This window comes from Nitrospirota bacterium (genome assembly GCA_013388455.1).
GTDB lineage: Bacteria > Nitrospirota > Thermodesulfovibrionia > Thermodesulfovibrionales > SM23-35 > JACAFF01.
Map to the genome: position 1 here is coordinate 1 of JACAFF010000032.1, position 56,930 is coordinate 56,930.

General features: G+C 35.2%; 58 protein-coding genes, 1 tRNA gene and 1 other RNA gene. 28 read left to right on the forward strand and 32 right to left on the reverse strand.

Annotated features, from left to right (window positions below; genetic code table 11):
* The 3 genes from HXY53_07785 to HXY53_07795 all read left to right on the forward strand — a co-directional run.
* A partial coding sequence (locus tag HXY53_07785; GenBank protein NWF76449.1) for a formate dehydrogenase occupies positions 1–575 on the forward strand: 575 nt, incomplete at its 5' end.
* 15 nt (positions 576–590) lie between these two features.
* A complete protein-coding gene (locus HXY53_07790; GenBank protein ID NWF76450.1) occupies positions 591–1,313 on the forward strand; it encodes a formate dehydrogenase in 723 nt (240 codons plus the stop codon).
* Between the two features lie 79 nt (positions 1,314–1,392).
* Positions 1,393–2,256, forward strand: coding sequence for a formate dehydrogenase accessory protein FdhE (locus HXY53_07795; protein ID NWF76451.1), 864 nt, complete (start codon positions 1,393–1,395; stop codon positions 2,254–2,256).
* 79 nt (positions 2,257–2,335) lie between these two features.
* Here HXY53_07795 and HXY53_07800 read toward each other — a convergent pair whose 3' ends face one another.
* Genes HXY53_07800 through HXY53_07810 form a run of 3 tightly spaced genes read right to left on the reverse strand, consistent with a single transcriptional unit; the run spans position 2,336 to position 4,576 of the window.
* Complete coding sequence (locus tag HXY53_07800) at positions 2,336–2,710, reverse strand: polymer-forming cytoskeletal protein (protein ID NWF76452.1); 375 nt, start codon at positions 2,708–2,710, stop codon at positions 2,336–2,338.
* Entirely contained in the window at positions 2,710–3,498 is a 789-nt protein-coding gene (locus tag HXY53_07805) for a M23 family metallopeptidase (GenBank protein ID NWF76453.1), read from the reverse strand. Before HXY53_07805 ends, HXY53_07800 begins: the two co-directional genes overlap by 1 nt.
* A gap of 43 nt (positions 3,499–3,541) precedes the next feature.
* Positions 3,542–4,576, reverse strand: a complete 1,035-nt coding sequence (locus tag HXY53_07810; protein ID NWF76454.1) for a phosphoribosylformylglycinamidine cyclo-ligase — start codon at positions 4,574–4,576, stop codon at positions 3,542–3,544.
* 96 nt (positions 4,577–4,672) lie between these two features.
* Here HXY53_07810 and surE point away from each other — a divergent pair, with 96 nt between their 5' ends.
* The 5 genes from surE to HXY53_07835 all read left to right on the forward strand — a co-directional run bounded on the left by surE (position 4,673) and on the right by HXY53_07835 (position 9,935).
* Complete coding sequence (gene surE / locus HXY53_07815) at positions 4,673–5,440, forward strand: 5'/3'-nucleotidase SurE (protein NWF76455.1); 768 nt, start codon at positions 4,673–4,675, stop codon at positions 5,438–5,440.
* A 2-nt stretch (positions 5,441–5,442) separates the two neighbouring features.
* Positions 5,443–6,822: an NAD(P)/FAD-dependent oxidoreductase gene (locus HXY53_07820; GenBank protein NWF76456.1), complete on the forward strand. Its 1,380-nt coding sequence runs from the start codon at positions 5,443–5,445 to the stop codon at positions 6,820–6,822.
* A 2-nt stretch (positions 6,823–6,824) separates the two neighbouring features.
* Positions 6,825–7,493 (forward strand): protein-L-isoaspartate(D-aspartate) O-methyltransferase, encoded by a 669-nt coding sequence (locus HXY53_07825; protein NWF76457.1) that lies wholly within the window; start codon positions 6,825–6,827, stop codon positions 7,491–7,493.
* A 118-nt stretch (positions 7,494–7,611) separates the two neighbouring features.
* Positions 7,612–8,985: an argininosuccinate lyase gene (gene argH / locus HXY53_07830; protein NWF76458.1), complete on the forward strand. Its 1,374-nt coding sequence runs from the start codon at positions 7,612–7,614 to the stop codon at positions 8,983–8,985.
* The gene (locus HXY53_07835; protein ID NWF76459.1) at positions 8,982–9,935 is read left to right on the forward strand and encodes a hypothetical protein; all 954 of its coding nucleotides are present in this window, start codon (positions 8,982–8,984) and stop codon (positions 9,933–9,935) included. Before argH ends, HXY53_07835 begins: the two co-directional genes overlap by 4 nt.
* 61 nt (positions 9,936–9,996) lie before the next feature.
* Here the strand turns inward: HXY53_07835 and HXY53_07840 are convergent, their stop codons facing one another.
* From HXY53_07840 to HXY53_07855, 4 genes are all read right to left on the reverse strand, one after another.
* Positions 9,997–10,515: an NUDIX domain-containing protein gene (locus HXY53_07840; protein ID NWF76460.1), complete on the reverse strand. Its 519-nt coding sequence runs from the start codon at positions 10,513–10,515 to the stop codon at positions 9,997–9,999.
* A 93-nt stretch (positions 10,516–10,608) separates the two neighbouring features.
* On the reverse strand, positions 10,609–10,809 hold the full coding sequence (locus HXY53_07845) for a cold-shock protein (protein NWF76461.1): 201 nt from the start codon (positions 10,807–10,809) through the stop codon (positions 10,609–10,611).
* Between the two features lie 191 nt (positions 10,810–11,000).
* Complete coding sequence (locus tag HXY53_07850) at positions 11,001–11,927, reverse strand: hypothetical protein (GenBank protein NWF76462.1); 927 nt, start codon at positions 11,925–11,927, stop codon at positions 11,001–11,003.
* A gap of 47 nt (positions 11,928–11,974) precedes the next feature.
* Positions 11,975–13,510, reverse strand: coding sequence for a hypothetical protein (locus HXY53_07855; GenBank protein NWF76463.1), 1,536 nt, complete (start codon positions 13,508–13,510; stop codon positions 11,975–11,977).
* Between the two features lie 121 nt (positions 13,511–13,631).
* Here HXY53_07855 and HXY53_07860 point away from each other — a divergent pair, with 121 nt between their 5' ends.
* From HXY53_07860 to HXY53_07880, 5 genes are all read left to right on the forward strand, one after another.
* Positions 13,632–14,558, forward strand: a complete 927-nt coding sequence (locus HXY53_07860) for a diguanylate cyclase (protein ID NWF76464.1) — start codon at positions 13,632–13,634, stop codon at positions 14,556–14,558.
* A 66-nt stretch (positions 14,559–14,624) separates the two neighbouring features.
* The gene (locus HXY53_07865; GenBank protein ID NWF76465.1) at positions 14,625–15,284 is read left to right on the forward strand and encodes a transcriptional regulator; all 660 of its coding nucleotides are present in this window, start codon (positions 14,625–14,627) and stop codon (positions 15,282–15,284) included.
* 168 nt (positions 15,285–15,452) lie between these two features.
* Positions 15,453–15,641, forward strand: a non-coding RNA gene (gene ssrS / locus HXY53_07870) — 6S RNA.
* A 235-nt stretch (positions 15,642–15,876) separates the two neighbouring features.
* Positions 15,877–17,445 carry a ribonuclease Y gene (gene rny, locus HXY53_07875; protein ID NWF76466.1) on the forward strand — a complete coding sequence of 523 codons (1,569 nt, stop codon included), beginning with the start codon at positions 15,877–15,879 and terminating at the stop codon, positions 17,443–17,445.
* A gap of 6 nt (positions 17,446–17,451) precedes the next feature.
* Entirely contained in the window at positions 17,452–18,234 is a 783-nt protein-coding gene (locus tag HXY53_07880; protein ID NWF76467.1) for a TIGR00282 family metallophosphoesterase, read from the forward strand.
* Between the two features lie 12 nt (positions 18,235–18,246).
* Here the strand turns inward: HXY53_07880 and secG are convergent, their stop codons facing one another.
* Both secG and HXY53_07890 read right to left on the reverse strand, forming a co-directional pair.
* The gene (secG, locus tag HXY53_07885) at positions 18,247–18,627 is read right to left on the reverse strand and encodes a preprotein translocase subunit SecG (GenBank protein ID NWF76468.1); all 381 of its coding nucleotides are present in this window, start codon (positions 18,625–18,627) and stop codon (positions 18,247–18,249) included.
* Positions 18,624–19,373 carry a triose-phosphate isomerase gene (locus HXY53_07890; GenBank protein NWF76469.1) on the reverse strand — a complete coding sequence of 250 codons (750 nt, stop codon included), beginning with the start codon at positions 19,371–19,373 and terminating at the stop codon, positions 18,624–18,626. Before HXY53_07890 ends, secG begins: the two co-directional genes overlap by 4 nt.
* 73 nt (positions 19,374–19,446) lie before the next feature.
* On the opposite strand from HXY53_07890, the gene HXY53_07895 reads away from it, so the two are divergent.
* The 3 genes from HXY53_07895 to HXY53_07905 all read left to right on the forward strand — a co-directional run bounded on the left by HXY53_07895 (position 19,447) and on the right by HXY53_07905 (position 21,923).
* Entirely contained in the window at positions 19,447–20,856 is a 1,410-nt protein-coding gene (locus HXY53_07895) for a TrpB-like pyridoxal phosphate-dependent enzyme (GenBank protein ID NWF76470.1), read from the forward strand.
* Positions 20,857–20,912: 56 nt separating this feature from the next.
* Positions 20,913–21,146, forward strand: coding sequence for a hypothetical protein (locus HXY53_07900; protein NWF76471.1), 234 nt, complete (start codon positions 20,913–20,915; stop codon positions 21,144–21,146).
* A gap of 126 nt (positions 21,147–21,272) precedes the next feature.
* Complete coding sequence (locus tag HXY53_07905; protein ID NWF76472.1) at positions 21,273–21,923, forward strand: threonylcarbamoyl-AMP synthase; 651 nt, start codon at positions 21,273–21,275, stop codon at positions 21,921–21,923.
* On the opposite strand, the gene HXY53_07910 is transcribed toward HXY53_07905, so the two are convergent.
* The 3 genes from HXY53_07910 to glgB form a co-directional block, all read right to left on the reverse strand.
* Positions 21,879–22,091 carry a LapA family protein gene (locus HXY53_07910; protein ID NWF76473.1) on the reverse strand — a complete coding sequence of 71 codons (213 nt, stop codon included), beginning with the start codon at positions 22,089–22,091 and terminating at the stop codon, positions 21,879–21,881. The genes HXY53_07905 and HXY53_07910 overlap by 45 nt on opposite strands.
* Positions 22,092–22,101: 10 nt before the next feature.
* Positions 22,102–22,494 (reverse strand): hypothetical protein, encoded by a 393-nt coding sequence (locus tag HXY53_07915; protein ID NWF76474.1) that lies wholly within the window; start codon positions 22,492–22,494, stop codon positions 22,102–22,104.
* Between the two features lie 180 nt (positions 22,495–22,674).
* Complete coding sequence (glgB, locus tag HXY53_07920) at positions 22,675–24,606, reverse strand: 1,4-alpha-glucan branching protein GlgB (protein ID NWF76475.1); 1,932 nt, start codon at positions 24,604–24,606, stop codon at positions 22,675–22,677.
* A 375-nt stretch (positions 24,607–24,981) separates the two neighbouring features.
* Between glgB and HXY53_07925 the strand changes: the two genes are divergently transcribed.
* Positions 24,982–25,218 (forward strand): PGPGW domain-containing protein, encoded by a 237-nt coding sequence (locus HXY53_07925; GenBank protein NWF76476.1) that lies wholly within the window; start codon positions 24,982–24,984, stop codon positions 25,216–25,218.
* Positions 25,219–25,231: 13 nt separating this feature from the next.
* Here HXY53_07925 and HXY53_07930 read toward each other — a convergent pair whose 3' ends face one another.
* Both HXY53_07930 and malQ read right to left on the reverse strand, forming a co-directional pair.
* The gene (locus HXY53_07930; protein NWF76477.1) at positions 25,232–26,455 is read right to left on the reverse strand and encodes a glucose-1-phosphate adenylyltransferase; all 1,224 of its coding nucleotides are present in this window, start codon (positions 26,453–26,455) and stop codon (positions 25,232–25,234) included.
* A gap of 193 nt (positions 26,456–26,648) precedes the next feature.
* On the reverse strand, positions 26,649–28,856 hold the full coding sequence (gene malQ / locus HXY53_07935; protein ID NWF76478.1) for a 4-alpha-glucanotransferase: 2,208 nt from the start codon (positions 28,854–28,856) through the stop codon (positions 26,649–26,651).
* A 323-nt stretch (positions 28,857–29,179) separates the two neighbouring features.
* Here malQ and HXY53_07940 point away from each other — a divergent pair, with 323 nt between their 5' ends.
* Both HXY53_07940 and HXY53_07945 read left to right on the forward strand, forming a co-directional pair.
* Positions 29,180–30,145, forward strand: a complete 966-nt coding sequence (locus tag HXY53_07940; GenBank protein NWF76479.1) for an iron ABC transporter permease — start codon at positions 29,180–29,182, stop codon at positions 30,143–30,145.
* A 12-nt stretch (positions 30,146–30,157) separates the two neighbouring features.
* Positions 30,158–30,910, forward strand: coding sequence for an ABC transporter ATP-binding protein (locus HXY53_07945; protein NWF76480.1), 753 nt, complete (start codon positions 30,158–30,160; stop codon positions 30,908–30,910).
* On the opposite strand, the gene HXY53_07950 is transcribed toward HXY53_07945, so the two are convergent.
* The 4 genes from HXY53_07950 to HXY53_07965 form a co-directional block, all read right to left on the reverse strand.
* Positions 30,901–31,488 (reverse strand): fumarate hydratase C-terminal domain-containing protein, encoded by a 588-nt coding sequence (locus HXY53_07950; GenBank protein NWF76481.1) that lies wholly within the window; start codon positions 31,486–31,488, stop codon positions 30,901–30,903. The genes HXY53_07945 and HXY53_07950 overlap by 10 nt on opposite strands.
* Before the next feature lie 17 nt (positions 31,489–31,505).
* Entirely contained in the window at positions 31,506–32,378 is an 873-nt protein-coding gene (locus HXY53_07955) for a fumarate hydratase (GenBank protein ID NWF76482.1), read from the reverse strand.
* 210 nt (positions 32,379–32,588) lie between these two features.
* Entirely contained in the window at positions 32,589–33,287 is a 699-nt protein-coding gene (locus HXY53_07960) for a diacylglycerol kinase (GenBank protein NWF76483.1), read from the reverse strand.
* 13 nt (positions 33,288–33,300) lie between these two features.
* Complete coding sequence (locus HXY53_07965; protein ID NWF76484.1) at positions 33,301–34,449, reverse strand: threonine-phosphate decarboxylase; 1,149 nt, start codon at positions 34,447–34,449, stop codon at positions 33,301–33,303.
* Between the two features lie 48 nt (positions 34,450–34,497).
* Between HXY53_07965 and HXY53_07970 the strand changes: the two genes are divergently transcribed.
* Positions 34,498–35,154: an N-glycosylase/DNA lyase gene (locus tag HXY53_07970; protein ID NWF76485.1), complete on the forward strand. Its 657-nt coding sequence runs from the start codon at positions 34,498–34,500 to the stop codon at positions 35,152–35,154.
* A gap of 10 nt (positions 35,155–35,164) precedes the next feature.
* Here HXY53_07970 and HXY53_07975 read toward each other — a convergent pair whose 3' ends face one another.
* A complete protein-coding gene (locus HXY53_07975) occupies positions 35,165–38,146 on the reverse strand; it encodes a ChaN family lipoprotein (protein NWF76486.1) in 2,982 nt (993 codons plus the stop codon).
* A 122-nt stretch (positions 38,147–38,268) separates the two neighbouring features.
* Here HXY53_07975 and HXY53_07980 point away from each other — a divergent pair, with 122 nt between their 5' ends.
* Positions 38,269–38,841 carry a Slp family lipoprotein gene (locus tag HXY53_07980; GenBank protein ID NWF76487.1) on the forward strand — a complete coding sequence of 191 codons (573 nt, stop codon included), beginning with the start codon at positions 38,269–38,271 and terminating at the stop codon, positions 38,839–38,841.
* A gap of 9 nt (positions 38,842–38,850) precedes the next feature.
* Positions 38,851–40,803 carry a DUF2207 domain-containing protein gene (locus tag HXY53_07985; protein ID NWF76488.1) on the forward strand — a complete coding sequence of 651 codons (1,953 nt, stop codon included), beginning with the start codon at positions 38,851–38,853 and terminating at the stop codon, positions 40,801–40,803.
* Between the two features lie 7 nt (positions 40,804–40,810).
* Here HXY53_07985 and HXY53_07990 read toward each other — a convergent pair whose 3' ends face one another.
* The 4 genes from HXY53_07990 to leuD form a co-directional block, all read right to left on the reverse strand.
* Entirely contained in the window at positions 40,811–41,647 is an 837-nt protein-coding gene (locus HXY53_07990; GenBank protein NWF76489.1) for a sulfotransferase, read from the reverse strand.
* A gap of 129 nt (positions 41,648–41,776) precedes the next feature.
* Positions 41,777–41,852 (reverse strand) — tRNA-Asn (locus HXY53_07995).
* Between the two features lie 93 nt (positions 41,853–41,945).
* Complete coding sequence (locus HXY53_08000; protein ID NWF76490.1) at positions 41,946–43,025, reverse strand: 3-isopropylmalate dehydrogenase; 1,080 nt, start codon at positions 43,023–43,025, stop codon at positions 41,946–41,948.
* A gap of 3 nt (positions 43,026–43,028) precedes the next feature.
* Complete coding sequence (gene leuD / locus HXY53_08005; protein NWF76491.1) at positions 43,029–43,535, reverse strand: 3-isopropylmalate dehydratase small subunit; 507 nt, start codon at positions 43,533–43,535, stop codon at positions 43,029–43,031.
* 270 nt (positions 43,536–43,805) lie between these two features.
* Here leuD and HXY53_08010 point away from each other — a divergent pair, with 270 nt between their 5' ends.
* The 4 genes from HXY53_08010 (at position 43,806) to HXY53_08025 (ending at position 48,565) form a co-directional block, all read left to right on the forward strand.
* The gene (locus tag HXY53_08010; protein NWF76492.1) at positions 43,806–44,444 is read left to right on the forward strand and encodes an endonuclease III domain-containing protein; all 639 of its coding nucleotides are present in this window, start codon (positions 43,806–43,808) and stop codon (positions 44,442–44,444) included.
* Complete coding sequence (uvrB, locus tag HXY53_08015) at positions 44,431–46,425, forward strand: excinuclease ABC subunit UvrB (GenBank protein NWF76493.1); 1,995 nt, start codon at positions 44,431–44,433, stop codon at positions 46,423–46,425. Before HXY53_08010 ends, uvrB begins: the two co-directional genes overlap by 14 nt.
* 110 nt (positions 46,426–46,535) lie before the next feature.
* Positions 46,536–47,318, forward strand: coding sequence for a dihydropteroate synthase (locus HXY53_08020; protein ID NWF76494.1), 783 nt, complete (start codon positions 46,536–46,538; stop codon positions 47,316–47,318).
* On the forward strand, positions 47,315–48,565 hold the full coding sequence (locus HXY53_08025; GenBank protein ID NWF76495.1) for a cobalamin B12-binding domain-containing protein: 1,251 nt from the start codon (positions 47,315–47,317) through the stop codon (positions 48,563–48,565). The genes HXY53_08020 and HXY53_08025 overlap by 4 nt, the downstream gene beginning before the upstream one ends.
* A 4-nt stretch (positions 48,566–48,569) precedes the next feature.
* Here the strand turns inward: HXY53_08025 and vanZ are convergent, their stop codons facing one another.
* The 9 genes from vanZ to HXY53_08070 all read right to left on the reverse strand — a co-directional run bounded on the left by vanZ (position 48,570) and on the right by HXY53_08070 (position 55,806).
* Entirely contained in the window at positions 48,570–49,001 is a 432-nt protein-coding gene (gene vanZ / locus HXY53_08030) for a VanZ family protein (protein ID NWF76496.1), read from the reverse strand.
* Positions 49,002–49,014: 13 nt separating this feature from the next.
* Positions 49,015–50,175, reverse strand: coding sequence for a nucleotidyltransferase family protein (locus HXY53_08035; protein ID NWF76497.1), 1,161 nt, complete (start codon positions 50,173–50,175; stop codon positions 49,015–49,017).
* Positions 50,176–50,185: 10 nt separating this feature from the next.
* Positions 50,186–51,277: a DUF1972 domain-containing protein gene (locus tag HXY53_08040; protein ID NWF76498.1), complete on the reverse strand. Its 1,092-nt coding sequence runs from the start codon at positions 51,275–51,277 to the stop codon at positions 50,186–50,188.
* Between the two features lie 27 nt (positions 51,278–51,304).
* Entirely contained in the window at positions 51,305–51,910 is a 606-nt protein-coding gene (locus HXY53_08045) for a sugar transferase (protein NWF76499.1), read from the reverse strand.
* Between the two features lie 277 nt (positions 51,911–52,187).
* A complete protein-coding gene (locus HXY53_08050) occupies positions 52,188–52,406 on the reverse strand; it encodes a hypothetical protein (GenBank protein NWF76500.1) in 219 nt (72 codons plus the stop codon).
* Positions 52,407–52,881: 475 nt separating this feature from the next.
* Positions 52,882–53,613, reverse strand: coding sequence for a Crp/Fnr family transcriptional regulator (locus HXY53_08055; protein ID NWF76501.1), 732 nt, complete (start codon positions 53,611–53,613; stop codon positions 52,882–52,884).
* A gap of 21 nt (positions 53,614–53,634) precedes the next feature.
* Positions 53,635–54,282, reverse strand: a complete 648-nt coding sequence (locus HXY53_08060) for a helix-turn-helix domain-containing protein (protein NWF76502.1) — start codon at positions 54,280–54,282, stop codon at positions 53,635–53,637.
* A gap of 332 nt (positions 54,283–54,614) precedes the next feature.
* Positions 54,615–55,499 (reverse strand): hypothetical protein, encoded by an 885-nt coding sequence (locus HXY53_08065; protein ID NWF76503.1) that lies wholly within the window; start codon positions 55,497–55,499, stop codon positions 54,615–54,617.
* A 142-nt stretch (positions 55,500–55,641) separates the two neighbouring features.
* The gene (locus HXY53_08070; protein NWF76504.1) at positions 55,642–55,806 is read right to left on the reverse strand and encodes a hypothetical protein; all 165 of its coding nucleotides are present in this window, start codon (positions 55,804–55,806) and stop codon (positions 55,642–55,644) included.
* A 222-nt stretch (positions 55,807–56,028) separates the two neighbouring features.
* Here HXY53_08070 and HXY53_08075 point away from each other — a divergent pair, with 222 nt between their 5' ends.
* Positions 56,029–56,262, forward strand: a complete 234-nt coding sequence (locus HXY53_08075; GenBank protein NWF76505.1) for a CopG family transcriptional regulator — start codon at positions 56,029–56,031, stop codon at positions 56,260–56,262.
* Positions 56,249–56,506 carry a type II toxin-antitoxin system RelE/ParE family toxin gene (locus tag HXY53_08080; protein ID NWF76506.1) on the forward strand — a complete coding sequence of 86 codons (258 nt, stop codon included), beginning with the start codon at positions 56,249–56,251 and terminating at the stop codon, positions 56,504–56,506. The genes HXY53_08075 and HXY53_08080 overlap by 14 nt, the downstream gene beginning before the upstream one ends.
* Positions 56,507–56,930 lie beyond the last annotated feature (424 nt).

Genomic DNA, 56,930 nt, shown 5'->3' on the forward strand with positions numbered 1-56,930 from the left:
CAATATTTGGTCCCGGACTTAAAGACGGACCATTCCCTGAACATTATGAACCTCTGGAATGTCCTATTGAGAAGAACCTTATGTCTAATCAGAGAATAAATCCTGTAATAAAGATTTTTAAAGGCGGACCAGATACATTTGCAACATGCGATCCACGTTATCCTTTTGTATGCACAACATATCGTGTAACAGAGCACTGGCAGACAGGGGTCTTAACAAGATGGCTTCCATGGCTTGTTGAAGCTGAACCTCAAGTCTTCTGCGAAATTAGTCATGAACTCGCTAAACTTAGAGGCATTGAAAATGGCGAAAAAGTCCTGGTAGAAACTCAAAGAGGCAAACTTGAAGCTACTGCAATAGTAACACACAGACTAAAACCATTTGTAATCGCTGGTCAGACCGTGCATCAGATTGGATTACCATGGCATTTTGGATGGTTACATCCTAAGGATGGCGGTGACAGCGCAAATCTACTAACTCCAACTATTGGCGATCCAAATACGATGATTCCTGAATCAAAGGCATTTATGGCAAACCTTACAAAAATAGCGGCTAAAAAAGCCGGGAAAGCCTAAGGGAGGTGAGAGACCATGGCAGATAAATCATTTTTCATCGATACGACAAAGTGCACAGCATGCAGGGGTTGCCAGATTGCCTGCAAGCAATGGAACATGAATCCTGCAACAAAGACAAAACAACGCGGAACACATCAGAACCCTGAAGACCTGTCCTTTGTTACTTATAAATTAGTAAGATTTAGCGAGATGGAAGAAAACGGGAAACCTGTATGGTATTTCTTTCCTGACCAGTGCAGGCATTGCACAGAGCCACCTTGTAAAATGATGGCTGAGTCTCTGGGTGTAAAAGCAATTGCAAAAGACGAAGCTACAGGGGCAGTCCTGTATAATCCAAAAGTAAAAGTTAAAGAGGCAGACTATAAGAAGATACGGGAATCCTGTCCATGGGATATTCCGAGATGGGACAGTAAGACACAGGGAATGGCTAAATGCACTATGTGTATAGACCGTATCAAAGAAGGGTTACTCCCTGCTTGTGTTAAGACCTGCCCAACAGGTGCTATGAATTTTGGTGACCGTTCAGAGATACTCAAAATAGCGGAGAAAAGACTAAAACAGGTTAAAGGAAAGTATCCAAAGGCACAACTTCTCAACGCTGATTTTGTTAGAACTATTTTTCTTGTAGTTGATGATCCTTCGAAATACCATAAGTTTGCTTCTATAGATTTTTCTGGAAAATCGATTATTACAATGGTTAAAAATCTTATTCAACCTGCTGAAGTTCTTACGGGTTAAATAATCATTAAATTAACTTGCAGAACGGCTTGTTTCGAATTATTTCGAAACAAGCCGTTTCTTTAAGAAAGGTTAATAATTGAAAAAATCTTTAGAACAGAAAAAAGAACAAATTGCATTTTATCGGGAGAAGAATCCTGCATACAATGAGATTCTTGAATTCTACGAAAAAGTGCTAACCGAACAGGAACTCATCAAGACAATGCTCAATATTGCACCACCAGAGCTTAAGAAAGAGTTGAAAAACTTTCATGAAAAAGAAGGGTTTTCTTTACTCAACAAAGAAGATTTTTATATCGATTTAATTTCGTCCGCCAGTTTATTTGAATCTCTTTGCCGTATCGGAAAAATTACAAATGAAAAGATGAACAATAGTATTCAGGTTATAGAAAATGCAATCAGCAATAAAAATTTAGTCATAGAAGAATTGTTAAAAAGACATTTCGATGAATCGTATATGGAAAGAATTTCATTGGATAATGATATTGATAAAACAATTTTGAAATTTTTGATTTATATGAGCATATTGCCATCAATTAATACACAGGTTGAAATGCTCGAAAAAAATCTTAATACAAAAAACTGGCTTAAAGGATATTGTCCCATCTGTGGTGAATTACCCTTCATTTCCGAACTAAAAGGGGAAGGACAGAGATATCTTTTGTGTTCTTTTTGTAACTTAGAATGGCAAAGTGAACGATTGAAATGTCCTTTCTGTGGAAACAATGATCATAACAAACTGCACTTTTTTTATGTCGAGGGGATTGAAACGCACCGTGTAGATTTATGTGATAATTGTCAACAGTATATAAAGACGGTTGATTCAAGGAAACTAAATTATGAGCCTGATTTAAATCTGGAAGATATTACAACAATGCATTTCGATATCCTGGCTTCTGAAAAAGGGTTCAAAAGACCAGTAACCTCCCCCTTCGGACTCTGAGTATTATCAAGAATCAAGTATTGGTCATGAACGACAAACACAAGTAACGTTATATCGATCACTGTCTGTATTATTCGGGTTAAATAGAATTTTTAGCCTGAAACTCTACAATCTTTGAATCTTCTTTTGACATTATTGACATGCCTTCAAAAATACCACCTTCGGCAATAGTAAGTTTAATTGTTGATATATCTCCAATAATATGACCTTTTGATTTTAATTCAACTATTTCTTTTGCTTTCAGATTACCTTCAACTTTACCACCTATAATAATACCCCTTGCTGTAATATTGCCTTTCAATAGAGCTTTTTCACCAAGTATTACCCAATCAGCATTAATATTTCCTGTCATTGTGCCATCAATTCTGAGAGTACCTTTCGTATCAATATCACCTTTAAAATTTGAATTTGTTCCAACAAACGATTCGAGCTTCTCAGTATTTTTCGAAAACATTATGAACCCTCCTTTTTTAAATATTCAGATGGGTTTACATGCACGCCATCCTTCCATATTTCATAATGGACATGAGGCCCGGTTGAATTGCCTGTTGAACCTACATAGGCAATTATTTCCCCTCTTTTAACTTTTTGCCCTATCTTCACAGTATTCATACTATTATGAGCATAAAATGTAGAAAATCCATGACCATGCTCAATCACAACGAGATTTCCATTACTACCACTCCAACCAGAATAACTCACTATTCCGTCAGCCGTAGCCTTTATCGGAACTCCAGCATCAGATGAGATATCTATTCCAGAATGGAAATCTGTCTGCCCACTCATAGGATGTTTCCTTATCCCATACGGAGAAGATATATTCACAACAGCTGGAAGTCCCTTCGGTGTTGCAATATAAATATCTCTTTGAATATGCAAATAATCTTTTATTTCCCCTACTGTTTCAATTGTTTTTCTAATCTGTTGCTTTAAGTTTTCCATATCAATAGAGCCACTATCTAAAGTATTAATATTCTCGAGAACTTTTTCCTTTGAATTTAGTGAAAATAATCTTCTGAACTCATCTTCAACTTTTTTTAATGTTGATATAGTTGTATTAAGTTCAGCAAATTGCTGAGAATAGTAATTTAATGTGTCTTTCATCTTATAGTACTCGAATGTATTAACTGCAATTGAAAATACATAAATGACTCCTAAAAAAGTAAATAAAAATGAAGAAAGGAGTATTATAAGAGGAACCTTTAAATTTAAAGGTTTATTTTTTGCATGAGGGATAAGCATAATCGTTATTGGCGTAAATGCCTTTTTGAGCAAAATTTTTATACTATGAATACCTAACACCCTTACCTCCTTTCTCAATTGCTCCAATAACAAAAGCTGGGTATCCTGAATTATTCAAGATACTTAATGTTTCTTCTATAGAACTTTTTGAAACTATAATTGTAAAACCTATGCCCATATTAAATGTTCTGTTCATTTCAACTTTTGATATTTTTCCAGAGCTTTCTATTATTTGAAAAATTTCAGGAACAGGCCATGAATCCCTTCTAATATTTGCCTGAAGACCATGTGGAAATACCCTTGGAAGGTTTCCAGGTATCCCACCTCCTGTAATATGAGCCATACCTTTAATTTTTATCTTATCTTTTAATCTCAATATTGCATCTACATAAATTCTTGTTGGTTTAAGAAGCTCTTCTCCAAGCGTACAGTTGATTTGATTTATATACTTTTTAACTGATATCTTTTTAATATCAAAAAAAAGTCTCCTGACGAGTGAAAACCCATTGCTATGCAATCCACTTGAAGCAATACCTATAATTACATCTCCGGCTTTAATTCGTGAACCATCTACTATCTTTCCTTTTTCTACAACACCAACAGCAAAACCGGAAAGATCATATTCTCCATTTTTATAGAAGCCGGGCATTTCTGCTGTTTCACCACCAATAAGTGAACAACGAGCTTCAATACATCCTTTAATGATTCCTCTAATAATATCTGAAGCTTTGTCTGAATTGAGTCTTCCTGTTGCTAAATAATCAAGGAAGAATAAAGGCTCAGCCCCACTGGTAATAATATCATTCACACACATTGCAACAAGATCTATTCCGACTGTATCATGCTTGTCCATCAAAAAAGCTATCTTTAGTTTTGTTCCAACCCCATCTGTCCCACTTACGAGCACAGGGTTTTTATATTTTTTAAGATTAAGCTTAAAAAGTGCACTGAACGAACCAATTTCTGTTAAAACTTCAGGTCTGAATGTTTTTCTGACAAGTGGAGAGATACTCTTTATGAATCTCTCTCCCTCATCAATATCAACTCCGGCTTTCCTATAAGTAAGACGAGTCCCCATTTTCATAATTTGGTAGGTTTTAAAATCATATATTTTTAGCATAAAGACTCATAAAAGAGCAAGTTTTTAATCTTATAATTTGATAAAATATTTTTAATGCCTATTATTCTTGTTACAAATGATGATGGAGTAAATTCCTCTGGGATTATTGCTTTGTTTCATGCAATGAAGGAACTCGGAGATACATATATCGTTGCGCCTGACAGAGAGAGAAGTGCTGTAAGTCACTCCCTAACAATGCATAGACCTCTAAAAGTAGAAAATTTGAAGGAACGTGTTTATTGTGTAAATGGCACACCCACTGACTGTGTGGCTATAGCACTCAACAAGATTTTACCTGAACGGCCTGTCTTCGTTGTCTCAGGAATTAATAAAGGTGCTAATCTTGGAGATGACATAACATACTCTGGGACAGTATCAGCTGCAATAGAGAGTACAATTATGGGAATTCCAGCATTTGCTATCTCTTTAGTCATAAAAAATAATCCACCTCAACATTTTCATTTTGATACAGCATCAAAGGTTGCTATTGAAATAGGTAAATATATTCTCAATCATTCTTTGCCTTACGACACTTTGCTAAATGTGAATGTGCCAAATGATGATATTAAAAAGATTAGAGGTATAAAATTCACCAGACAGGGAAAAAGGATTTATGATGGTGCAATTCATGAAACACTTTCACCTAACGGAGAAAAATATTACTGGATAGGTGGAGGAAGACCTTTTTGGGAACATGGTGAAGATACTGATATTCAAGCTATTGAAGACAATTACATCTCTGTCACCCCATTACATCTTGATCTCACAAATTATGAAGCTCTGAATTTTTTTAAAAAACTACCTTTCGATATAATTTTTTAGTCATGAAAACTTATGATGTAATAATTATTGGAGCAGGACCAGCAGGAATATTCAGTGCACTTGAATTGCTAACGGTAAATAAGAACATAAGGATACTTATGATCGAAAAAGGAAAGGATATAGACCAGAGGATTTGTCCGATGAAAATACATGAGATTTCATGCAGGGAATGTCCTGAATGTGCTCTTCTAAGTGGCTGGGGAGGAGCAGGTGCATACAGTGACGGGAAATTGAATCTTTCACCGGATATAGGGGGATCACTCTTGCGGTATATTCATATAGACGATTTAAAAGCTTTAATTTCTTATGTTGATGATACTTATATTAAGTTCGGAGCACCAAAGATCGCCTATGGAGAAGACACTGACGAGATTATAAAACTGAAGAGACTTGCATCAGAACATAATCTTTCACTCATACCTTCAAAGATCAGACATATAGGCACTGACAGATGCAAAACAGTGCTAAAAAAAATTAAGGAATTTCTCCAGCACGATATTGACATTATTTTCGGTTCAGAGACTGAAAATATCATTGTAAGAAAGGGAAATGTACAGGGAATAAAACTTAAGGACAAAACAAAACTCTTTGCTGATTTCGTTGTTCTTGCACCAGGTCGGGAGGGATCAAGATGGCTCGAAAAAGAATCCAAGAGATTAGGTCTGACATTGTTACAAAATCCTGTCGATATAGGTGTCAGGGTAGAAATACCCGCATCAGTTTTTGAACCCATCACAAAAATAACTTATGAGCCGAAACTTATATTCAATTCCAAGAAATTCAAAGACAGGGTCAGAACCTTCTGTGTTAATCCATATGGAGAAGTAGTAAAAGAATATCTAAAAGGTATCTGGACAGTTAATGGACATAGTTACTCTCATTCCAGGTCAAATAATACAAATTTTGCACTTCTTGTTGATACAATTTTTACAGAACCTTTTGATGAACCAATACGATATGGTCGATATATTGCCGAACTTGCAAATATTTTAGGCAAAGGTGTTTTAATTCAACGACTTGGCGATTTGCATAATGGCAGGCGTTCAACATATAAACGTATTCAAGAAGGTAAAGTTGAGCCAACTCTTAAAGATGCCACGCCCGGAGATTTAAGCTTTGCAATACCTTACCGCTATCTATCTGATATACTTGAAATGATCGAAGCTCTCGATAAGATTGCCCCTGGTGTCAATTCAGAGCATACTTTGCTCTATGGTGTTGAGGTTAAATTTTATTCTGTATTACTTAAATTGAATGAAAATCTTGAAACCGAAATAAAAAATCTTTTTGCAATAGGGGATGGTGCAGGTGTAAGTAGAGGGCTGATACAGGCATCTGTTTCGGGAATAATAGCTGCACGAGAAATCAGCAGGAGGCTTTAGCAATGGACTTTAAAGAATTAAGAGAATTAATGGTAAAAACACAACTCATCCCGAGGGGTATTAGAGACGAGCGCGTCCTGAGAGCAATGAAAAAAGTCCCGAGACATCTCTTTGTTGATGAACATATTCAACATAAAGCCTATGATGATATGGCACTTTCAATTGGAGAAGGTCAGACAATCTCTCAACCATACATGGTAGCAGTAATGACTGAACTACTTGAGTTAAAAGGTAATGAAAAAGTTCTGGAGATAGGTTCAGGTTCAGGTTATCAAGCAGCTATCCTTGCTGAATTGTCTAAAGAAGTATACACTGTTGAACGCATTGCTGTGCTTGCAGAAAAAGCAAAAAACAAACTTAATTCAATGGGATATACAAACATTCATATTAAAGTTAGCAATGGGACATTAGGATGGCCTGAACAGGCACCTTTTGATAGGATTATACTAACTGCAGGAACCCCTAAAGTTCCTGAACCCTTAATCAACCAGTTATCAGATGAAGGAATTCTAATAGGTCCAGTTGGGGATAGATTTTCTCAGCAACTGTTGAAGATTAAAAAATCAAAAGGTAAACTTTCAGAACAGTATCATACCCCATGTGTCTTTGTCCCGCTTATCGGCAAGTATGGGTGGCAGGAAGATAAAGATAACCCACAGTATATTTTTTAACTCAAGGCTTAACCCGCAATTCTCTTGACAGGCATTATTCTGATTTTTATGATAGAATTCATCTTTAATGTAATGAGAATAAATTTGGAAAAAGATAATTAGGATTAAGGAAACAGTTATGAAAAAACTATGGGGAGGAAGATTCAAAGTCAGAACATCTAATATTGTAGAATCCTTTACAGAATCCATATCATTTGATCACCGTCTCTGGAAATATGATATTCAGGGAAGTATTGCACATGCTAAAATGCTCGCAAAACAGGGTATTATCTCAAAAGAAGATAGTATAAAAATCATAGAAGGACTTCAGGAAATAGAAAAAGATATAGAAATGGGAGTTTTCAAGTTCAGAGAAGATCTTGAAGATATACATATGAACATTGAATATGCCCTTATTGATAAAATAGGCGATACAGGTAAAAAATTACATACAGCTCGTTCAAGAAATGATCAAATTTCTCTTGACCTTAGATTATATTTAAGAAAAGAAACAGAGGAGATCATTTCACTCATCCAACAATTACAAAAGACTTTTATTAAAATTGCAGAAAAAAATATCAATTCATTAATGCCAGGTTATACACATCTTCAAAGGGCTCAGCCCGTACTTCTCTCTCATCACCTGATTGCTTATGTTGAGATGCTACAGAGGGATAAAGAACGATTCAAAGATTCACTGAAGAGAATAAACATTCTACCCTTAGGTGCTTGCGCACTTGCAGGGACTTCTCTGCCAATAGACAGAAAATACGTTGCAAAATTACTCGGTTTTGACAATATTTCTCAGAACAGTATCGATGCTGTCTCTGATAGGGATTTTGCAATTGAGTTTCTTTCTGTTTCTGCTATTCTTATTATGCACCTGTCGAGACTTTCAGAAGAACTCATACTATGGTCAACCGAGGAATTTAAATTTATAGAATTGCCTGATGATTTTGCGACAGGCTCAAGTATCATGCCACAGAAAAAAAATCCAGATGTTGCTGAACTCGTAAGAGGTAAAACAGGCAGAGTATATGGGAATCTTCTATCTCTACTGACAATAATGAAAGGACTACCGCTATCATATAATAGAGATTTACAGGAAGACAAAATACCTGTCTTTGATACAGTTGATACCATTAAATCTTCTCTCCTTATCCTTAATGGAATGCTTTCAGCCATAAAATTCAACATAGAGATAATGCACAGAATAGCCGGCAGTTCTTTCTCTACAGCAACCGATATGGCAGAATATCTTGTAAAAAAGGGTATGCCTTTCAGAACAGCTCATGAAATAACAGGAAAAATTATTCTTAAATGTATCAAACAACAAAAACAAATAAAGGATCTTACACTGAAAGAATTAAATTATTTTTCATCTTTGTTTAAAGATGATATTTATTCATGCCTTAATGCTGAAGATTCAGTAAAAAATAAAAAATCAGAGGGTAGCACATCTCCAGTAGAAGTGAAAAAAGAGATAACAAGACTCAAGAAATTAGTAAAATGAAAATACCATTTCTCGTTTCTCTTTTGTTTTATTGTTTGGTACTCTGTGCTTACAGTTTAGTTTCTGGTTGTGGTAAAAAAGGCGAACCAACTCTTAAGTTATATGAAAAACCACCACAACCATCAGGCCTCAATGCTATACATAGAGAGTCTGAAATAATACTCCTGTGGGATTTCCCTGATGATAAAGAAGAAATAATAAAAGGTTTTTATATTTTTAAGTCCTCTGGAAAAGATTTTGAAAAGATTGCATTTGTTGAGCGCAACATTCGTTCTTTTAGAGATTCTGATTTTTCTATTGGCTCAGAATACCAATATAAAATTGTTTCAAATAGCCTGAGAAATATTTATAGCATTGATTCAAACATTATAAAAGTTATTCCACAAGCAATACCATTACCACCTCAAGAAATCAAATTCAGGATAGAGCCGGATTCCTTAACTTTAGAATGGGGGAAAAGTAATGGGGAAAACTTCTATAACATCTATAGAACTTACAAACAGGGTGAATATGGTTTATTTCCTATTAATAAAGAACCTCTAAGACAAAATTCATTTACAGACAATCTCAATGTTCAAAAAAAAGTATATTATACAATACGCAGTTTAACTGCAAGCTCTTCAAGGGATGAAGGTCCTGCTTCAGAAGAACTTGAGATAGATCCTGAGAAATTTATACCATCTAAAATTCAGGATATTCAGGTGGTTATTACAGAAAATTATATTTATTTATTATGGAAGGAGTCTCCAGAAAGGTGGATTGAAGGCTATAATATTTATAGGAAAAAAGATGGTGATAAATTTTATACATTTATAGGTAATACACAAATTCCTGCTTTCATAGACAGAGATAAAACTTCAATTAAAAGAAATTACAGGATAACCGCTGTCGGGCCGGGGGAAGAAAGCCCACCTGCTGATATTCAAGATATTATGTTTGTAAAGGATTAACCCGAAAAATGCCATTAGAATAACGCACCGATAATTTCGGGCTCGATACCTAAGTGCACGTCTAAAGATGATTCACCATTCCAGAATAGTTCAAATATGTTATGAATTCATTTTCAAAATTATCGCTAAAAATCTTTTTGCCTAAATTTTCCATAATTTCTTCTAATTTCCAGAATCTTACCTCATCAATTTCTCTCTCATTGAATGATATAGTTCCATCGTAAACACATCGATATGTTGTTACAAGCTCTGTTTCATAATGATTACCATGAATATATGAATAAATAAATTCAGGTTCACATCCAACGATTCCAAGTTCTTCTTGCATCTCTCTTTTAGATGAAAATATTAAATCTTCACCAATACCCACATGTCCGCCCACAGACGTATCCCATTTCCCTGGTGCAACATCTTTGTTCTTAGAACGTTTTTGCAAAAGAAGATTTCCCTCTTTATTGAAAACAAGCACGTGAACCACTCTGTGTATAAGTGACGGATTGCCATGAATTTCAGACCTTTTTGCATGACCAACAATCTCACCTTTTTGATTCACTATTTCCAGGAATTCCTCTTGTTCCATTATAAAATCCTACTTCAGAAATAATTGATTTTTAATTTTGAAAGGAAAATTTTTGATAATGCAGGTTCCTGAAATCGGAACCTGCATTTTTGTTTAGATTTTTTTTACGTTTTCAGCCTTTGGACCTTTTGGGCCTTCAACAACTTCAAAACTGACCGTCTGTCCTTCAGTCAGAGTTTTGAAACCGTTACCCTGAATGGCAGTATAATGGACAAATACATCTCCTCCATCTTCTTTGGTGATGAATCCAAAGCCTTTGGACTCGTTGAACCATTTAACGGTTCCTTTTACCATACTGCTAACACCTCCTTACTTCAAAAAATAGAAAATATCCGAAGTAATGCTATAGAGAGCTACAAAGTCCAAAGTCTTTGAAGCTATACAACAATACTTCCGAAACTTCCTGAATAGTATCGCACACAGATTTAAAAAGGTCAAGGCTAAATATGCTGGAATTCTTTAAAAATCCAATATCCGCATCTTTATTACATCGCTTTTTCTATATTCATTATTGCCTCCACCACTAACTTTCTCACCTCTTCATCAAACAGTATCTCAGCGTGATTTAGCTCAAAATTATGGTGCTCACGAGTCCCTGGAATGATAGAACTTTCAGCAGTGACAAGTCCATCACCTATGCCTTTCTTCATCTCATCAGGATAAAGACTTTCAGGTATAATTTTTTCAAATATATCAGGAAATAATAAATTGTTAATACAAAAAAGTGTCGGGTTTGTTCCTCCTATAGACATGTAATATATTCCATTTAGTTGCGAATAGTTTAATGATTTGAAAATTTTTGATTCTGGAAGAAGTTCCCTTAAGGCTCTACTCTGTAAGAATTCAAAAATTTTCTTTATAGCAAATCTAATAGTTCCCTTTTCACCAGGGGGAATGAATGGATTAATAATTTTTACAAGGGCAGTGGTATATTTAGCAACTTTCGCGATAGAACTTCCTTTATGAGGAGTTGATATCGTAATGATACCTTTTATCAATTTATCCTGTCTCATCAAATATTTTCTTCCAACAAGCCCCCCCCTGCTGTGTCCAATCAAAATAATACCATTTTTTGTTAAAGACTTAGCGATTTTCAAAATTTCTAAAAGTTCATTGACAACAGAATTGATTAACCCTGTTGGTCTGCGATGACTCCATGTGATAACTGGATAACCTCTTACTTTAAGGTCTTCAAAAGATGTTTGAAGATTACCAGAAAGTCTCTCCAAAAGGCTTTTATTCAATAAAACTGATAATGGGAATTTACCACCGAGAATTCTTGATTCAGTCGGAGCAATCCATATGTTTTTATCCATACCCATTCCATGGATAAAGACGACAGCAGGCTTTTTCTCATCACCTCTGTATATACTCGTATCTAATTTCACATCATAATCCAGAAATTGAGCCATATCTTCATTTCAAAATTTATATTATGGATAGCTTTTTGTAAAAAAATTTATACATTAATGTTCACAGGCAGTCGCCCTTGAAATTCCCGTTTTCCTACAAGACAATTCTTCACAGCTATCTGTGCCTGTTCAGAAATATCATAGGCAGCAATTAATATATCAGCTTTCTGGAAATAATTTAAAATGTATGGATTGCCAAAAGAGACAACAACGCTCTTTTTTGCCTTTTTGATAAGTCTCTGGATAATTTTCTTTTCATCTTCCAACAATCCTGAGCTACCCTTCCATGCAGAAATGCTCGAAAAGATGATTAAAATTATAATATCACTCAAACTTCCTGACCCAACCTCTTTTACTATTTCTAAATTAAATCCACCTTGACGCCTTAAACTAAAAATATTTTTATAAGAGTCATATAAAGGAACGAAAGAGAAGAATGTCTCATCTCCTGCAAATATAATTGAGATATTCTGTTCATCAGTGAGTGGTAAAATTTTAGGAGTATTCTTTACAAGAGTAATTGATTTCTCTATTATTAATGAAGAAAGTTTCAGGTGATTTTCGTAATCAAAACCAATGGTTTTAGATGTTCGGATTTTTTGTTTTATTTTTAATATTCGTTTAACTGCTCGATCTATATCTTTTTCAGTAATCATTTTTGTATCTAAAGCAACCATAATCTCTTTAACCGTGAGATCAGGATCAACAGGGTGTAGCAATATATCATTTCCTGCCTTGATACATTTTCCTGATATGTCTTTTATACCTTTTAATGCGTTCATAGTAAGGGCATCTGTTATAACAAGTCCCTGAAATCCAAGTCTATATCTTAAAAGTCCTTTTATTATCTTCTCGGATAAGCTTGCCGGCTTTTTATCAATTGAGGGGATACTTAGATGTCCAACCATAATACTGCTGACTCCTGCATGAATAGCTGCTTTGAATGGAATAATATCATTGGTTATCAAATCATTATAAGTTTTTCGAATGACTGGAAGTGCAATATGCGAGTCAATTGATGTATCTCCATGTCCAGGGAAATGCTTTGCACAGCTTATAAGACCAGATTTTTCAATCGACTTAATATACTCTCTTCCCAACCATGAAACATTTTCTGCGTTATCAGAGAAAGCTCTCGTACATATAATTGGATTATCAGGCACCTGATTAATATCCATTACTGGAATGAGTGGCATATTTATTCCCACAGCTTTCGCCTCATTAATAATAGCTTTAAGCACTCTATGCAGTAATAAAATATCTTTGTTTTTTTCTCTCTTGATTGCGGCTGATACAGCCATTTGACATGGAAATATTGTAGTGCCATTGATTTGCTGTCCTACCCCACGCTCAATATCAGATGCGATTAGAAGTGTAAGCTCAGAAATTGATTGTATCTTTTTAATAAAATTTTCTATACCATTTCGCAAACCTCCAAAAAGTATGAAGCCACCAATTCCTTTTCTAATAAGTTTCTCAATTTTTTTACAATAAGATTTATTGGTTATATTGTTTCCGTTAAGTCTGGTAACAATTAATTGATAAAGTTTTTTCTCAAAAGGTATATTTTTTATATAAGACATAAAGAAGTTTATCAAACTTTCGTTTATCGAAACAATACAGTTATTTATTATTTTAGATTTTTTAAAAAATATTGATAAAAAATTTTAAATCATTTATCTTTATCATAAAAGGAATTATGTTATGTATAAAGGAAAAATTTTACTTGTAGAAGATGATAAATTGCAGGCACAAACTACCAGAGATTATCTTGAATCTATTGGATATGATGTTAAATGGGCAGAAAATGGTAAAACCGCATTAAAGATTGCAAAAACACAACCTATCGACATAATATTATTAGATATTATATTACCAGACATAAATGGTTATGAGCTATGCAGATGGTTGAAACTTAATCAGGATACTAAATCTATCCCTATTATCATGCTTACGGTCAAAGACTCAACAATGAACAAAGTTGAAGGTTTGCAGGCAGGTGCTGATGACTACCTTGCAAAACCTTATCATGAAACAGAACTTAATGCAAGAATATATGCTTCTCTAAGAACAAAATCCCTGCAGGACGAATTAAAAGAAAAAAATAGACAGCTTGAGGAAATATTAGCAAAAGTTGAAATTCTTGCAATAACTGATCCACTCACGTTAATACCAAACAGACGTCATTTTGAGGTTACTATTGAAAAGGAATTTAATAAGACGGTTAGATATAAAACTCCAACCTCCTGTATCATGATTGATATCGATCATTTTAAAAGTATCAATGATGAATATGGTCATAGAGTAGGAGATATTGTCCTCAAAGAAATGGCAAATCTAATTAAAAATTGTATTAGAAAAGTTGACACCGTTGCACGATGGGGTGGTGAAGAATTTGTTATACTCTTACCCGGAATAACAAAAGAAAAGGCTTATAATGCAGCTTTAAGAATTAGAGAATCCTTACAAAAATATAAATTTTCAGATATTCATAAACCTATCACTATCAGTATCGGGATATCCAGCATCCCGAACCCTTCCATAGATTCATCAGAAAAGCTCATTGATGCTGCCGATAATGCTCTCTATGAAGCGAAAGCTAAGGGTAGAGATAGAATAGAAACTATATAATAGCAAATTTAAGCAAAAAGTAAATTAATATTTTTTATTTTAAATTATTTACAAAAGTTATTATTTATGGTATTTTTTATTATGTTCTCGATGGTGAATGAAAATCCAACACGTGAAAAAATTATTATGCTTCTAAAAAAAGCCGGACCTATGTCCATTGACGATCTTAGCAGGGAATTGAACATTACTTCGATGGGAATACGTCAACACCTTATCTCACTCGAACGTAAAGGTATTATCAATTATGTTACAAAAAGAAGTGGCATAGGAAGACCAGCATTTTATTACAAGCTGACTGATAAAGCTGATGATTTGTTTCCCAAACTATATCATGATTTTATACTTCAAGTTTTTAAAGATATTGAAAAGAATGACAGTCGTGAGATGATAGACAACATATTCAAATGGCGCAAGAACAGAATCCTCAAGGAAACTAAAGAAGCCCTCTCAGAAAAAAAGACTCTAAATGAAAAAATTGAATCTTTCAAAAATATACTTGAATCAAAAGGATATCTTGCAGAAATAGAAAATGAAAATAATCACTATATTCTTAACCAATACAACTGCCCAATATATAGATTAGCTCAGCAATACAATGATGCTTGCAGATATGAATTACAGATGTATCGTGAAATTTTTGGTAAAGAAATAACACGTGAAAAATGTATGGCAGAAGGTGACATCTCTTGTACTTATATTATACCTAAGACAAGCTTTAAACATTAAAGTTTTCTATTATATAAACAAACTAACCAATTATTATAAATATATTTTTTCTACAACTCAAAACAATTTTTCCACCATTTAAATCCGAATAAATTCTTCTTGCTATAAAATATAATTTTATTTTATTCTAATAAAAAGTCGACAGGAGGTTAAATTTCGATTTAACATCTTTGCCTACCCTGTTGGTGATAAGGAGAACATGTTGATCCGGCAAATTAGATCTTATGGGAGCCTGCGTAAAGAGCTGGTGTGCATGCCCTCTTTTATATGGAGAGGGAAGCCTAAAGGTAATTTCAGGGCACCCACTTATATTATAGGCGGATCTAATTTCTTCTTACACGGCAGGGTGGGTTTATTACATAACAGGCTGACTTTTATGACTCGTATATTTATTCGGAGGAAAATAAATAAAATTTTTAATATGATAGAGAATAAAAAACTTATTATTTTAAGACATATTTTTTACTCACCTCCAAAACTTTCTTCAAAGTCATAATTCAGCCACAGGATAATCTGTTTAAAAAGAAGCTCTGTAGCTTCATTTAATGATCCCTCTACTTATAGGGAAAAAGAGGAAGGGGGTTTAGTATATATGAGTCAAATTCAGTTGGTATATTTATTGGTTGCAATTGTTATAGGATTTGCTGTTGGTTTAATATTCATCCTCATCTCTCGGACAAAGTTAAAGAGCCAAAAAATTGCTTATGACAAAGAAAGAAATAAGATAATTGAAGAAGCACAGAAAGAAGCAGAGAGATTAAAAAAGGAAGCTCAAATTGAGGCAAAGGACTTTGTCTATCAGGCTAAAGCAGAAGCAGAGAAAGAGATCAGGGAGCGACGCTCAGAGATTACCCATCTTGATAAACGCCTCCGCCAAAAAGAAGAAATAATTGAAAGAAAATTCGAACAAATAGAAAAAAGAGAGCAGGAACTTTCTAAAAGAGAAAAAGAATATTCTTTCAAGGAAAAGGCAATTCAGGAAAAAGAAAATACTTTGAACAAATTGTTGAAAGAACAGACAGAGGTGCTCGAAAGAATTTCAAATTTAAGCACTGAAGATGCTAAAAATGAATTTTTAAAAAGAATCGAGGAAAATTCACAGTTAGAGGCTGCAAAACTAATAAAAAGGATCGAGGATGAGGCCAAAGAAAATGCAGAGAAAAAGGCAAAAGAAATAATCGGTCTTGCAATCCAGAGATATGCAAGCGACTACGTAATGGATGCAACGGTGACGTCTGTCTCTCTCCCGAATGATGAAATGAAAGGAAGAATTATCGGTAGAGAAGGTAGAAATATTCGGGCATTGGAGGCTGCAACAGGGGTAGACCTGATAGTTGATGATACACCTGAAACAGTTACACTGTCTGCTTTTGACCCTGTCAGACGTGAAATTGCGAGATTATCTCTTGAACGTCTTATTACAGATGGCAGAATACATCCTACAAGAATTGAAGAAATAGTCGAAAAAGTAAAAAAAGAGGTAGATGCGCATATAAGGGAAGAAGGCGAAAAGGCTGTCTTTGATTTCGGCCTTTCCGGCATACATCCAGAATTGATAAAACTTATTGGCAGATTAAAATACAGAACTTCATACGGACAAAATGTTCTTCAGCATTCTCGTGAGGTAGCATATCTTGCTGGTATAATGGCAGCAGAATTAAAGGTAGACACAAAACTTTCAAAAAGAGCTGGTATACTGCATGATATTGGCAAGGCAGTTGACCACGAACTGGATGGTTCACATCAGGAGATTGGTGCAAACCTTGCAAAAAAATATGGTGAAAATCAAAAGGTTATAAATGCCATCCTGGTCCATCATGGAGAGGGCGATCCTGCAACAGTCGAAGCAGCACTGATTGCTGCTGCTGATGCACTTTCTGCTGCACGTCCAGGGGTAAGAAAGGAAAGTATAGAACATTATCTCAAACGTCTTGAGAAACTTGAGCAAATGGCTCTCTCATACAGAGGAGTTGAAAAATGTTATGCAATACAGGCAGGAAGGGAAATAAGGATTATAGTCAAACCTGAAGATGTTAGCGATGAAATGTCATCAATGATATCAAGAGAACTTGCAAAGAAGATTGAATCAGAGATGACTTATCCTGGACAGATAAAAGTTACTGTTATAAGGGAATCAAGATATGTTGAATATGCAAAATAGCTTCAAATGAAAGTTCTGTTTATTGGCGATATCGTTGGAAAAGTTGGTAGAAATGCGACTAAAGCATTACTTCCAGCGATTATTGACAGATATAAAATTAACTTTGTTATTGCAAATGGTGAGAATGCTGCAGGTGGCTTCGGTCTTACAGAAAAAACTGTCTCGGAAATTCTGTTATCCGGGGTTCATATAATAACAACAGGAAACCATGTATGGGACAAAAAGGAATTCATACCCAAAATCTCTAAACAAGACAGGGTAATCAGACCAGTTAACTATCCTCCCGGAGTCCCTGGATATGGAAGTATTATTTATACTCTGCCAAATGAACAGAAAGTCGCAGTAATCAATATATCTGGCCGTGTATTTATGTCAAATATAGACTGTCCTTTCAGAACAGGAAAGGCAGAGGTCGAGCGACTCAAGGCATCAACAAACATTATTATTATTGATTTTCATGCAGAAGCAACCTCTGAAAAGATTGCATTCGGTTATTTCATGGATGGCAAAGTTAGCGCAGTAATAGGTACCCATACTCACGTTCAGACTGCTGATGAAAAAATTCTACCTAATGGAACAGCTTATATTACAGATGTTGGTATGACAGGACCAGTTAATTCTGTTATAGGTATTGAAATTAAGCAAATTATTGATAAATTTCTGACAAATATGCCTATGCGATTTGAGACTGCCAAAGGTGAGGGATGTTTTTCTGCTGTTGTTTTTGAAATTGATGAACATACTGGCAAATCAATTGCTATCCAACGACTTCAGCTTAAATATCCCTAACGAAATTCTATATTATTTTTGAGGACTACCAGATGACTGAGGTGTTTGCTGTGTTGACTGACCCGGCTGTAAAGGTTGTGTACCTGTTCCCTTTATAGGTCCGGCGGGCGCAACGGGTATTTGTTTTTGCTCTTGTGAAACAGGCGCCTTCTTAACTACTGAACTACCTTTCGTTGTTAATATTGCAAGAGAAAAAGAAGTTAACATAAAAATAATTGCTGAAACTGTAGTCATTTTACTTAGAAATGTTGCAGCACCCCTACTTCCAAATAGTGTCTGACTTGAACCACCAAATGCAGCACCCATTTCAGCACCTTTGCCGCTTTGCAGAAGAACAACAGCAATAAGGAAAAAACAAACTAAAATATGAATAATAACCAAGAATATTGTCATTGCAATCTTCTAAATTTCACTATTCTTATGAAACTTTCTACCTTCAGACTTGCTCCTCCAACAAGAGCACCATCTACATCTTTACAAGACATAAGAAAATCAATATTATCAGGTATTACACTACCGCCATATATTATACATAAATCATCTGATTTTTTGCCATATAAAATTTTCAATCTTTCTCTTATATATTCATGTGATTCCTGAGCCTGTTCAGGTGTAGCGGTTTTGCCGGTTCCTATTGCCCATATTGGTTCGTATGCAACAACTAAATTATCAGGTATTACTCCATCAAGTCCTTTATCTATTTCTCTTTTTAAAATTTCAAAAGTTTTTCCTTCCTCCCTCTCTTTCAACGATTCACCTATACAAAAAATAACTCCAATTCCACATTTTTGAGATGCTTTTATCTTTTTATTTACTATATCATCATTTTCTTTGAAAATTTGTCTTCTTTCAGAATGCCCTATTATCACATATCTACATCCCAGGTCTGAAAGCATAACCGGGGATATTTCACCTGTATAGGCACCTTTTTCTTCATAAAAAACATCCTGCGCTGCAAGGATAATATTTGTATTTTTTATTTTCTCTGATGCTATTGGAATTGATGTAAAGGGAGGAGCTATAACTATATTTACATTTAGAACACCTCTCACCTCGGGAATGAACTTAGAAAGAAATTCTACTGTTTCTGAAATAGTCTTGTTCATTTTCCAGTTTGCTGCTATAAACGGTTTCCGCATTAGCTTAATTTAATGTATTCATGTTTCAAAGTCAAGCTACAACAAATAACTACACTTTAAAAAAATTTGCGTTATGAGTAAAATACCATCTATTATTTATCTTAAAAAATATGAGGAGGTTAACGTGAATAGGCGCATTGATTTAAATGGAAAAGATATTCCAAAACAATGGTATAACATTCAGGCTGATATGCCGACTCCTATCCCTCCACCACTTAATCCTGCAACAGGTCAGCCAATCACACCTGATATGCTTGCCCCTGTCTTTCCAATGAATTTGATCGAACAAGAAGTAAGTAATGAGAGATGGATTACCATACCAGATGAAGTAATTGAAAAATATCTAATCTGGAGACCAACACCTCTATACAGAGCTATCTATCTCGAAAAATTCCTGGATACACCTGCTCGTATATATTTTAAAAACGAAGGTGTAAGCCCTCCGGGAAGTCATAAACCAAATACAGCCATAGCTCAAGCCTACTATAACAAAACATTTGGAATTAAGCGACTTGCTACAGAGACAGGAGCAGGCCAATGGGGAAGCGCTCTGGCATTCGCATGCAACCAGTTTGGCTTAGAATTAAAAGTCTATATGGTAAGAATAAGTTACAATCAAAAGCCTTATAGAAGGATACTAATGGAAACGTGGGGTGCTAAATGTGTTCCAAGCCCAAGTCCTGATACGAATGCAGGAAGAAAGTTTCTCGAACAGAATCCAGAACATCCCGGTAGCCTTGGTATATCGATTAGTGAAGCAATAGAAGATGCAGTAACTTCAAAAGATTCAAGATATTCACTCGGTAGTGTTTTAAATCATGTAATATTGCACCAGACTATATTGGGACTTGAAGCACATAAACAACTTGAAATGATAGGTGAATATCCTGACATAGTTATTGGTTGTGCAGGAGGAGGAAGTAATTTTTCCGGCCTTTCAATGCCTTTTGTTAGAGATAAAATTCACGGGAAAAAAGTCCAAATAATAGCAAGCGAACCGTCTTCTTGTCCAACAATGACTAAAGGACCATATGTCTATGATTTCGGAGATACAGCCGAGACAACACCACTTTTACCCATGCATTCTTTAGGACATGGTTTTGTGCCAGCCCCCATTCATGCTGGTGGTCTCAGATACCACGGGATGGCTCCAATTGTAAGCAGACTGCTTATGGATAATCTAATCGAAGCACGTGCATATGGTCAACTTGAAACCTTTGCTGCTGGCATTACTTTTGCTCGAACTGAAGGTTTTGTTCCTGCTCCGGAAACTAATCATGCTATCGCATGTGTTATAGAAGAGGCTAAGAAGGCTAAAGAGGAAGGTAAAGAAAAAGTTATTCTTATGAACTGGAGTGGACATGGTATCATAGACCTTGCAGCTTACGATGCATACTTATCTGGTAAACTTGAAGACTATAAGCTACCTGATGATGACATACAAAAGCTTTTGCGAGATCTTGAGAAATTTCCAAAACCTTAAAGTTCATAAAAATATAAAGGAGCTCCGAGAACTTTCGGGGCTCCTGAAAAACACAAATGACAATATATTGCAATCAATTAGGCATGCTTGTTAATTTTTCTTATTGTTCATCAATGAATGAAGGTCTTCCATGCAGAAATATTGTAGGATGCTGGGAAAACAGGATTAACATAATAGCATTTTTAAGACAAACGTATACTGCTGAACAATTAGAAAAAATTTTCAAAGGACTTCCTAAAACAAGAATACAAAGAATTTTTGAATCTCTGAAAAAAGAGACCTCCGATTGAAATAAGAGAATAATTTATTTATTAGTAATATTACTTTCGCTTATTCCAGGCAGAAATCAATTCAATAATATTGAGAACGATATAAGCAAACTGAAAATTGTATTCATTCTGTGTTAGTATTCAACCATGGAATTGATTAAGCTCAATAAAAATAATCTAAAGGAGATCTTGTTCTATACAATAGAAATCCTGAAAAAAGGAGGAATGATTGCATACCCTACAGAGACTTTTTACGGACTCGGAGTAAAATATGATCAAGAAGATTCGTTAAAGAAGCTTTATGAAATCAAGAAGAGACCTTCATACAAGGCTATGCCGTTAATTATCGGAAGTAAAAACCTGCTTCCTCTTCTAACAAAAGGAGTTAATGAACATACTATTTATCTCATGGAAAAATACTGGCCAGGCCCTTTGACAATTATATTGCCTGCAAAAAAAATTCTATCAGATTATATTACGTCAGGCACTCATAAAGTTGCTGTCAGAATACCGGGTGAATCTTTTGCTCTCGACCTTGCTCAAAAAGCTAATTTTCCTATTACAGCGACCAGCGCTAATCCTTCCAGAATGAAACCTGCTCAGGATGCCCATGGTGTAATCAAGTATTTTCGAGATAAGCTTGATCTTATCATTGATGGAGGAAAGACTCCCGGCGGACTGCCATCAACAATTGTGGAGGTAACTGGAGACAAAATCAAAATACTGAGAGAAGGTGTAATAAAAAAAGAGCAGCTACTGCGTCTTTTTAGCATGAGGTTTCAGTCGCAGGAGCGATAAAATAAGCGCTCCTGCGACCATTCCACCAAGCACAGATAGAAATATTATTATTGCAAGTGATGCCTCAAATCTCCAGAAGAAAAAAGTAATCCCAACTGGCATGGCATTCTGAATTGAAAATACAGCTACAAAAAACACAATAATTAGTAAAACTATAATGGTTGCCATGTTCATATTATTAGCGCGGAAATTTCTTTTGCTTTGTTTTTGCAGAAGGCTTCTTTACCACTTTTTTTGATTTTTCTTTAACTTTACCTTCGAGCTTTGCTATTTGCATTTCAAGCTTTTTGATACGACCTATTACAGGTTTAATTTTATTGTGAAGCATTGGATTCTTTACCTTTGCACTCAGGTCATATATCTTTCCACCAAGGTCTGCAAATTCTCGTTGGACTTTTGCTTTCAGTTCAAAAATTTTGAGTCTCCTCTTCCCCTCCTCAGTAAGTTCCTCAGCTTTTTCTCTAACTACTGTAACACCCTCTTTCACCATTCCGATACCTTCTTGAATTCCCTTCTGAACATCCTTTTTGATTTTTTCCCAGAAGTTCATTTCAATTCTCCCTTCATGCATCTATAATTCCAAAATCAAGCGATAAATAGCGTAACCCCTTTAGTTGTATTTGTTATTCCGATTAAAATAAATCCGATAATTCATCGAGTTAAAAAAATTTTTGAGCAATGTCTGCATTATTCGGGTTAATATTTATAGAAATTTTAACAAATATTGTAAGGAGTGTAAACCCCAATCCTGTTAACCTTCCTTTTTGAAAAATAACACACCAAGTGGTGGAAGTGTAAGAGATAGAGAATAATATCTACCATGAGAAGGGATAGAAAATGCTTCAACCCCTCCTGAATTTCCATGTCCGCTCCCACGATATATTGTAGCATCACTATTCAAAATCTCTTTCCAGAAACCACCTACAGGAACTCCAATCCTATAGTTATAACGGGGGATTGGCGTGAAATTATATATCACAAGGATCTGATCTTTTGTGCTTTTGCCTTTTCTTATAAAACTGAAAACACTATTTTCCCAATCTGCACAATCTATCCATTCAAAGCCTTCATCACTGAAATCCAATTCGTAAAGAGCAATTTCATTTTTATAAAGATAATTAAGATCTCTAACCCATCTCAATATTCCTTTATGATAAGGATATTCAAGAACATGCCATTCAAGACTTTCTTCATGATTCCATTCTTTCCATTGTGCAAATTCTCCTCCCATAAAAAGGAGTTTCTTTCCAGGATGCCCAAACATATATCCTAAAAGCAGTCTCAGGTTCGCATATTTCTGCCACTCATCTCCTGACATCTTCCCGTAGAGTGATCCTTTACCATGCACCACTTCATCGTGTGATAAAGGAAGCACAAAGTTTTCAGAAAATACATATAAGATACTGAAGGTAAGTTCATTATGGTGATATTTTCTGAAAATTGGATCTTTCGAAAAATATTTAAGTGTATCATGCATCCATCCCATATTCCATTTCATGCCAAACCCAAGTCCACCTAAATACGATGGTCTTGAAACCATTGGCCATGCAGTTGATTCCTCTGCAATTGTCTGAACATCAGGAAAATGAGAATATACCATCTCATTAAATCTTTTTAAAAAAGCAATTGCCTCAATGTTTTCTTTTCCTCCGTAATAATTTGGTATCCACTCGCCTTCTTTCCTTGCATAGTCTAAATAAAGCATTGACGCAACTGCATCAACTCTTATTCCATCAATATGATATTTTTCTAACCAAAAAAGCGCACTGCTGATTAAAAAATTTCTTACTTCATTTCTACCGTAATTAAATATGTAACTATTCCATTCAGGATGGAATCCCTTCTTTGGATCCTCATGTTCATAAAGATGTGTTCCATCAAAATAAACAAGGCCATGTTGATCATCAGGGAAGTGAGAAGGCACCCAGTCAAGAATTACACCTATTCCGTTCTGATGAAGATAATCAATTAGATACATGAAATCCTGTGGAGTTCCGTATCTGCTCGTTGGAGCAAAGTAGCCTGTTATCTGATACCCCCATGATCCATAGAAAGGGTGTTCCATAATTGGTAAAAATTCTACGTGTGTAAATCCCAGCTCTTTTACATAATGTGAAAGGTAATGTGCCATCTCTCGATAAGAAAGATACCTATTTCCCTCTTCAGGAACTCTTCTCCACGAACCCAGATGTACTTCATAAATTGACAAAGGTGCATTTAGTGCATTCTTGCTTTTCCTCTGACTCATCCAATCAAAGTCCCTCCATTCATATTCTATATTCCAAACGATTGAAGCAGTTTTTGGTGGGGATTCGTAATAAAATGCAAACGGATCACTTTTTTCAACCTTATAATTGTTATATTTTGACTTGATATAATATTTATAAACAGTACCGTGTCCTATATCAGGTATGAAACCTTCCCATATGCCGGAACCATCCCATCTTGCAGCTAAAGGATGTGTCTTTTTGTTCCATCCATTAAAATCTCCGATAACAGATACTTTTTCAGCATTAGGTGCCCATACGGCAAAATAAGTTCCCTCTCTTTGATGATCTATCATTATATGAGACCCGAGTTTCTCATACAGCTTGAAATGATTTCCTTCTTTGAACAAATATATATCATGACCTGTAAAAGGACTTACTGTGTGAAGAATTGTGTCTCTTTTTTTACCATCCATTATTTAAACCTCCGAATGTTGTTAGATGTTTTTCAAATTGAATAATAACACAATTCAGGCATTACTTTATTGGCCATACAATTGTATAATAATAAACCACTTCTCATGAAGGTTTTCGGGTTGGTGTATCCTAAAATCTTCCCTCCCTTGAAGGGTGGAGAGAAGCGGATTTATTCTGACGATATTTATACAGTGTGTGTATTAATAATCAAGAGGTAAATATCTTTCTTATTAACCATAGTTTATGAATAATCAGGTTTAACCAAAAAATGCAATTGAATAATGCAGATGTTGTGAGAAATAAAGGAGGGTGTATCGAGTTAAAGAAATTTTTGAGCAATGTCTGCATTATTCGGGTAAAAGAATAATCGCAATATGAATTCATTCATGTTGAAGACATTTAAACAGGCAAAAAGAGTAATAATCGGCGTAATTGGAACTACAGTGCTCTTAATCGGATTGGCATTAATCGTTTTACCTGGCCCTGCATTCATAGTTATTCCCATAGGATTAGCGATCCTTGCAACTGAATTTGCATGGGCAAAAAGACTTCTAAAAAAATTCAGACCTCAGAATTCTAAAAAAACCAATAATACTAAAAAAAGTCGTTAAATTATAAGAATGTTCAGCGTGAAGTTTTTGTCAAACTTCCACCTCTGGGGATTATTGAAATGCCTGATGAGTCTATATGACAGCGAAAACGGTCTTTTTTAGGATCAAATCCAATTTCTTCACCTTCTCCGATTACATTCAGTTTATCAACAATCACCCTTTTAAGTTTACTGCCTCTTTTTAGTATTACGCGGTCCATAATTATCGAGTCCTCCACTATTACATCATTCTCGATCATAACATCACTTCTAATAACAGAATTTATTATTTTTGCCTTATTAATCAGACATCCTTCTGCAATGATACTGTTCCTTATATCACCTCTCAATATCTTTGTGGCTGAATTCTCATAACCCGAAGGATGTATTGGCCACGATTTATTGTTCACTTCAAAAAGTGGTGAACTACCAAGCATATCCATGTGTGCTTCGAAAAAAGCAGATATTATGCCTACATCTCTCCAGTAACCTTTCTCTTCATGTTCCTTTGTTCCTGGAATTATATTCTCTGCAAAATCATAAGCAAATACTTTACCTGTTTCAACAAGACTGGGTATAACATGTGCACCAAAGTCAGTCTGTTTTTTTCTTTGAGCATTTGCAAGTGCCTCCAACAATATGTCCTTATTGAATATGTAATTCCCCATTGATACATAGGCACGGGTTGGATCATGGGGCATAGGTGATGGTTTCTTCGGTTTCTCCTGAAAACCTGTGATTCTTCTGTTGCTATCGGTCATTATAACCCCGAAGGAAGAAGCCAGTTCAACAGGCACTTGTCTTGCTGCTACGGTTACAAAAGCATCTTTTTCAATATGAAAATCCATCATCTGACGGATATCCATTCTATATATGTGGTCCGCACCGAATATTATTACAAGCTTAGGGTTGTGATGTTGAATAATAGAATAATTCTGGTATACAGCATCGGCTGTGCCCTGGAACCATTCTGGACCCATACGCATCTGTGGCGGAACGACAGCAACAAAGTGATCTTTTATGACAGACGACAAATTCCAGTTCAATCTAATATGCTCAATGAGTGACTGTGATTTATATTGTACAAGCAGATAAATAGAATAAATATGAGAATTGATAAGATTACTAAGGACAAAGTCAACTATCCTGTATCTGCCACCAAATGGAACTGAAGGTTTAGAACGGAATGCAGTGAGTGGAAATAGCCTTTCGCCCTTCCCTCCTGCAAGAACAAAAGCAAGTGCCTTTGGATGTGCCATGAGTAATACCTCCAGAAAAGTATTAATGAATACATTTTATATTATAGAGTCAAAAATTTAAACTTGAGGGGATATGTCGATTAACCCGCAAAATGTATTAATCCACTTAATTCATAAATTTTTAAGATATAAACAGCACTTACTATTAAACCCGAATAATGCAGACATTAAAGACAAAAAACTGGATTCCGCATCAAGTGCGGAATGACAAAAATTCGGATAAATCTGTGAAACGTCTATCAGACATAATCTTTTCAAGGGTCAATGGTATTTTCTGAATCCAGTTGGGATATGAATCTATAGTGCCCGGCATGTTCTGTTGATCGACTGTGCCGATAATGTCATCAAGACTCACAAGTACCAATTTACATGGTGTGCTTGCAAGGTATTTATATATTGCAAGACAGAGCTCGGTATTCATTTCAGGGATAATGTCACTATCTGCATAATCAGCAGAGATGAAACCCTGGGATTTGAGTGCTTCAAGCATAAGCTTCCTGTCCCTTTCCCTTTCAGTGATTTTTTCTTTATATTTATTTTCATCTTTGAATTGACCAATCTTCTTTTTCACTTCAATGTCTCTTGCTTTCCAGTAACCCGTGATTGTAGGTAGGTCATGCGTTGTCAAAGCACACAATGCCATTTCAGGATATTTATCCGGTGGCAAAAAAGAAGGATCAGGATAATTCCTCTCAAAATAAAAAAGTCTGTAAGACATCATGTTGAATCTTTTGAGTGTTTCTCTAATATTCTCACCGATTGTGCCAAGATCTTCGGCAATTACTATTGTATTGTTCCTGATGCTTTCGAGTGCAATAATTCTGCATAGATCTTCAGAAGGATAGGATACATAGGCTCCGTCTTTTGGTTTCATTTCTGGAGGTATCCAGAAGAGTCTGAATAGGCCAAGAGCATGATCTATACGTATAGCACCTCCGTATTTCATATTTTTTCTCAGCGTTTTTATAAATAACTTATATCCTGTTTCTTTTAATTTTTCGGGTATCAGTGGAGGAAAACCCCAGTTCTGACCATCAGGACTAAAATCGTCTGGAGGTGCCCCTGCATTAGCTTTATTTGCAAACACCTCCTGATAATTCCACGTATCACTACCACCGCCGCTTGAGCCGATAGCAAGATCATGATAAAGACCTATCTGCACTTTTAACTTTTTAGCCACTATAGACACAGCCCTGAGTTGTCTTTCAATAAGCCACTGAATATATTGATAAAAAAGAATTTCTTTCCTGTTTGTTTTTTTGAAAGACTGAACAGCCGGAGATGAATTAATCCGATACTTTGCCTGCCATTCCTGCCAGTTAATTTTCTTAAGTTTCGATGCAAGTGCCATGTATATTGCAAAATGTTCGATCTCTTCACCTTCATCTAAAATATATTTTTTGAATTCTTCTCCCTTCGGTGTATTCTTTTTATAATGTTTGTTATAGAAAACTTCAAAAGCAGCTCTCAATATTCGTTCCTTCAAATCCGCAATTTTTTCATAGTCAATCAGACTGTTATTCCTGAGTTCATCCAATTTTCGGGAGTTAAGAATATCCCTATACTCTAACTGTTTTACTTCTGGTATTTTCTCAACATCAAGATAAATAAAATTCTTATACAGCCTGCTAATTGGTAAATATGGACTGAAACCAAATGGCTTTGTATTAGGGATGGCGTGGAGAGGATTAATTCCAATAAAATCACCTTTAAGCCCAGCAACCCATCTTACAATCTCTTTCAAATCAGAGAAATCACCAATACCCCAGTTGTGTTCTGATCGAACTGCATATAGATTAATAGAAAGGCCCCACTTTCTGCTGTTTTGTAAATATTCTGGTATATAACAAGCATCAGGAGTTATGATTAGTTTTGATTTTCCCCTGATTGAACTTTTCTGGCCGGAAAATATTTTTTCAGTGTGTTTGCATTGTATATCTACATCATAATATCCAATCTTCAGATGTTCCTTGTAACTGAGGTTGATTTTTATGTAGCGTTTATCATTAATCCATTGGATCTCCACAATATCAAACTCATTGCTTCTAAGAATAAAAGATTTCTTACGACCCTCTTCATCCTTTATAGACCATGAGATGACCAAAGCTGCTTCTTTTTTGGCAGACAACGGGATACACACGGGAATATTAACAGGCTGTGCATTAACAGAAACTACATATGCTGGTTCAACAAAGTTTAACCATGATTTCCATTTCCTCTTATAAATTTCTTTTGCGACCTTATCTTCAGATTCAACCTGAATATTCATTGTTTTTAGAATTGCTTTTTTCGTATCAATAGAAATAATGTGCTTTTTACCTGAAATATCCCAATACTCAGGCAGTATCCCGCAAAGGTCTGATAATTCATTTATCAATGCATCGTAATGATAATTATCCATATTTTTATCTGCCATCATTGAATTTAATAAGTATGTTCAATGATTTTAGAAAATTTCCTTATTATTTTAAATTATTTCTTCATATAAGTAACATCCACCGTAACCTAACCTCACCAAAGAAACCTCAAAAAAACCTTCAGAAATACTTCAGCCCTGATTATTCATAAACTATGGTTAATAAGACAGGTATTTCATCTCACTCCCCCCTTACTAAGGAGGTAACCAAAAGGGGTGTATTTGAATATCGGCGAAATAAATCCGCCTTCAATAATATGGGCTCAAGAGCAATGTAAAATAAATTACACTATGATAATCTATTTTACATGTCAAAAATAAAAGTAATTATTTTAATTTTTACTTCTTTTGCGATATTTTTAATATCTCTATTTTCAGGACCGACTGTGATTAATCCTTTTGAGATGAACGGCACTGAAAAAGAGATATTGTTTTCTATAAGACTCCCGCGTGTTATCGTTGCGTTTCTGATGGGCATGGCGCTCGGGTCATCAGGTGCTGTACTTCAGGGCATATTGAGAAACCCGCTCGCTGACCCTTATATACTCGGCATATCAAGTGGCTCTGCGCTGACTGCTGCATTAGGACTTCTTTCAGGATTTTATTTAACATCAACAATGAGCATTCCACTATTGGCATTGACTGGCGCTACCTTTGTCAGCCTTCTTGTCGGAACACTCGGCTGGAAACAAAAAGGGATCTGGCCAGAAAGATTATTGCTTGCCGGTGTTGGACTTAGTTTTCTATTTTATGCACTCCTTATGCTCATCATAAGCATAGCACCAGGAGAGAGAATGAGGCGGGCAGTTCTCTGGATATTTGGCGATCTTTCTATAGCAGACTGGTCATTAATTCCGTATGGTGCTCTATTGATTGTCACAGGCTTTTTTATTGCAATATCCCGTGCAAAAGCTTTAAATGCATTGATGCTTGGTGATGAGTTTGCACACAGTCTCGGTTTCTCTGTAAATAAAGAAAGACTACTCTTTTTTATGTCTGTTGTGATAATGACCTCAGCATCTGTATCACTCGGTGGGACTATAGGTTTTATAGGTCTTCTTATACCTCACATTATTCGGTTCCTTATTGGCGCTGACAACAGAGTATTAATCTTTATGTCTGCATTTTGCGGTGGAACATTTCTATGCATTGCAGATTTAATAGGAAGGTCTATTATATCCCCTGTAGAAATCCCGTCTGGAATTGTCACAGCTATAATTGGGTCACCATATTTTCTTTACCTTTTAAGAAAAAAAGATATGCTAAGTGTATAGAGAGATAATTTTATGACCTTTACAATCCTTGAGCTTGAAAATATTAGCTTTTCCTATAATAAGAATAACCCCTTTATACAAAATTTTACTTTATCTATTAAAGATGGAGAATTTATCGGACTTTTAGGTGCAAATGGCTCTGGGAAATCCACTATACTTAAGCTCGCCAGCGGAATTTTAAAGCCGTCTGGCGGTAATATCAGATTATGGGGGAAACCACTCCATTCCTATAAAAATAAAGACCGGGCAAAACTATTATGTTACCTTCCTCAGCTTCTCGATATAAATGTCCCATTTAGAGTAAAGGAACTTGTAGCAATGGGGCTTTATCCGTATGACATAATGCCAGAAATAACTGTTGATGAAGCACTGGAGCTTGTAGGGCTTAAGGATAAATCCAATTCATATATAACACATCTTAGCGGTGGAGAAAAACGAAGAGTATTTATTGCAATGACCCTTCTTCAGGGAGCAGGTATTCTGCTTCTGGATGAACCGCTTGCAAACCTTGACATAAAGTATCAACTTGAAATACAGAAATTACTCAGAGAATTAAAAGAAAAAAATAACATCTCGATTATAATGGCACTTCACGATATCACTATGGCACTACAATTCGAAAAGGTGATACTGATAAAAAATGGCAGTATCATAAATAGTGGGGTACCGGAGACGGTTCTGAAAAAAGAGTTGTTAAAAGAAGCTTTTGATGTAAACATAGACATAAGCAAATGGAAATCTTTATTCGATAAAATTTATGAATAATCTGAATCAACAATCTCCTTAAGTTTTCTATAAGAACTATTCTCTATCTCCTGATGAAGATTTCCACCGTGTGCATCCATTGTCACGATTGCAGGAAATTCCTGAACATTTAAAAACCACATCGCTTCAGTCATTCCGAATTCTTCAAGTTTCCAGACATCAACTACAAATTTCACTTTTTCCGCAAGATAGACAGCAGCACCTCCTATTGTCTGAAAATATACACACCCATATTTCTTGAGTGCCTTGAGTGTTTTTTCTCCCATTCCGCCCTTCCCCATAACACCCCGAAGCCCGTATCTTGAAATTATCTTATATTCATACATTTCAACACGCATGCTTGTTGTTGGTCCTGCTGCAAAGACTCTGTATCTTCCTTTTATCTTCTTTATTATAGGACCACAATGATATAAAACTGACCCTTCAAGATTAAAAGGGATTTTTTTCCTGGATGGTTTTTCTTTAAATAAAAATTTATGTAGTTTATCTCTCCCGGTCACGACTATGCCGTTCAAAAAAACCATGTCTCCGGCTCTGAGGGAAAATGCGACATCCGCTGTAATTGGAAGATCTATAATTTTAGCCTTATGGTTTTTTAATTCTGTATTCTGTATTCCGAATTTTGAACGTTCCATATCAGTCTTGCCCTTCTATCAGCCCAGCATGCTACGGAAACTTCCACAAAATATGAAGCAGGATGTCTATGATTAACTCCAATCTTAACACCGATGGCTGTTGTATTCCCACCCAGCCCGAGTGGCCCAATCCCAAGCCAATTTATTTCTCTGAGAATACGCTCCTCGAGTCTTAACAAGATTTTGTTGTTATTTTTATCCGTCAATTTTTTCATTAGTTGTTCTTTAGCAAGCCTTGTTACCTGATCTCTCGAGGCACCTACTCCGACTCCTATAATATAGGGTGGGCAACCCCTTCCCTGTGCTCTGTAAACAGCATCAATTACACATTTTCTCACACCATCAAGATCCCTTTCTGCCCTCAGTTCAGCAGATGGCAACTTATATAATTGACCAATGTTCTCGCTACCAGAACCTTTAAGCATAAGATCTACGATGAGTTTATTTCCTTTGATTTCTTCAGTATATATCACGGGGAAGCCAATACCTGTATTGTCCCCAGAATTCTTATCAGTAAGAATATCAACAGCATTTGGTCTGAGAGGGATTACTTTTGTCGATGTCCTGGTTGCAATCATAATTTTTTTCTTTAATTCAATCTGGCTGAATCCATACGGAATTTTGACAAAAAAAACCGGAACACCTGTATCCTGGCATATAGGTATCTGTCTATCCCTTGCAATCAAAATATTCTCAAGGATAACTGATAAAGCTGTTTTAGCATTAGACTTTTCTTTTTTCCGGACAGTTCTTAAGGCTTGCTCAATATCTGCGGGTAATGATGTCGCTGCACGTCTGTAAAGTTCTATAATGGCATTATCAAGTTTCTGCATGCATTAATATATCATTTTTGTTTTTATTTTTGCATAGCACTTTAAACGCTTATGCTTCGAAAACTTTCAGGGAACAAAGAAACGTGAGAACGTTATTGCGAGGGCTTTAACCCGAAGCAATCTCAAATACGAGATTCCTCTACCGAAACAAGTTCTGGATCAGAATGACAGACAGATAGATATTTTGTATAGCATTGACTTTTTTTAGAGCTACGAAAATATGCTGAAAAGCAAAAAGGTAACAATTGCTCCCATGAGCCCACCAAGTATAACCTCCCATATATTATGGGCTTTAACTATAACTCTACTCTGTGCAATCATAATAGCAATTACAAAAGATATAAGAGAAACAGTAAAATTCTCTGTAATATATGTTGTTGCAACCCAGGCTGAAAAGGCAATCGCAGCATGTCCGCTTGGCATACCACCACTTAAAGGAAGACCTTTTTTAACATACGATTTTGTTATTACAACAAGAATAACCACTATTATGAATGCAATCAGTGCAATCTCATCATTAGTATGTTTAGTTATGTGAATTCCTGTTTTGAAAGACTCAACCAGATAAGGAAATAGGATAATATAACCTATTACAGCAACTCCGAATGCTGTTATAAGAACTGCGCCAGCAGCAATGTCTTTTGCGATGCGGGCTTTTTCACTCTCTTCGGGTGAAATGATATCAACAACAGTTTCAATAGCAGTGTTAAACATCTCTGCGAGCAGGACTGCAATAACGGATAATGTAATTATGAGAAATTCAAACCTTGATATCCCGAGAATATAACTTAAAAGAAGAACAAATGCTGCAGTATAAAAATGATATCGTAAATGTCGCTGTGTCTTGGCTGCATGTAATATGCCTTCAATCGCAAAGTTAGCACTTTTAAACCATTTTTTTAGTAACATTATAAATCAAACCCTAAGGTAGATTATTCATATTATTCCCACTTTGAAGTTCCGGGCACAGAATCTTTGCAATCTCCTTTATTAATATCGTGTTTTCCCTGTGATTTTTAACTGCAACCCTTAAATATGTGCTGTCAAGACCTCTAAAGTTAGAACAATCCCTCAAGAGAATACCTTTTTTCAGCAGCCTTTTATAGATTTCAGGTGCATTTTTAAATCTCAATAAATAGAAATTGGCATCAGATTCAAAGTATTCTATTTTAAGTTTCTTAAAATTCTTTTCAAAAAACTTTTTTTCATCTTTAATAAGTCTTAATGTTTCCTTCATATATACTTTATCTTTCAGGGAAATAACAGCAGCCCGTTGAGCAAGACTATTTACAGTCCATGGTTGTTTTGCTCTTTTAAGACTTCCAATCAGACCTGAAGGGAAAATGCCATATCCTATCCTGAGACCAGGTAGTGCGTAGAAAAAAGACATTGACCTTAAAACAATAAGATATGGATTTGATATTGTTTCTGATATTATAGAATTATCTGGAATGAAATCAATAAAGGCTTCATCAACTATAAGATAGCATCTGTTTTCTCTTGCAGCATCTGCAATCTTTATAACATCATCTTTACTTATCAACTTTCCGGTAGGATTATTCGGATTGCATAAAAATACCATGTCAATCTTTCCCTCTCTACGTTCCATTTCAGCTATAAATTCTTCAGGTTCGATCTCAAACCGCTTTTCCTCTTTAAGGAAGTAAAATTCTATCTCTGCTCTTCGCTCCTGGCTCTCTGTTATTGTTACTGCTCTTTCATATTCTGAAAATGTTGGTGCCATAATAAGAACCCTCTGAGGTTTTAATACTTTCACTATCAAGTAAATAAGCTCGGTGCTACCGTTTCCGCAAAGAATATTCTCAAAACTAATACCGTAATATTGTGCAATTCTCTTTCTTAACCTGTCTGTTTCAGTGTCCGGATAATTATGAAGATATTTAAGATTTTTTCTTATCTCTGCCTTGACCTTTTTAGAAACACCAAGTGGATTTACTGAAGAGCTGAAATCTATGATTTTACGTTCTTGCATGTTTAGTGCATTTGCAAGATAGTAAATATTTCCACCATGTTCAAATGCATGACAGTCAATAGATATTTCCTTTTTCATTTCCAGTTCCTATATCTAAAAAATTTATAGTATTATATATTTTTTGATATGACGAAAACTTATTATATCTCACAATTAAAAGAAATTTACCGGCTTAAAAAGAGTGCGATTTTCTCTCGCTTGAAGGAATTCAGGAATCTCTGGCTGCATGGAAGTGATGAAGACATTTTTGCTGAATTAGCTTTCTGCCTATTAACCCCTCAATCAAAAGCAAAATCCTGCTGGGCTGCAACTGAGAGATTGAAAGAATATAATCTTTTATTTGATGGTTCTGCTGAACATATTAAGAAATGCCTTCACCATTTTGTTAGGTTTCATAATAAGAAAGCTGAATATCTTGTGAGAGTGCGCAATCATTTTATGCACGATGGTGTTCTATCAATAAAAAAGCAACTTAATAATTTCAAAAATGTATACGAATGCAGGGACTGGCTGGTGAAAAATATAAAGGGCTTTGGCTATAAAGAAGCAAGCCATTTTCTGAGAAATATTGGTTTTGGAGATAAAATCGCAATCCTTGATCGACACATATTAAAAAATCTTTATAAGCTCGGCGTAATACAGGAAATTCCAGAAACCATCAGCAGGTCAAAATATCTCAATATAGAAATAAAAATGGCTGAATTTGGAAAGAAGCATAACATCCCTCTTTCACACCTTGACATACTGCTCTGGTTCAAAGAAACAGGAGAGATATTCAAGTGATGGCTTATTGTCAGAGGCTAACAGCAAATTCATATTCTTTGTAGCCTGATAAAAAACCTTTCCTTAATATCTTGATCTTAATCTTTTCCCCACGTTTTTTATCAGACATAAAGATGCGAATATCTTCTATCTCCTCAACTTCCCAATCATCGAGAGAAACAATTATGTCTCCTTTCTTAAGTCCAGCAGACTTTGCTATGCTTCCTGGAATTACCTTCTCAACCTTGATCCAACTATCTGTCTTTTTCAAACTTATACCGAGTTTCAATGTAACCGGGGCTTGCTGCTTGGATGGTAAAAAGATGAAATGTCCGATATTTTCGTCAATTGAACCAGTATAGGGTATTAGCGTAATATATTCCTTTCCATTCAATCTAAATACTCTTTTTGGAATTCCATAATCGTACATTATGTGTCCAACGCCTGCGAGAACAACCATCTGATATCCAGGATTCTTTTCCATAAAATCATGAATGGAATGAGCCATGGTCTCATCCCACAGTATCTGGGACTGGTGGAAAGTGTCAAAACTTTTAATCTCCTTATTCGCATGTTGATTAAAAATATCTTTGAGCATCTCCTTGTAATCCTCATCAGACATATCCATATTATTCGGTATCACTATTTTTTCGATATCGCTCAGAGAATCAATACCTTCGGTGGCAACCTTCCTCACAATCTCTGACCATTGATTCAATGCTATAACAGGAATATTCTTTGCCTTTGCAAATTCTACAATTTCACGATATAGATTATAATCAAACTGCCATCTGCTGAAATATTGAGTTTCTTTTAAAAATTCCTTTTCATTTATGACTCCAGATATATAGTCATCAATAAATTTTTGAAAAGGTTTTTGAAACATTTCCATCCCGATAGCAAATTTATGCCCTTTTTCGTGCAGGCTCATGATTATCTTAAGTTGCACCTTATGATCTTCATAATTCGTATGCCTTTCACCCACATAAATAATGGGTTTATCGAGTATATTTTCAATAATTTCATCGAGTGTCTGTCCACTTTTAGGCTGGATTACCTTGATAGGTTCGTATAAATTTACTACTATGCCGTTTTCGGAATCGTCTGTTCTCTTCTCAACAATAACACCTTTTCCAAATCGAACGAATGAGTAGTCCAAAAAATGGACTATTTTCTCTGCTGCAAGATCAACCTCTTCTTTAGAGTCTGCATGCACAACAGCCAGGACATTTGAGGTATTTAAAGGATTCTTCTTAATAGAAAGAAAGAAACCTGAACCTGTATCTTTTATATTTCCAAAAAGCCTCTGTATAACCTGATTATTAATATTTAAAACAATTAATGATGCTATTGTTTTTATTTCTTCATTGGTAATATCATTTTCGTTTATTGAAATAAACCCCTTTTTTTCGAAGATACGTATGAACTCTTCAAATATTTTTGTATTATTATCAGAAACAACAATATATTTTTTCCCTTCTCTAAAAAGGGTTGATATAACAGGATGATTTTCTTTATCAGTAATCTTTCGCATTATATTGTATTCTCTGTCAAAAATTATCTCTTTAATTGAACCCTGAACAGGAATCTCAAAATATTCTCTTTCTTTTTCAAGATGGAGTGTTTGATATATGACACTTTGATCTGTCTTAATCTCTACCACTATATCAAGCGTATAAGGTTCATTTTTCTGTATTATCTCGAATGTTGCTGTAGGAATTCCTTTCAAAACTAATTCCTTCGCTTCACTGATCTCTAAATTGGGGAACCCTTTGCGGTTCAGCCATTGATCAAAAAACCAGGAAAGGTCTTTGTCCGCAATTTTTTCAAAGGTCTCACAGATATCATCCCATGATGCATTTTTGAATTGGTTATTTTTGATAAACTCTTTGAGTCCACTATAGAAAGCCTCTTTACCGATAAGATTTTTCAGCATATGGAACAGCATAGCAGATTTCCCCTGACCTATTGCTTTTGCAGAAAATCCATTGCCAGCTTTAAAATCCCTCAGTGAAATCTCACTCAGCGGGTCAACAAAATTTACGTATTCTGTAAGCAATCTCTTCCTATATCGCCATCCTTCATTTTTCTCTTCACTTATAAAGTGATCAGATAGGTAAGCAGTTAATCCATCTGCCCAATTGCCTTCTCTGTGATCAATATAAACGGAATTTCCAAACCATTGGGATACAATCTGACGGCTGAATAAATTTTCATCTAAAAGAGAGAAAACATCCTCTCCAAAAACTACAAATGTAGGCATTGAATAGCTTGCTGGCTGTATTGTTTTGACAATTGAAAATCTTTTATACGGATAAGGATAAAGCAAATCGTTGTATAGTTTCAGATATTTTATAGCATTTCTGATATATGTCTCTGCAAAATCTCTATCTTCTGGAAGAAAATAACCATAAACATCTATCTCTTGAAAATTTTTTTTAACTTCATAGTATCTTCCTGCTATAAGTGTTAAAGCATTTAAAGGATGCGTAAATTCAAATGAGTATTCAGTCCCCTGTTCTTTTTCTGCCATTGTGATCTCATCTGCCTCTGAGATGGCAGTAAATCCCTTCGGAAGTATCGCTTTCAAGCGATAATTAGCCAACCCATCAAAAAATGGATACCACTCTCTCAATAATACTACCTCTTTTTCTGTAATAAAGTTATGTTTTGCATTCACCGAATGTTGTAAGAGAGAGTTTCGAACCTCAGTATTGAATCTGCCTTCATACGTAATCTCAAAAACCCCTGTCCCTTTGACTTGTATGACATTGTCGATTATTTCAGGCTTATACTCATCTCCGTTATGTTTTACTGACAGTATTTCAAGATGCGCTAGCGCGATGTCTTTTTTTACATTTTCATAGAATTGGATAATAGCCTTTCCTTTTAAGAGTCCATTCTGGACATCAACAGAAACTCTTAAATCATAAAAGGGTATTTTCTCTGCGGCTTCTCCAAAAGATGCAGAAAACAAACTGAAAAAAAATAAAGATATAGTGAGAAATTTCATAAATAATTAATTATATCAGTTTTTTGTCTCTTAATTCAGGCACCTTCTTTATATTTACTAAAACCGGATATGATTTCAAAACAATACTTGACAATCTTGACGAAAGTTATAGAAACTAAATTATGAAAATATATAGCTTACGGTTCATAACTTTTTTTCTATTCATATCTCTCTTTTCCTGTGAACCTGTTCTAAGACACGATATCATGAATACAGCAATCAGGGACATCTCATTTTCTGATATAAACAAAGATCCAGCTCAATTTAAGGAAAAACTATTTGTTCTTGGGGGTATTATCGTAGACACAAAAGCTATGCCTGAAGGCTCTTTAATAGAGGCGATTTACATCCCTGTTGATGCACGTGGATATCTGAAGGGAGTTAGCAAATTACACAATAGATTTTTTGCATTATTTCCAAAGGAAAACGGTTTATTAGATCCTTTGATTTTCAGTCGTAATAGAGAAATAACCATTGCCGGAGAATTTATGGAACTAAGACAGGGGAAAATAGATGAAATGGATTATCTATATCCACTGTTTATAATAAAAGAAATTTATCTTTGGCCAGAAACAAGGGATTATTATTTATACCCTGTCTATTATGAACCATTTCCATACAGATGGTATTATCCTTACTGGTGGAATGGACCATACTGGAGACTTAGATATCCAGGCTTATATTACTGGTGGTAAGGGGCAAACCTGAAAAGAGTATTTTTCCATAAAATCTGCCTTCTCGGCGTTTTCTTTGTTCTGTTTGCAATATCATCTGCTTCTTCATATGCATCCGAACGTATTCTTAGTTTTCACAGTGACATCACTGTTCATTTAGACTCGTCCATGACTGTAAGAGAAACAATTACTGTCAGAAGTGAAGGAAACAAAATACTTCATGGTATTTACCGCGATTTCCCTGTTGTCTATAAAGATAGATTCGGAAACAGATATGTTGTGGGATTTGAAATTATTGAAGTGCTTAAAAATGGTTTTCCAGAGCCATATCATATTAAAAATATATCAAACGGAAAACGAGTATATATAGGCCACAAGGATGTTCTTATTCCTCCCGGTGAATATATTTATACATTTAGCTACAAAACAAATCGTCAACTTGGTTTCTTTAAAGATCACGACGAACTTTACTGGAACGTAACAGGAAATGGATGGGAGTTCCCTATAGATAAAGCCTCTGCAACTGTTTTTCTACCTTTAGAGGCTTCAAAAAATATTTTATTTACTGAAGGTTATACAGGCCCATCTGGTTCAATTGCTAAAAATTTCACATATTCCATTGATCCTTCAGGACTTATTACTTTTACTACATCAAAGCCACTGAATGAGTATGAAGGTCTTACCATTGTAGTTGCGTGGCCTAAAGGTATTGTTAAAGAACCTGACGTTTACACAAAAATAATCTATTTTTTCTCTGATAACAAACGAATACTTTTAGCAATTTCAGGACTTTTATTAATCATCCTTTATTATATTGCAGTATGGATAAAAGTTGGCAGGGATCCTGAACAGGGTATTATTGTTACACACTACACCCCTCCGGGAAATATGTCTCCGGCTGTCATGAGGTATATAACGAATATGGGTTATGATGACAGAACCTTTGCATCAGCAATTATCAATATGGCAGTAAAAGGTCATCTAAAAATCTTTGACAATAATGGAGAATATACCATTCAAAAGAATGACAAAGCTGATCAATCCTTAACCCCTGAAGAAGATCTTCTAATGAAAAACCTGCTCGGCTCTCAAAAAAATCTCGAATTCAAAAAAAGCAATCACCAGAAAATAAGATCTGCAATAAATGCACTCAGAAATTATCTCAGAATAAAATTTGAGAAGATATATTTCATTACAAATGTTAGATATTTTGTTATTGGACTCTTATTGACTCTTGCATTGCTTATCGTGAATGGAATCTCAGAGTCACAGTCGAAAGATAGGCTTCCAGTTTTTCTCTTCATTATTTTCTGGCTAACTATGTGGAGCTTTGCAGTGGCTGCTTTATTGAGTGAAACACTGAAGAGTTGGAAATACGGATTTAAAAACAGGGGCAGTAATATTCTGAGAAAAGGCGGAGCTGTTTCAATAACGTTTTTTACCATACCTTTCGTTGCAGGAGAAATTTTTGGTCTTGGCATTTTATGGTTTTCAACATCTTTATCTATGATTTTATTACTTGTAATTGCCATAGGGATAAATTATCTTTTTAGCCAACTTCTCAAGGCTCCTACACTTGCTGGCCGAAAGATACTTGATGCGATTGAAGGTTTTAAAAGATTTCTCTTGGCTACAGAAAAGGACAGACTCAACATACTTAACCCGCCTGAGAAGACTCCGGCTTTATTCGAAAAATATCTGCCCTATGCACTTGCCCTCAATATAGAACAGGAATGGGCAGAAAAGTTCGCCGACGTTCTCTCGTCTTCTTCAGAGGTAACAACTAAAAGAGTATATTCTCCTTCATGGTATTACGGTAATATCTCAGGTCTGTCAGCAGACAGATTAACTTCTTTTGGAAATTCCCTGTCAGATGCGATATCGTCATCATCAACCCCTCCAGGTTCACGTTCTGGTGGAGGTAGCGGCGGTGGCGGTTCATCAGGAGGTGGTGGGGGTGGTGGAGGTGGTGGAGGCTGGTGATTTTATTTCACCAGCGGAAATCACGTTTTAGATAAGCATACAGTCTCTTATTATATGGTGCAAAATAGCCTTTCAGATAGTCAATTATATGATCAGGCACCTCCTCAGTATAATTCCCAACATTTTTGGGGCTTAAATCAGGAGGGATAAAATCCGGCTCAATATTCAGATGAATAAATACATTTTTCAATATATTTTTTGGATCTAAAAAAAAGTCTTCACTTTTCAACACCAGAATCTGTTCAGAAGGAAATTTTTCGAAACAGGCCGTTATTTGATCAATATATATTCCACGTTTTTTATATGAATAATGCTGATAAACCTGGCTATGATAATATTCATCACTCAGTATCTTCTCGTATTCTGTACCAATCCTTTCCTCTTCATTCCTAAATGCATCCTCCATCGATAGTGGTTCTCTATTTCTTCTAACTTCATGAAAATAGTGTGAAATGGCCCTTTTGACAGGGTCTCGCAAAAGTATTATGAGTTTTATATCAGGCAGTAGACTGTGCAATCTCTTCATAGCATGAGGATGGAACATATAATATGGTGTGGATTCACCAGTTATGAAAAATTTATTTCTTAATTCAGTAATAGAAGGAAAATGACCTCTATACCATGAGATACCTTTCTTATAATACATATCAAAATAATGTATTTCTCTTTTTAGAGATGGAATTACCTGTGGATGTTGAATAATATATGAGTAAAGAGATGCTGTTCCGCCTTTTTGAGTCCCTGCAATTATAAAATCAGGAAGTGCACATTGATGGCCTTTCATGGTTCTCAGCCATTCAGACACTATCCTTAAAGGTTTAGGAATGAGTTTTTTCTTCTTCATATCTATTCAATATACTTTCCTGCTCTTCTTTGCCTTGATTTGTTTTTATTATTTGTATGACATGTATAATGACTACCTGTACTGAGACTTCTTAATATGTAGATATAATAAGGCACTTTTGTAATTTTTTGGCTCCTGGGAAGGGATTCGAACCCCCGACCAAGTGGTTAACAGCCACCCGCTCTGCCTGCTGAGCTACCCAGGAGCAGTTTTGAAATGAATTAACTCTAAGTATAGAGTTATATAATTTGAAGAAGAATAGATTTTTTTTATATCAGATGAATGACCATTTTGTCAATCAAGTCACAGATTCTGTTACAATCTTTGCAACTAAATCACCAACTTCTGTTGTACTGTATCCCATCTTTCCTGCTGCAAGACTTTTAAGATATCTGGCTGTCACCTCCATTACAGACTTTTCAATAATATCTGCCGCTTTCTTCTCTCCGATTTGCTCAAGCATCATACCACCTGCGCATATTGCAGCCAGTGGATTAACAACGTTCTTTCCTGTATATTTTGGTGCTGAGCCACCAATCGGCTCGAACATCGAGACACCCTGAGGGTTAATATTCCCACCTGCGGCAATTCCCATGCCACCCTGAATCATCGCTCCCAGATCAGTGATTATATCTCCGAACATATTATCAGTAACAATAACATCAAACCATTCAGGATTTTTAACAAACCACATGGTTACAGCATCCACATGCGCATAGTCTGTCGTTATTTCAGGATACTCCTTTGCCACTTCACGAAAGGTTCGTTCCCAAAGATCAAAGGCAAAAGTCAGCACATTGGTTTTACCACATAATGTAAGCTTATTCTGCCTGTTTCTCTTTTTACAATATTCAAATGCAAACCGAATGCAACGTTCAACGCCTTTTCTCGTGTTTATTGACTCCTGTATAGCAACTTCATCAGGAGTGCCTTTTTTAAACACTCCACCAGCTCCTGCATACAAACCTTCGGTGTTTTCTCTTACAACTACAAAATCTATATCTTCAGGTCCTTTATTCTTTATCGGACAATCTACCCCTGGATATAACTTTACAGGTCTTAAATTTATATACTGATCGAGTTCAAATCTTAGCCGCAATAATATTCCTTTTTCCAGTATCCCTGGTTTAACATCAGGATGTCCTATTGCTCCGAGATATATAGCATCATGCTTTTTAAGTTCACTGATAGCTCCGTCCGGTAATGTTTCACCTGTTTGCAAATAACGGTTACCACCAAAATCATAAAACGTGAAGTTACATTTAATTCCAACCTTCGAAGAAACTGTCTCGATTACCTTAATTCCTTCTTTGATAACTTCTGGCCCTGTTCCATCACCCGGGATAACTGCTATGTTATATGACTTCATTTTTTTCATCTCCTATATTAAACCATTCATTTTTAACTTTCTTCGTGTCCATTCAACCAGCCCTCCTGCTGCGATCAGTTCTTGCATAAACGGTGGTATAGGATTTACTTTGTATTCTTCATTTAATGTCAGATTTTTGATCAGCCCTCTGTCAGCATCAATCTCAATTTCGTCACCCTCTTTAATCTTTTCTGAGGCTTCTGCAGATTCAAAAATTGGGAGTCCAATATTAAACGCATTTCTGTAAAATATTCTCGCAAAACTTTTTGCAATCACTGCATTAATCCCCGCTGCTTTTATCGCAATTGGAGCATGCTCCCTCGACGAGCCACATCCAAAATTTTTTCCAGCAACAATAATATCACCTGATTTAACCTTATTAGGAAAATCCCTGTCCGAATCTTCCATAACATGCTTTGCCAGTTCCTGAGGATCAGAAGTGTTCAGATAGCGTGCGGGTATGATCGCATCAGTATCAATATCATTCCCAAATCTCCACACTTTTCCCTTAATTAGCATTTCTCCTCCGTTTTAAAAATAATATTGCTTATTGCACAATTTTTTTCCAGAGATCCTGTCATTGTTTAATTGTCTCTGAAATAGTCTATTTTTTTACCCAAATCAGCGATATAGAGGTATTATGCTTATAATTTTAATAACTTAACTATTCGAATTTCTGTCATCTTATGCTGGACCTGGGGTATATTATAGCTTAAATTGAGTGGTTTTTATCTCAAAAGCCGATTAGAGACATTTTTAAATCTAACCATAATCTACTATAATTAATAAATGTTTGACTTACTAAAAATCTATAAGACCCTTCATAATACCTTTGGCCCCCAGCACTGGTGGCCAGGTGAAACACCATTCGAAATAGCAGTCGGTGCAATTCTCACCCAGAATACAAATTGGGGCAATGTTGAAAAGGCAATAAACAATCTCAAAAAAAATAAATCACTTTCTGCAAAAGCAATATATAAAATGCCTGTTGATAGGCTTGCCATTCTTATAAAGCCTGCTGGGTATTACAATATAAAAGCGAAGAGACTGAAATCATTTATAAATTTTTTAATGAACAATTATCTTGGCAGTATGAGTAAAATGAAAAAAGAAGATTTAGATAATCTCAGGGAGAAATTTCTAAGTATAAATGGTATAGGACCGGAAACCGCAGATTCAATCCTTCTCTATGCGCTCGATAAACCAGTATTCGTCATAGATACTTACACTAAAAGAGTTCTGTCCAGACATAATATAATGGATAATAACAAATCATATGACGAATATCAGAAGCTCTTCCATTCTTCCCTGAAAAGAGACTTAAAGCTTTTTAATGAATATCATGCGCTGTTTGTGAAGGTAGGCAAAACATTCTGCAAATCAAAAAAACCTTTATGTTCAAAATGTGCTTTATATGAATACCTTTAATCTAACAACATCTTTCATTCCAAAAGGCGATCAGCCAAAAGCTATCCGTCAACTAACAGCAGGCATTGAAAAGGGCTTAAAACATCAGGTGCTTCTGGGGGTAACAGGATCGGGCAAAACTTTCACAATAGCGAATGTTATTGCAAATATCAACAGACCTACACTTGTTATTGCACATAATAAGACTCTTGCTGCACAGCTTTATGGCGAATTTAAAGAACTCTTTCCGGAAAACGCAGTCGAATTTTTTGTAAGTTATTATGACTACTATCAGCCTGAAGCTTACATCCCTACAACAGATACCTATATTGAGAAAGACGCTCTTATAAATGACGACATTGACAGGATGAGACACTCTGCCACAAGGGCTGTTCTTGAAAGAAATGATACAATAGTGGTCGCTTCTGTCTCTTGTATATACGGTATTGGTTCGCCCCAGGACTATATGGAGATGCATCTTATAATTGAAGAAGGAATGCACACAGAACGTGATGAAATACTTAGAAGACTTGTTGATATGCAATATAATCGTTCTGATACTGATTTCAGAAGGGGAACTTTCAGAGTAAGAGGAGATATAGTAGAGGTTTATCCATCATTCTCACTCGATAAATGCATCCGCTTAGATTTTTTTGGAGACGATATTGATACAATCTTTGAATTCGACCCTCTTACAGGTGAGAAAATGCGAAGATTAGAAAAGATTGCAATATTTCCAAATAGTCATTGGATAACGCCACGAGAAAGACTTATTCCTGCATTAAAAAATATAGAGAAGGAGATGATGGAAAGGATTGAATATTTTTTAAAAGAAGGAAAGACACTGGAGGCTAATCGTATAGAGCAAAGAACGAGATTCGATTTAGAGATGTTAAGAGAATTCGGTTATTGTCACGGCATAGAAAATTATTCACGTCATTTAAGTGGTCGGGCCCATGGTGAACCTCCATATACTTTAATCGATTATTTCCCTGAGGATTTTCTAATCATAATTGATGAATCCCATGCCACAATCCCACAGCTTGGAGGAATGTACGAGGGTGATCGTTCAAGAAAACAAACTCTTGTTAATTACGGTTTCAGACTACCTTCTGCACTTGACAATCGTCCACTAACTTTTACCGAATTCGAACACAGAGTTAATCAAGCTATTTATATATCTGCAACTCCAGGAACATATGAGATTGAAAAATCAAATCATCGTATTGTCGAACAGATTATAAGGCCTACAGGTCTTATAGACCCGAAAATGACAGTAAGGCCTGTTTCTAGCCAGGTTGATGACTTACTTGGAGAGATCAGAAAACGTGCTGTTAGAAATGAAAGAGTACTCGTCACCACACTAACAAAAAAGATGGCAGAAGATCTTGCAGATTTTTATATAAACCTCGACGTTAGGGCAAAATATCTGCATTCAGATATAGATACACTCGAAAGAGTAGAAATATTACGTGATTTACGATTGGGCAATTTTGATGTGTTGATCGGTGTTAATCTTTTGAGAGAAGGACTTGATTTACCGGAAGTTTCACTCGTTGCAATACTTGATGCTGACAAAGAGGGTTTTCTACGTTCTGAACGTTCTCTGATCCAAACAGCGGGTAGAGCTGCCCGCAATATCAACGGTGAGGTAATTCTTTATGCAGATACGATCACCGCTTCGATGCAGAGAGCTATAAAAGAAACAGAACGAAGGAGAAAAATTCAGGAAGAGTATAACAGGAAAAATATGATTACTCCAGAGACAGTGAAATCAAATATCAAGGATATACTGAGCTCCATATATGAGGCTGATTACTGGACAATTCCTGTAGCAGCGGAAACAGAGATTGAATATGGCTATGATGATGAAACCCTTCAAAAACTTGAAACTGAAATGAAAGAAGCTGCACATCTGCTCGAATTCGAACGTGCAGCAAAGATACGAGATAAAATTAAAGAAATTAAAAGCAGGATGATAGAGACTGGGATAAAACAGTAAACTATAAGAAGTAAGCACGATTCATAAATTAAAATGATATAATTAATAAAAAGCCCGTTAATCCGAAAAATGCAATGAAAATAATGCATTTTTAGAGTAAGGAGGTAGCCATGATCGCCATTGCAGATAATCTTAATACAAGAAATAAGACATACATGGAATCTTTGAGGATAAAAGACCGAAAATCAATCGCTGGAATGTTAAAAAAACTTAAAAATGCCGGGGCTGATATGATTAATTTTCAATGTTCCTTAGATGGGACAGGTGATGAAGATAATCTTTTATGGATAGCAGAAATTGCGTCTGAGATAACTGATAAGGTATCACTTGATACGCGCAATACAGCAGCACTCAAAAAAGCATTAAAAAAATGTAAAAAACCTCCTCTAATAAATTATATTTCAGAGAATGAACCTGATGACCAAGAAGAACTTTTGTCAATTGTGTCTGATACAGGATCATCACTTGTCATAAGAGCATCAAAGGTTACTATACCCACATCTATTGAAGCAAAGCTTCAGATTATCGAAAAACTTCTCGATATGGCAAACAAATTTGATATCCCAAATGAAAAAATATTCGCAGATCCATCAATTGTTCATATTGGTAGAGGCATGGGACAGAAACATCTTGCTAACTCCTATGAGTGCATAAGAATACTGAAAGATCTCGTAGACCCTCCACTAAAGACTATCGCATGGATTTCTAATATTTCAACAGGTATGCCCAGGAAATTGAGAAAACCTCTGGAAGCATCCTTCCTCCTCTATCTTGCTGGTGCAGGACTTGACGCTGGTATGGTCGATATACTTGATGAAAATGTTAAGAAGGCAATATATCTGATAAAATCATTCAGGGATGAAATTGTTTTTTCACAAACAGATATTGAATGAAAGTCCTTCTTATTAATCCAAACAGGTATAAATTTCCTCCTGTGCCTCCTATAGGTCTTGAGTATGTTGCAGCCTGTCTTGAAAGAGATGGCCACTATGTTGAAATTCTTGACCTGTGTTTTTCTGAAAATATCTATGGTGAAATTGATTGTGCAATAAAAACCTTCAATCCTGAAATTGTTGGCATAACAGTGAGGAATGTAGATACAGTGCTTTATCACACCAACGAATTTTTCCTTGATGATATAAAGGATATTATTGAATATATAAAATCAACATACTGTTTAAAGATAATTATCGGGGGTTCAGGAATAATAACAAACCCTGAAGGAATTCTTGACTATCTTAAAGCTGACATAGCTCTAATTGGTGCAGGTGAAAATACTTTAAATAGCATCCTAAAAGATTTAAATATTACAAAAAATACAAAGAGAGTTTATTATGGAAATTTTAATCCTTCTAACACATGCAGAAAACTGTCTGCTATCAACTATCAGAAATATTATGATTCAGGAGGAATTGCAGGTTTTGAAACACATAAAGGTTGTAGTTCCTCGTGTGTATATTGTATCGAAGCTAACTCGATGGTATCTTTTAAAGATATCTCTGCTGTCGTCTCAGAAATAAAATCACTTGCTGAAACTGGATACAATCATTTTCATCTTTGTGATTCTGAATTTAACGAAAGTCTCGAATACTCAATTGATTTTTGCAATGCATTATTAAAGGAAAAACTGGATATCAGGTGGGCAGTTTATATGAAACCGACTGAATTCAGCAAAAAATTATTCAAATCGATGAAAGAAGCAGGTGTATATCTTATAACACTTACAGTAGATACCTGGAAAAAGTGTACAGAATACTGGACTGATATAGAGAAATTCGTATTTACTGCAAAACCACTTGGTCTTAAAGTAGCGATTGACCTACTCGCAGGTTTTCCTTATGAAACTGAAGATGATACACTTGGGTTCCTGAATATTCTCAGAAGAATTCAACCTGATAGTATAAGTGTTAATACATTCATAAGACTTTATAAATCCCTTTCGATAACAAACTTGATTCTTAAAGATCCTGCTTTAAGAAAGAATCTTTTGGGCGATATAAATAACCCCACTTTTGTTAAACCTATCTTTTATAATCATCTAAGTACCGAGACAATAAAACAGATGATAGGGAGTGACCCAATTTTCAGGATCGAAGGATTAGAAAAAAGTGTTAATTATATAAGAGTATTTTCAAATTAAACTTTCATCTATTATAATTCGCATTCTTAAAAATAATAAAACCCAATACAAAAAAAGAGCCTGTGATATCAATTAACCAGTCATAAAACGAACCAGTCCTTGTTGGTAGTAGGGTCTGAACAAATTCATCCATTACTCCATATCCTGCTGAAATCAAACCAGAATAAATTATCCATCGCAAACTGAACATCTTACTTTTATTTCGAAAAGCCCTGAACAAAAGAAATGCGAGAAATCCATATCCCAAAAAATGTGAAACCTTACGAAGTAATCCATGAATGGCTTCTAATGTAGTCTGATCAGCGGAAGGCATAAGCCATTTAAGTAGAGGAATAATAATTAAGGATGTGCTATCTGCAGTCAGACTATCATTTGTAGGAAAAATGAAAGCCATCCACGCAAAAGGCGGAACCCAATAATATAAAAAATTTATCATTTTTAATCTTGAGTTAAACCTTTGTTTCTCTACTTTCCCACTTCTCCGGGTTTCTTCTTTTTAAAAAAATTATTAATGGATTCAATAAATAATACATGTAGACCATTCTTGATTTTTCAGATATACCATATCGTAATCTAATTTCAGAAGATTTAGGGAAAATCCTTCTAATAATGTTAACAAAAAAATCACCAGGAGAATCCAGCAGAGAAGTATAAAATAACATCCTGAGATGCGGCCTTTTTACTTCACCGAATAAACCACTGATGACCTGTTTCTTAATGAGTTCATAACCAGTTAGTTTTCTTTGTAATATGAACTGAGGGATATCTTCATGGAATATATCATTAAGAAGTCTCAGTGTAAAAAAAAGCATCCTCTCCATCTTATATTGCTTTGAATATAGGAAAAGCTTTTGCCAGTCAATTTCGTTTTTATATTTCCGGAGTAATCCGTAGATAAAAATAAAGAATTTCAGAGGTCTAAAGCCGTGGTCAAATAGACGAAATATCGCATACATAAGATATCGCTCATGTGAAAGCACACTGATTGTAATACCAGAGTATTCAATCTGTTCGGTCTCATCCCACCAGAACTCTGGAGGCACCCGGAAGTAACGTTTCACAAGGTTCCAGTGGAGCTCAAGAAAATAAGAGTCTTTAATATATAGAAAGTGATAGTGTCCTGATAATAGATCTTCAGACCCGATTATCTCATTTTTCATATACCCTTGTTCATTCAGAATATCTTCAGCTTTTTTGATATCTTCTGGTTTAACAAGTATGTCAATATCTGTTGCTGGATATATGCCCGGATTATCAAAAATAATATCAGACGCAAAAGAGCCCTTCAGTGGAATAGCCTTTACTCCACACTTTGCAAGTGAAGATAGAATCCTTAGCATCTCTTCGGAGTTTAGTATATTGTTCCTGAGAGAATGTAGATATGCATTCCTGAACCTTGCAATAATTTCTATCGGCACATTATCAAATGTTCTCAAGTTTTCATATACAATTGGGGCAACCTCATTAGCCGCAGCATGTTCAAAAACCCTGATGAAATCAACAGTGTGTCTTTTATCTTTTAACAGTTCTCTAATCTTACTTACTAATTGGGCAGAGTTTTCCATCACTAACAAGAACAGAATAAGTTTTTCTTCAGTCTTTAATTCCATACACCTCACTTCATCCTTTAATCATCTCAAAGAAGAGCCTTTCATATTCATCAGTAATTTTTTCCCATGAGTATTTTTCTTCAACTATCCTTCTTGCAACGTTGCCCCTCTCCTTCACAATTTTTTCATTATCAATCAGGAATTGTATCATTTCCTTCATCTCTTCCTTCCCTTTGTAGTAAAATCCTGCCTCACCAAGTACTTCCCTGTGCTCAGTGACATCATTAGCAAGCACACAATTGCCAGCACCCATCGCCTCGATAAGCGCTGGATGTGTCCCTCCAACCTCTGTTGCCTGAATATAGAAATACGCATTTGATAGCAGTTCTTTATATTGATCACCGAAAAGATAACCTGTAAATATTATATTTTGGTTTTTTGTATTTCTCACTTTTTTTATATATTTATCTGCGAAAGGAGCATCACCTACCATAACAAGTTTTTTTGGCGGGTCTTCAATTTCATCAAAAGCTTCCCTCACTAAAAGAGGATTATTTTCCGGTTCAAATCGGCTAACATAGAGAATATAACTGTCTTTTTCAAGTCTTAATTTTCTCAAAATCTCTCCAGCAGAAAATTGAGTCGTTTCAGCACCATACGGTATATATACAGAATCTCTTCCATATAGCTTTTTATAGTATTTTTTAATCCATATTGCATCTGTTACTACTCTGTCTGTCACAATCCCTGCCATTCTCTCTGCAAATCTCAAATATGATGATATCACCCTCCCCCACTTTTTTCTCTGCCACTCAAGACCGTCAATATTTATAACCACCTTTTTCCCTGAGATACGAGGTATGAAACATAAAAAGGAAACACTCACACCCAACATAAGGATAATATCAAAATTCCTCAATGATGCATGAAGGATTGAAAAAAAAGAAAAGATGGCTTTTTCGAGAACTTTTGTTCTTATCGTAGGAATAATAACTTTTTTCACACCATTATAAATATCTTTATTGTCTGTATATGGTTTGCAGCAATAAACAGTTACATCATGCCCTTTCTTAACAAGTCGTATTGATATCTCCTCTGCAAGTGTTTCAAAGCCTCCATAATTTACTGGAATACCTCTTGAACCTAAAATAGCAATCTTCATAGTTCATAATTTATAATAGGTGACATTTTAAATTTTTCTACCCCTGCTTTCCCATTTACCTCTGAAGGTGATCCAGAAAGAGAGAAGGATGAGTTTCAAATCAAAAAAGAAGGACTGCTTTTTGATATATTCAAGATCATACTGAAATTTCTCTTTACGAAGCGCATCAGTAGGCAGATAAACCTGTGCCATTCCGGTAAGACCTGGCCTGACAGAAAGACGTTCATGATAGCCCTCAATTTTCTCTATCTCTGTTTCGTCGGGATTGCCACGAACTTCTTTTTCTTTAGGCCTTAATGCCCTTGGACCAACAAAACTCATATCACCTTTAAGGATATTGAGTAACTGCGGAAGTTCGTCCATAGCAGTTCCTCTCAGAATCTTTCCGATTTTTGTTACCCGAGGATCGTTTTCTACTGCCTGCACAGGACCTGTTTCTTTTTCAGCATCTTTCATCATTGAACGGAACTTGATTGCTTTAAAAATTCTTCCACCTTTACCAACTCTCTCCTGGAGATAAAACACTGGCAATCCGTCCTCAATTATGATTGCAAGAGCAAAAATAATCCAGAGCGGAAATGAGCAGATAATCCCAGCACCTGAAAGGCAGATGTCAAAAAGGCGCTTTAACATCAGCAAAATTCCATGCTTCAAAGACCAGACACAGTACAAATTCCAGAATTCTTTTCATTTAGGATAATTATCTTCAGATTTTATTAAAATTTTTATTTTTTAAGGTAGTTTAACTTTATTTATTTGTCAAGATAATAGAGGGTTTATTGATTAGAAAAATTATTTATATTTTTTTGATTTGAGCAATTATTTTAATCTTCTGTACCGTTTCTTAAATAAAAAAACCTCTTACTATTACATCCTTTACATCCTTCTAATTAATCATTTTTTGAATATCTTATATGTTACTTCTTGGAAAATCGCCTTCCCATGAGTTACAGAGGTCTTTCAAATTAACTTCTTCCATATCTTTTTGACACCATAAACCTTCATATGTCATGACAGACCAAAAACAATTCCAACAACAGATATCAGACGCTTTTACATCCATCTGGACATTTATCTTTTCGGTAAATTTAATATCTCTTTTTATCGCATTCTTATTATGAATTAACAACCTTGCCCCCTCCTTTCATATTCATTCTCACTCTTTTCACAAGAGATATACTTTATATTTAAAAAAAATTTATATTTATTTAATAAATTTGTCATTGATATTTCTAAATATAATAATTGATAATCTTTAATACCTAAATTAACAATTATCAATATTAAATTCATTGATGTTTGTTAAAAGTCGTATGCCTTAATTTCTCATCTAACCCACTTAATTCATAAATTTCATTATATATAGACAGGAAATAGTATTTTCGCTCATTCTCGGTCTTCGACCTCCGAGGTATTTTGCCTCTTGATTATTAATATACACACTGTATGAATATCGGCAAAATAAATCCGCTCAAATACTATGTCCTGTCTTGTTAGCCATAGTTTATTAATAATCTGGGTTAATAGAATTAAATATTTATGAGTTCCTGAAGTTAAGGGTGACAGAAAAATTAGGTGATAAAATCTTAATAGAGGAAAGTAAACTAATAATTATCTGATTTTTTAAAATAATTGATATCTAAAAAAATTATCCCATCCTTTTCCCTTTTTATTACTTTTTGTTTTTCAAAGTCTCTTAATAACCTGCATAAATGCTCGGGGGTAACAGCAATTATTTGTGCAATTTCTCTATATGTTAAAGGGAAATGGATTTTTAAATCACGAAAATTAGTGTTATGTTCAATTTTTTCTATAAAATTACGCAATAAATTTCTTAAACGATCTTTTGCACCAACACAACCAAATATAACAATCTTCCTACCATGGTTGTATATCTCATGTGAAAGCATTTTTAAAAGATGTAAAGTAAACTCATAATTATTGTTTATAAGATTTAAAAAATTATCAGTAGAGATACATTTCATTTTACATTCTGTTATTGTCTTAACAGTAAAAGAATACGGTTTATTCAATAATGCTGATGCAGCACCAATAAACCAATTTTGATGTCTTAATCCTGCGATTAATTCATTACCTTCTTTATCTGACCATAAAAGTTTAACTACCCCGGTTTTAATATAATAAACAGCATTGGAAGGACTACCCTGTCTTAGTATTTCTGTATAAGGTTGATATGTTAGTATCGGACCCCATCCATATAAATGACAATTCGGCTCTTCGAGAAAAGATTTGATAAAATCATCTGACCATTCATAATCACTTTGCGAGAGAAGAGAGGAAATAATATTAGTAGTAAAACTCTGCTTTTTTAACATTTGTAAAAATTAATATTTTAGTTAGAATTTTTTTCGTATTTCACTTATCCTGAATATATTTAAACCTGTTTTTTTTCTTTTTTTAAAAATAATAGGTTTCAGCGATTCTGTGAGGGGCTGAAGAATATTAATATTTTTCTCATAAAACATTCTTCCAACAAAAGTGGTTTTTTCAAAAATATAAACTGAGAGGTCACTGTCATTAACTTTTTTATCAGGCTCAATAAGGATCAAATCTCCTTCTTTAATACCTGGTGGAGAGGCAAGCGAACCAGATGCTCTTACAAAGAAAGCGTTCATAGACTTAGTTATAACGGGCTCAAACGACAGGGCTGATTCCTTTAAATCAAATGGGATTTTTTTTGTAATAAATTCTTCCAGACTCACAACAGGAATCATTTTAACAGCACTATATTGGTGTGTTTCTTCTGCAATCGTTTCTGGTTTTGCCATCAACTGAGAAAGAGAAACGCCGAGTGCTCTCGATAATTTTTCTAAGGTTTCTGTTTTAAGGTTTTTTTGCTGATCGGCTTCTATACGGGCTATACTTGCCTGTGAAACATTACTACGCCTGCATAGTTCAAACTGCGAAATTCCAAGTTTTTTACGGATATCCTTTAGCTGTTTACCGATATTTGACATTGTAGATAGATTTACATTTATTATCATTACTTATCAATATCATATATGAATATTTAATATCATATTAAATATTCATATATGAATAATATGCAGCTAATGCTTCTAAAGTGCGGGGATAGACGTGATAATTTACAGAGATTATAGATGCGTATAAGCAATTGCATTAATCAGTAATTAACCCAAAAATACAATTAGAATAATGCAGATGTTGTGAGAAATAAAGGGAGGTGTATCGAGTTAAAAAAATTTTTGAGCAATGTCTGTATTATTTGATTAATTATTACTACTTATTGATTGAGTAATTTTGTTTAAAGGTTGCAACCTAATAAATTATTGGATACTTGCTTTCTTGACTTTCTCTATAAGTCTGCCCGCTCCTTGAGCGGTTCAGAGCCTTTTGCATGCTCAACAGCTATCATTTTTACATCAAATTCATAGCCCCTTACACTTAACCATTTATGCACTGCCTTATGAACTACTTCATCAGAAAATGGCTCATCAACTACTATACACCAGTCAGGCAATTCATTTTCTTTTTCACCATCTATTTTTAGCTTCTTCTTACTTATGACCTTCCATGTCCAATTGAATCCACACCTTTCATTTATATCATCCTGATATATGTCAACAGACCAACTTTCTTCACCAGCAGTTATTTCCACTTCATAGTAAATTTCAAGGATTTCTTTCCCTTCCAGCCAGACCTCGTTCAATGTCTCAAGCAATTTTTTACAGGTTATGAACCTTTCTATCGCCTCCACTGGACTTAAGGCCCCTTCAAAATGCCTTCTGTTCCATATACAGAGAAAACGTCGACTCTTCTGATCTTCTGGAATTTCATAAAACCTCTTAGAGTACCATTCATGAAGTTCATCCAGAAACCTTCGATAAGAGGCCTTCTCCCTCTGTTCGTCCATATACCTCTGATAAAGTTCATGATACCAGAGGATAATTCTCTCTAAATTCATTTCGTTCAGAAGCTTCGTTGCTTCATCAAGAGTGTCAGTTATACCGAGCAGGATTCCCCTTCCTATGACAATATATATTTTTTTCCCTGTAGATGTTAAACACTTATTACAAAAGAGTACATTTCTCACAATCCTCATATCTTCAGCATGGGCAACACAATCCTTTATACGATACTTTTTAAGAATGTTTTCGAATTCTTTAACCTGGACTGATTCGATTTTTCCGCCACACAAAGGACATACATAATTTTTATCAAAATATATTGTGTCAAACATTCCCATAGTTTGCTATTTCTGAATCTACTTTATTGATTTATTATACATATATGTATATTTTAAGTCAAATTAATATTCATTTAGGTAATGTCGATTAGGAGACTGTTGCCGAAGTCTTCTCCATATTGCCTCACATAAAAATCTAAACGAAACCTTTCCTGGTTGCCTCATAAAAATTGTAAACGAAATTATCTTTCTTTTTTTCATTGTTTTTTGATGTAACCAATCTAATAAGTTTATTTTGTAACTTAGTAATGTTTCTTTTAAGCTCTGCAGGATTAAGTTCCTTTCCCTCGAACCAACCCATATCTCAGTATCCCTAAAATTTACTTTTAAATACTTGTAATGTTTATCTGCTTCATTTAGATTTTTAATGAGGTGAGGCAATTCGAATCGTTGACAATGCTTAATGTTTTCCTTACAATTCTACCAAATGCAGAATAAAGATAAAAGAGAATGTTATGTGTAAAATCACTAATCAATAATTCTGCGTCTTGACGTCTTGCCTTCATGATGGTATATTAAAAATATGAAAAAAATAGTCAAAAAATCAACAATTTATTTTGATCCGCAGATCCATAAGGCTCTTCGTTTAAAAGCCGCTGAAACTGATAGTTCTGTCTCTGATATTGTCAATGAAGCAATCCGGATCATCTTTGCGGAAGATGCGGAAGACATCGCTGCATTTACAGAAAGGGCGCATGAGCCTAACCTTTCATTTGAGCAAGTGCTCAAGGATCTGAAGAGGCGTGGCAAAATATAATATCTTTGTAAAGCCATCGGCTGTCAAAGAAATTGAGAGCATTCCACGAAAAGAGCGCATCCGTATAATTCAAAAGATACAGGGATTGGCAAATAACCCACGACCCAAAGGATATGAAAAACTTACGGGAGAAAGCAGGTACAGAATTCGTCAAGGAGTTTACAGAATAGTCTATTCAGTTTCCGACAAGGAATTGTATATTTTAGTTGTTAAAGTTGGACATAGACGAGATATATACAAATGAAGCACATAACGAATCACTCCACTGGACTCCGCTTCGCTCCGCAAAGCGGCTGAACCCGAGCACTAGCCGCCTGTCGAAAATATGTCAAAGAATATGAAAAAAATATTTGTAATTCAGCCGATTAGCCCCGAATTTCCTAAATTCCCGCCTTTTTAGGCACTATGATATTTAGTTTTTCGACAATCTCTTTTTGTTGCCTCATTAATTCCTGAATAAACCTTTAGGGTCAGACTTGTTTATTGCAAATTGATAGATGACATGCTATCTTGATGCATGGCAAGGAAGCCGAGGATAGAATATGAAGGAGCGTTTTATCATGTCATCACCCGTGGGAATCAACGCCAGAGTGTATTCAAAGGGGCTGATGATTTTCAGAAATATATCAGCCTCTAAAAATTCCTCAGTGTATAAACCAGAGTTACAC

Bases quoted from the DNA above. Each gene is read 5' to 3' on its own strand.
- HXY53_07790 (NWF76450.1), top strand. From the start codon at position 591: ATGGCAGATAAATCATTTTTCATCGATACGACAAAGTGCACAGCATGC.
- HXY53_07800 (NWF76452.1), bottom strand. From the start codon at position 2,710: ATGTTTTCGAAAAATACTGAGAAGCTCGAATCGTTTGTTGGAACAAAT.
- HXY53_07805 (NWF76453.1), bottom strand. From the start codon at position 3,498: ATGCTTATCCCTCATGCAAAAAATAAACCTTTAAATTTAAAGGTTCCT.
- HXY53_07810 (NWF76454.1), bottom strand. From the start codon at position 4,576: ATGGGGACTCGTCTTACTTATAGGAAAGCCGGAGTTGATATTGATGAG.
- surE (NWF76455.1), top strand. From the start codon at position 4,673: ATGCCTATTATTCTTGTTACAAATGATGATGGAGTAAATTCCTCTGGG.
- HXY53_07820 (NWF76456.1), top strand. From the start codon at position 5,443: ATGAAAACTTATGATGTAATAATTATTGGAGCAGGACCAGCAGGAATA.
- HXY53_07825 (NWF76457.1), top strand. From the start codon at position 6,825: ATGGACTTTAAAGAATTAAGAGAATTAATGGTAAAAACACAACTCATC.
- argH (NWF76458.1), top strand. From the start codon at position 7,612: ATGAAAAAACTATGGGGAGGAAGATTCAAAGTCAGAACATCTAATATT.
- HXY53_07835 (NWF76459.1), top strand. From the start codon at position 8,982: ATGAAAATACCATTTCTCGTTTCTCTTTTGTTTTATTGTTTGGTACTC.
- HXY53_07840 (NWF76460.1), bottom strand. From the start codon at position 10,515: ATGGAACAAGAGGAATTCCTGGAAATAGTGAATCAAAAAGGTGAGATT.
- HXY53_07845 (NWF76461.1), bottom strand. From the start codon at position 10,809: ATGGTAAAAGGAACCGTTAAATGGTTCAACGAGTCCAAAGGCTTTGGA.
- HXY53_07850 (NWF76462.1), bottom strand. From the start codon at position 11,927: ATGGCTCAATTTCTGGATTATGATGTGAAATTAGATACGAGTATATAC.
- HXY53_07855 (NWF76463.1), bottom strand. From the start codon at position 13,510: ATGTCTTATATAAAAAATATACCTTTTGAGAAAAAACTTTATCAATTA.
- HXY53_07860 (NWF76464.1), top strand. From the start codon at position 13,632: ATGTATAAAGGAAAAATTTTACTTGTAGAAGATGATAAATTGCAGGCA.
- HXY53_07865 (NWF76465.1), top strand. From the start codon at position 14,625: ATGGTATTTTTTATTATGTTCTCGATGGTGAATGAAAATCCAACACGT.
- rny (NWF76466.1), top strand. From the start codon at position 15,877: ATGAGTCAAATTCAGTTGGTATATTTATTGGTTGCAATTGTTATAGGA.
- HXY53_07880 (NWF76467.1), top strand. From the start codon at position 17,452: ATGAAAGTTCTGTTTATTGGCGATATCGTTGGAAAAGTTGGTAGAAAT.
- secG (NWF76468.1), bottom strand. From the start codon at position 18,627: ATGACAATATTCTTGGTTATTATTCATATTTTAGTTTGTTTTTTCCTT.
- HXY53_07890 (NWF76469.1), bottom strand. From the start codon at position 19,373: ATGCGGAAACCGTTTATAGCAGCAAACTGGAAAATGAACAAGACTATT.
- HXY53_07895 (NWF76470.1), top strand. From the start codon at position 19,447: ATGAGTAAAATACCATCTATTATTTATCTTAAAAAATATGAGGAGGTT.
- HXY53_07900 (NWF76471.1), top strand. From the start codon at position 20,913: ATGACAATATATTGCAATCAATTAGGCATGCTTGTTAATTTTTCTTAT.
- HXY53_07905 (NWF76472.1), top strand. From the start codon at position 21,273: ATGGAATTGATTAAGCTCAATAAAAATAATCTAAAGGAGATCTTGTTC.
- HXY53_07910 (NWF76473.1), bottom strand. From the start codon at position 22,091: ATGGCAACCATTATAGTTTTACTAATTATTGTGTTTTTTGTAGCTGTA.
- HXY53_07915 (NWF76474.1), bottom strand. From the start codon at position 22,494: ATGCATGAAGGGAGAATTGAAATGAACTTCTGGGAAAAAATCAAAAAG.
- glgB (NWF76475.1), bottom strand. From the start codon at position 24,606: ATGGATGGTAAAAAAAGAGACACAATTCTTCACACAGTAAGTCCTTTT.
- HXY53_07925 (NWF76476.1), top strand. From the start codon at position 24,982: ATGAATTCATTCATGTTGAAGACATTTAAACAGGCAAAAAGAGTAATA.
- HXY53_07930 (NWF76477.1), bottom strand. From the start codon at position 26,455: ATGGCACATCCAAAGGCACTTGCTTTTGTTCTTGCAGGAGGGAAGGGC.
- malQ (NWF76478.1), bottom strand. From the start codon at position 28,856: ATGGATAATTATCATTACGATGCATTGATAAATGAATTATCAGACCTT.
- HXY53_07940 (NWF76479.1), top strand. From the start codon at position 29,180: ATGTCAAAAATAAAAGTAATTATTTTAATTTTTACTTCTTTTGCGATA.
- HXY53_07945 (NWF76480.1), top strand. From the start codon at position 30,158: ATGACCTTTACAATCCTTGAGCTTGAAAATATTAGCTTTTCCTATAAT.
- HXY53_07955 (NWF76482.1), bottom strand. From the start codon at position 32,378: ATGCAGAAACTTGATAATGCCATTATAGAACTTTACAGACGTGCAGCG.
- HXY53_07960 (NWF76483.1), bottom strand. From the start codon at position 33,287: ATGTTACTAAAAAAATGGTTTAAAAGTGCTAACTTTGCGATTGAAGGC.
- HXY53_07965 (NWF76484.1), bottom strand. From the start codon at position 34,449: ATGAAAAAGGAAATATCTATTGACTGTCATGCATTTGAACATGGTGGA.
- HXY53_07970 (NWF76485.1), top strand. From the start codon at position 34,498: ATGACGAAAACTTATTATATCTCACAATTAAAAGAAATTTACCGGCTT.
- HXY53_07975 (NWF76486.1), bottom strand. From the start codon at position 38,146: ATGAAATTTCTCACTATATCTTTATTTTTTTTCAGTTTGTTTTCTGCA.
- HXY53_07980 (NWF76487.1), top strand. From the start codon at position 38,269: ATGAAAATATATAGCTTACGGTTCATAACTTTTTTTCTATTCATATCT.
- HXY53_07990 (NWF76489.1), bottom strand. From the start codon at position 41,647: ATGAAGAAGAAAAAACTCATTCCTAAACCTTTAAGGATAGTGTCTGAA.
- HXY53_08000 (NWF76490.1), bottom strand. From the start codon at position 43,025: ATGAAAAAAATGAAGTCATATAACATAGCAGTTATCCCGGGTGATGGA.
- leuD (NWF76491.1), bottom strand. From the start codon at position 43,535: ATGCTAATTAAGGGAAAAGTGTGGAGATTTGGGAATGATATTGATACT.
- HXY53_08010 (NWF76492.1), top strand. From the start codon at position 43,806: ATGTTTGACTTACTAAAAATCTATAAGACCCTTCATAATACCTTTGGC.
- uvrB (NWF76493.1), top strand. From the start codon at position 44,431: ATGAATACCTTTAATCTAACAACATCTTTCATTCCAAAAGGCGATCAG.
- HXY53_08020 (NWF76494.1), top strand. From the start codon at position 46,536: ATGATCGCCATTGCAGATAATCTTAATACAAGAAATAAGACATACATG.
- HXY53_08025 (NWF76495.1), top strand. From the start codon at position 47,315: ATGAAAGTCCTTCTTATTAATCCAAACAGGTATAAATTTCCTCCTGTG.
- vanZ (NWF76496.1), bottom strand. From the start codon at position 49,001: ATGATAAATTTTTTATATTATTGGGTTCCGCCTTTTGCGTGGATGGCT.
- HXY53_08035 (NWF76497.1), bottom strand. From the start codon at position 50,175: ATGGAATTAAAGACTGAAGAAAAACTTATTCTGTTCTTGTTAGTGATG.
- HXY53_08040 (NWF76498.1), bottom strand. From the start codon at position 51,277: ATGAAGATTGCTATTTTAGGTTCAAGAGGTATTCCAGTAAATTATGGA.
- HXY53_08045 (NWF76499.1), bottom strand. From the start codon at position 51,910: ATGTTAAAGCGCCTTTTTGACATCTGCCTTTCAGGTGCTGGGATTATC.
- HXY53_08055 (NWF76501.1), bottom strand. From the start codon at position 53,613: ATGTTAAAAAAGCAGAGTTTTACTACTAATATTATTTCCTCTCTTCTC.
- HXY53_08060 (NWF76502.1), bottom strand. From the start codon at position 54,282: ATGATAATAAATGTAAATCTATCTACAATGTCAAATATCGGTAAACAG.
- HXY53_08065 (NWF76503.1), bottom strand. From the start codon at position 55,499: ATGTTTGACACAATATATTTTGATAAAAATTATGTATGTCCTTTGTGT.
- HXY53_08070 (NWF76504.1), bottom strand. From the start codon at position 55,806: ATGGGTTGGTTCGAGGGAAAGGAACTTAATCCTGCAGAGCTTAAAAGA.
- HXY53_08075 (NWF76505.1), top strand. From the start codon at position 56,029: ATGAAAAAAATAGTCAAAAAATCAACAATTTATTTTGATCCGCAGATC.